Genomic DNA, 57671 nt, shown 5'->3' with positions numbered 1-57671 from the left:
TCGATATACGCCTTGGCGCCGCGGGAACTCTTGTCGTAGACGATGCCGGGCATGCCGTGGCTGGGCGCTTCGGCCAGCCTGACGTTGCGCGGCACGATCGTCTCGAAAACCCGGTCGCCGAAATGCGATTCGATTTGCGCCGATACCTGCTGCTGAAGGGTGACGCGCGTATCGAACATGACCCGGAGCAGGCCGATGACGCGCAGGCCCGGGTTGATGTTGTGGTGCACCCGCTTGATGGTGTTGACCAGATCGGACAGGCCTTCGAGCGCAAAGTACTCGCATTGCATGGGAATGATGACGCCGTCGGCCGACGCCAAGCCATTCAAGGTAAGCAAGGAGAGCGTCGGGGGGCAGTCGATCAGGATGAAGTCGTATTCATCGATGACCTGGGCGATGGCCTGCTTGAGCTGCATCTCGCGGGCTTCCATCTGGATGAGATCGATTTCGGCGCCGGAAAGCTCGCGATTGGCGGGCAGTACATCGTAGCCCCCGGTTTCGGACCGCACCCGCGCCGAGGCGATGCTGGCCTCGTCGATCAGCACGTGGTAAAGATTGTTTTGCGCAGCATTCTTGTCGACGCCGCTACCCATGGTGGCATTGCCTTGCGGATCTAGGTCGATCAACAAAACCTTCTTGTTGAGCGCGGCCAGGGCGGCGGCCAGGTTGATGGCCGTGGTTGTTTTGCCCACCCCTCCTTTCTGATTGGTGATGCAAAACACCTTGACGACGTCGGCGGCATTATTGTGATTCATGTGATTCCTTGACGGCTGGGCGCTAAGGCCTGTTCAGGCTCTAGCCAAACCAGGCAACGCTGCGCATCCAGTTTTGGCACTTGCAGCTGCTGGACGGACTGAACCTTCCAGTTTCCCTCTGACTGCAAAGCAGTGATTTCTTCTTCGGGGTGGCGGCCTTTCATGGCTGCAAGCATACCCCCCGCTCGCGCATGCCTGCCAGCAAGTGTCGCAAAATCGAGCAAAGATGCAAAGGCCCGGGAAACCACGACATCGGCCTGCAAAGAAGGCATTGTCTCGACACGCCCATGCACCGCCCGCAGATTGGCCAGGCCCAGCGCGCCCGACATCTGGCGCACAAAAGCCATTTTCTTTTCGACCGCATCCACGCAATGGATCGTCCAGTGCGGACACGCCACCGCCAGCACCACACCCGGCAAGCCCGCACCGGACCCGACGTCGACGATGACGGCATCGTCCCGATCGATCAGGGCCCGCCGCAACGGCCCGACGACGGCAAGGCTGTCGATAATGTGCTGCACCAGCATCTGCTCGGCGTCGCGTATGGCCGTCAAGTTGTACGTTCGGTTCCAGCGCTGCATCTGCGCCAGATAATCAAGCAGCAAAGCCTGTCGTTCGGACGGCAGATCGAGTTCGAGCTCTTGGGCGGCCTCGGCCAGCTGTTGTGCCAATTGCGTCCGGGCCATTACGCTGCCCGTCGTCCATGCTGATGTCGCTTTATATGAATCAGCAGCAGCGAGATGGCGGCCGGCGTAACCCCCGAGATGCGGCTTGCTTGCCCCACTGTTTCAGGCCGCGCCGCCTTGAGCCGCTGTCTTACCTCGATCGACAGGCTGTCGATGGCATCGTAATCGAGATCTTCGGGTATGGGCTGGCCCTCCTGGGCGGCCTGGCGCCGCACGTCCTCTTGCTGCCGCGCGACGTAGCCCGCGTATTTGACCTGGATCTCCACCTGCTCGGCCACGATACCGTCCTCGACGCCGGGCCCGGCCAGCAGTCGCCCGTCGGGCCGCTGAAAACTCATGAGCCTCTCGTAGGCCACCTCAGGACGCTTCAGCAGATCGAATAGTGAGTACTCACGTTCTAAAGGCTTTCCCACCAGTGCAATGGCCGCTTCTTTCTCAAGGATCTTGGGATTCACCCACGTAGACTTCAGACGCTGGATTTCGGTTTCGACGGCATCCCGTTTTTTATTGAATGCATCCCACCGCTTGTCATCCACCAACCCCATTTGGCGCCCTATTTCGGTCAAACGCAAGTCGGCATTGTCTTCGCGCAGGCTCAGGCGATATTCAGCTCGTGAAGTAAACATGCGATAAGGTTCGGTCACGCCCCGGGTGATGAGATCGTCCACCAAAACGCCCAGATATGCTTCACTCCGCGCCGGTGACCACGGCTCCAGTCCTTGCACCTGACGCGCAGCGTTCAGCCCCGCAAGAAGCCCTTGAGCTGCGGCTTCTTCATAGCCGGTGGTGCCGTTGATCTGCCCGGCGAAAAAAAGCCCTTGTATCGCCCGGGTTTCCAACGAAGACTTGAGTTCACGTGGATCAAAATAGTCATATTCGATCGCATAGCCGGGACGTGTAATCACCGCTTGCTCGAGGCCTGGCAAAGAACGAACCAAGGCAAGCTGAATGTCGAAAGGCAAGCTGGTGGATACGCCATTGGGATAGATCTCGTTGGTCGTCAGGCCTTCCGGCTCCAGAAAGATCTGATGGCTCGCCTTATCGGCAAAGCGATGGATTTTGTCCTCGATGGATGGGCAATAGCGCGGGCCTATACCCTCGATCTCGCCGTGCTCGCTGTACATGGGAGACCGGTCAAGGCCCGAACGGACGATGTCATGCGTGCGCTCATTGGTATTGGTGATCCAGCAAGGCAACTGCTTGGGATGAAGATCGACGTTTCCCATGAAGGAAAAAACGGGGATGGGATCCAAGTCGCCCGGTTGCACCTCGGTTCTTGAAAAATCGATGCTTCTGGAATCGATGCGAGGCGGCGTCCCAGTCTTGAGACGTCCTTGCGGCAACTTCAACTCTTTCAGCCTTTGGCCCAGTGAAATTGCCGGCGGGTCCCCCGCACGACCCGCAGAGTAATTGTTCAGTCCAACATGGATCAGGCCATTCAAGAACGTACCGGCGGTCAACACTACAGTCCTGCCACGGAACTTCAAGCCGACTTGAGTCACTGCACCGACTACCCTGTCACCCTCAAGCATCAAATCATCCACTGCTTGCTGAAAAATCATCAGGTTGGGTTGGTTCTGCAAGGTCTGACGGATGGCGCGTCGGTACAAGGAACGATCTGCTTGCGCACGGGTTGCCCGGACAGCGGGGCCCTTGGACCGATTCAAGATTCTGAATTGGATACCAGCCAAGTCCGTTGCGTATGCCATTGCGCCGCCGAGAGCGTCAACCTCTTTCACTAGGTGGCCCTTTCCTATCCCTCCAATGGAAGGATTGCAGGACATCTGACCCAGCGTTTCCATATTGTGGGTCAGTAGCAGGGTCGAAGCGCCAGTGCGAGCGGCCGCCAGCGCGGCTTCCGTGCCCGCATGCCCGCCACCGACCACGATGACGTCGAATTCGTCCGGGTAAATCATTTTTTGGAAAAACAGAGGAGAAAGGATAATTATACTTGCGACCCTTTTATGTTTCACGTGAAACCAGCTTCTTGTTTCACGTGAAACATGGACTGTAGGGTGTGGGAAGCAATAGCCACATAGCTAGCCGATAGAAGGCATGGAAAGGGGCCCGTATCTATCTAAATAGAGCGATCTTTTTTCAAGTGCAGATTAATCTTGAAGAATTCAATACCATTCTTTCCATTCGAGAATGCCACCGACTTATAGCTCACTCGACTTAACACGTAGCCGACGGGACAAAGCCTATAGTGAGGATATCCTTCGCCCCTCGCATGTCGAGAGCTCCATAATGACTCCCTGGAAATAACTGGTTTTTAAAATCCATTGACGCTAATGGGCCGTGCTCTGCCAGCGCTGTGTAAGGCTCAGCGACATGCGCCTAGAAATTGAAATGTAGGTGCCTGTTAGCGACGTTACGCTGGCCATATCGAGAGCTATACCAAGACATCGTTCTCAGCAGCACCCGCTTGGGCGAACATAGCCGCGCGACTAATGTGTGAACCACAGGATAGAAATCAGGATCCTCCAACTATCGAACAAGCTAAATAGAATTTTTCCGCCACCTTATATCCATCCCACGATAGGTACCGACCATGTTTCACGTGAAACATGGTCTAGATGTTGACGCCAAGATTACATAAAAACATTCTCCCACCAAACTAAATCGACACTAATTACAGCGAAAACATAAGTTCTCCCATAACTTATGACTTATCGCCGGACAGCACCTATCGCGTCAGAGCCAAATAACGTTGCCCTTTAATAAAACTGAAACGCATAAAACCGAAACGCGCAGATTACTGCCTCTATAATGATTTGGCCTCCATCACCGTCGACAAAAAACACAAGGCTTTCAAATGCAGCGTGGAACAATACTGTCTATTTGGCTCAAATGTACTGGATTAAATGATTCAGCGGTTTCACGTGAAACAAGAATCGCTCTCGACTAAAGTCAAAGAAACCACGTCAGGGAGCTGAAAATCTTGGCTGACGCCCTACGCCGTTCAGCCGATAACAGGCATGAGTACTGAGCATCTAGCGGAGGGTAGCCCTTCCACATAGTTCTGTGGATAACTTTGTGAGCAACTAGCAACTCACACGAACGTCATGCCCAAGCCACTCAAAGGAAAGGGCAGCTAATAATTTGAACAAATGAAGGCGGCCAGTAGCAGGAACATTCGGTAAAAAGCCTTATGTTTTCCGGCTCTTAGCTACGAGTACAGAAAATATAGCAGCTGCCTTGGCTGAGTCCAGATATGAACAATGAGCCTAGCTGCGCCAAGTATAGAAATTGTGTATAACTCGGCTTTCCAGACGGCTACATTCGCTTGGCAGCATGTATCAACGGCGCCTACAACAAAAACGCCCCGCGCATAAAAATGCGTGGGGCGTCAGCAAAATGCCCGCGGCTGCGGGCAAGCATATGACTACTATATGTATTACAGCGCGCGGATTTCCGCGGCTTGCGGGCCCTTGGGGCCGTCCTTGACTTCGTACTCGACTTCCTGGCCTTCGTTCAGGCTGCGATAACCGCGGCCTTCGATAGCCGAAAAGTGCGCGAAAACATCCGTACCGCCGTCGTCAGGAGTGATGAAACCAAAACCCTTGTCGGCGTTGAACCATTTGACTTTGCCCTTCTGAGCCATGTGTAGCGTCCTAAAAATGAAAAAAATGCATAAAACCAAGGACGCCTACACCAACGAAAGCAATAGCTACCTGGTACAGCACCGCGTACAGCTTGGTTTTGCAACGGCAAGAATAACCACAGGTGCTTACTTTCACAAATACTAGTTTTCCCCTATGTCGCAGATTTTCGTCAAGTACCGGTATTCCTGTGCGACGATACTGATTTTGAAACCCGCCATCCTCCTACCTCAAGTGACGAATTCGATCATGAGCCTGACTTCCCGTTTGCCCAATGTAGGTACCAATATATTCACCCTCATGAGCCAATTGGCTCTGGACCATCAGGCCATCAACTTGGGCCAGGGCTTTCCAGATTTCACTCCGGACCCGGTGCTTCTCGAACTGGTCAACCAGGCTATGCACGATGGACACAACCAATACCCAGCTATGGCAGGGGTGCCGGCGCTGCGCCATGAGATAGCCAAGAAAATCCAATCGCTATATGGCCATCAGTATGACGAAATTACCGAAATCACGGTTACCAGCGGGGCCACCGAAGCGTTGATGTCCAGCTTGCTGGCCCTGGTGCATCCTGGAGACGAAGTGATCGTCATCCAGCCCTTTTACGATCTGTACATTCCGGGCATCCAGCTTGCGGGCGGCACGCCTGTCATTGTCTCCATGGAGCCGCCAAGCCGGACGACACCTCGCTACTCCGTCGATTGGCAGCGCGTCGAAGCCGCCATTACCCAGCGTACGCGAATGCTGGTGCTCAACTTTCCGCATAATCCCACGGGCATCGTCCTGACCGAAGGCGATTTGAACGCACTGGAAGCGCTGGTAGAAAAACACGGCATTTTGCTGCTTTGCGATGAAGTCTATGAACACATTACCTTCGACGGCCGCAAGCACCTCAGCATTGCAAGCCGGGCGGCTTTGGTTCAAAACGCTGTCATCGTTTCATCGTTCGGCAAAACCTATCACATAACAGGATGGAAAGTCGGCTATTGCACGGCTTCGGCAGCCATCATGGCCGAAATCCGTAAAGTCCATCAATTCATCGTGTTTACCGTGAGCTCTCCCTTTCAATTCGCCCTGGCCCGTTATATGGCCAACCCATTGTCCTACACCCAGCTTGCCGCCTTCTATGAAAAACGACGCGATTACATCTTAAAAGGCCTGCAAAAGACACGTTTTCGCCCGCTTTCCAGTGAAGGCACTTTTTTCCTGCTTGCCGACTACAGCGCTGTATCCGATTTGCCCGAAACGGATTTTGCACGTTGGCTGACCACAGAACACGGTGTTACCGCCATACCCGTTAGCGCGTTCTATACCGATCCTGCGGCGCAGCAGTCCAACCACGGTCTGATCAGGTTGTGTTTTGCCAAAGAAGACCAAACGCTCGACCTTGCTATTCAGCGTCTTGCCCGTGTTTGAAATCCAGTTCGCTATGTCTCTGAATTTCGACCGGATGAAGTATACGGCGCGAATTTTGTTTTGAACACAGGGGTTCGCAGCAAGGCTGGCGAGGGGAATTTAGGTTTTCAATAACTCTTTATATTTAAAAATGGTAGTAATGATGGGTGTTTGTGGATAACTGGCATATCCCCTTTAAAGCCAGATAAAACAAGCGCTTAGAATGCTTTCAAAAGTCTGATAACCCATTGTTTTGCAGAGGATGGATTCTGGATAATTTTTGAGCGGTGGAAAAAGAGGGTGGTTATGCTTCGGGCATCCACAGCTTGTTCACAATCGCTCCGCTCAGGAGTTATCCACAGGCTGAATATATTGTATCGCTTTGTAAACACCCAGCATATTACAGGGCGGAGCCAGTGCTAAATCATATTTGAACGCAAAAAGTCCCAGGAATGGTGCTTCATTCCTTCTGGAACCAGATGGCTTTAGGTGGATTCACGCAGGCGGAGTGTACCGCCGCCCAAACGGTTTCTACAGCCGCCGGACTAAGCGGTGGGCACTACTTCGCCGGAGTCGAATACAAGCCGGTTTTCAGGCCACTGCAGGGCCGCCAGGCGAAAGCGCGAGTTCTCGATCGAACGGCTGGCCTTTCTGTCGCGCCAGCGCGCGCCCACTGAATAGTCGATGCAGAAGACGTTATGCCGTTTGCCATGCCATGCGTTGGGGGCAATGTCCTTGAACAGCTGCGTATAGCGCGGCATGTTGGCGCTTTTCATGGGTTTGATCAGGCGCCAGTAGTGGCCGATCACCACGGGCACGGGGTCGTCGTACTCGTCCCACCAACTTACCCTGTCCGAAAAACGCCATCTATTGCCGGCAAAGAAAGGTGTTTCGGCCTGAACTTCCACCCCCGACGTCAGTACCTTCAGTGGATTGACCATCTGTTGCGTGGCCTCGTATTCGGCGATGGAATACAAAAAAGGCGGCGGCCGGCTCTCGTCCTCCAGTTCGACCGCCCAGCGTGCTTTCTCACCCAGGTAGCGTTCATAGAGCCCCGAGGCCTTGGCCGTGGTCTGCGCGGCATAGTCCCACATTTTGTACTGTTCGGTGACGGTGCCCAAAGTGACCGACTCGACCGCTTCGATGGCGGAAGCGGTCCACGCCGCATGGACGATGCGGATGTCGTCGCGTACCAGGGCGACCGGCAAGCTGCCCAGGAAGTCCTTGAAAGCCTGGCGCTGTTCGGGCGGTGTGCGCCTGAAAGGCGCATAGTTCTTCAGATCCTGCTGGTGGCGTTCATCGAAGAACCAGCCCGAGCCGTCCTTGACGTCGTCGATCAACAGGTTGATTTCGTGGTTTCCCAGTATGCAGCGGGCATTGCCCGATTCGACCAGTTTTTGGACGAGCTGGACCACGCCGTGGCTGTCGGGCCCACGGTCGATGAGGTCGCCGACGAAGACGAGCTGGCGCCGCTGTGGGTGACGCCCCTGGGCGTCGTAGCCCAGGCACTGCAACAGACGGACCAAGGCGGAGAGTTCGCCGTGGATGTCGCCGATGATGTCCAGCGGATTGTCGGGAAGCTTTTGAACTAGATGCATGTAGCCAAAGCATAACCGCATTTGGCCACACTTCGCAGCAAAATGAAGCCATACCGGCGACGAAGCAAGACGGATGGATGCGAACGCAACGGCAGGCCGGTGGGCCGCGCTTAGGGATGGAATATCTTGATCAGCAAGCCGATCAATTGCTGGCGTTCCGCGTCGCTTAGCGTGGGCGTCACGTCGGCCCTGGCGGCCACGCTTTGCGCCTTCAGGCAGATTTCCTGGCCTTCCGGAGTCAAAGCCAGTATCTGCGAGCGCCTGTCGTTCGGATTGCGCCGCCGATCGATCAGACCATCGGACTGCATGCGGTCGAGCAGAGTGGCCAGATTGGGCGGCGACACCCTGATCGTCTGGCCAAGCCGCTTCTGGTTGAGATCGGGGTTGCTGTTGATGAGCGACAGCACCGTATATTCGACGGGACGCAATTGAAGCTTGGCCAGCTGCTTCCGTATATTGGGAACGATCTCCAGATAGGCCTGCAGGCAGCAATAGCCCACCGACCCGAGCAAGTGGCTCTGGTCTATGTCGCCGGCCTCCGACTGCGCGGGCCGCGGCTCAGGCTTTGGATTCGGCATACTGGCGCATGACATCGGAAAGCAGGCGCAACGGCTCGCCCTTTTCCGCGCTACGAAGCGTGTTGTCCACGATCTGAAGCTGCTGCATGGCTTCGGGCAGGATGAAGTCGTAGTAATACTTGGCGGTGTCCTGCTTGGCCTGATAGAAGACAGGGTCTTGCGACGCCTTTTCGCGTGCCACGGCGGCCGCGCGCAGCCACAGCCAGGCGATCACGCAGTGGCCGACCAGGCGCAGCATTTCGGGCGCGATCTGATGAGGCAGCTCGGGATTGGACGGTGCGGCCAGGGCGATGCGCTGCACCCGCAAGCGTATGTCCTGCGCCAGGGCCGCCAGGGTGCCTGCCTGGTCGCGCATCGGCCCGGTGTTTTCTTGCGCGATCGTGGCATCGATCTGAGCCAGAAGCTGCTCCAGCCGCTTGCCGCCATCGGCCAATATCTTGCGCAGCAGCAGGTCGACCGCCTGGATCTCGTTCGTGCCTTCGTAGATCATGGCGATGCGTGAATCGCGCAGATACTGCTCTATGCCGGTCTCAGTGATGAAGCCGTGTCCGCCGTAGACCTGCAAGGCCTGGCTCGAGCCGTAGAAGCCCTGGTCCGTCATCATCGATTTGATGATGGGCGTAAGCAGGGCCAGCTGCGCGTCCATGTCGGCGCGCATCCGCTCGTCCGGGTGGTGCTCGGCCGCGTCCAGCGCCAGGGCGCTGTGATAGGCCAGCATGCGGAACCCTTCGACATAGGCCCGCTGGTTCATCAGCAGGCGCTGCATCGCGGGATGCATGATGATGGGGTCGGCCGGCTCGCCGCGCCGCTGCGCGGGACGGACCGCGGCCCGCATCTGCAGGCGTTCTTGCGCGTAAGCCAGCGAGTTCTGATAGGCGGTCTCGGCGCTGCCCAGGCCCTGTATGCCGACGGCCAGGCGGGCGGCGTTCATCATGACGAACATCGCTGCCAGGCCGCGGTTGGGCTCGCCCACCAGCCAGCCCACCGCCTCGTCGAACTGCAGGCTGCTGGTCGCGCTGCCGTGTATGCCCATCTTGTGTTCTATGCCGGTGCAGGTCACGGCGTTGCGTCGGCCCAGGGCATCTCCGTCCGGCAGATATTTGGGCACCAGGAAGAGGGAAATGCCCTTGCTGCCCGCCGGCGCGTCGGGAAGCCGGGCCAGCACCAGGTGGACGATGTTTTCCGTCATGTCCTGCTCGCCGCCCGAAATGAAGATCTTGCTGCCGGTGATGCGTACCGTACCGTCATCCCGAGGCACGGCACGGGTGCGCAGCAGGCCCAGGTCGCTGCCCGCATGGGATTCGGTCAGGCACATGGTGGCCAGCCATTCGCCGCTGACGATGCGGGGCAGGTAGCGCTGCTTGAGTTCTTCGGCGGCATGCTTGTGCAGGCAGGCATAGGCGCCGTGCAGCAGCCCCGGGTACATCGTCCAGGCATGGTTGGAAGAGCTCAGCATTTCGTACAGCATGCTGTTCAGCGTACTGGGAAGGCCTTGTCCGCCGAAATCGGGATCGCAGGCCAGTGCGGGCCAGCCGGCTTCCTGAAACTGGCGGTAGGCATCGGCAAAGCCGGGAGGAGTCTTCACCTCGCCGTTCTCGTAGCGGCAGCCTTCGCGGTCGCCCACGGCGTTCAAGGGAAACAGCACTTCACTGGCAAAGCGTCCGGCCTCTTCGGCCACCTGCATCGTCAGCTCGTCGTCCACTTCGGCAAAGGGCGGAAGCTGAGAAAGTGCGCCGGGCGCATCGAGCAGATCGGACAGGACGAAGCGGATGTCTTTGAGCGGGGGCTGGTACGAGAACATGGTCGTGATTCCTGTGGATCAGCGCGGCGGCAGGCGCAAGGCGCCGTCCAGGCGAATGACTTCGCCGTTGAGCGACAGATTGCCCACAATGTGCACCGCCAGTTGAGCGAACTCCGAGGGCTTGCCCAGCCGCTTGGGAAAGGGAATGGTCGAGGCCAGCGATTGCTGCACTTCTTCAGGAAGCTCGTAAAGCAAGGGGGTCAGGAACAGGCCGGGCGCGATCGTCATCACCCGCACGCCGAACTGCGCCAAATCTCGCGCCAGGGGCAGCGTCATCGATGCCAGCGCGCCCTTCGATGCCGAATAAGCGGCTTGGCCGATCTGGCCGTCGTAGGCCGCCACCGACGACGTGCAGATCATGACGCCGCGCTCGCCTTCGTCCAGAGGATCCAGCGCCAGCATGCGGGCCGCCGCCAGCCGCATCACATTGAAGGTGCCGATCAGGTTGACATTGACGATGCGGCTGAAGTGTTCCAGCGGCATCGCGCTGCCGTCCTTCCCCACCAGGCGCTTGGCGCCGCCGATGCCCGCGCAATTGACCAGGATGCGCGCCGGGCCGTGGGCCCGGGCGGCCGCATCCAATGCCTTCTCTACGCTGTCCGTATTGGTGATGTCGCAGGCGAACGCCAGGCCGCCGACCTCTTTGGCGAGTTCTTGTGCCGCCTGTTCGTTCAGGTCCAGTATCGCCACCCGGGCGCCGGCCGCCGCCAGCTGGCGCACGGTCTCCGCACCGAGGCCTGAAGCGCCGCCGGTCACGAGGGCGCTTTGTCCTTGAATGTCCATGGTTTCCCCCTTGTCGCTATGTCTATATATGGTGATGCGTGTCGTCATGGTGCGCCGGCCTGCAGCCGGTGCTGCGCGGGCAGGCGCGATTCCATCGCCTTCTACAGGCCGATCAGGGCTTGAACTTCACCTTGTTCTTCTTGCCTTCGAGAAACTGGGCAAGCAGGTCCAGCGTTGCCGGATCCGTCTGGGCTACCGCGGCCATCAAGGATTCGGTGGCCAGGCCGTCGTGTATGGATTGGTCCGCAATGCGCGGCAGCATGTGCATCACGCCATAGTTGGTCATCGATGCATTGCTGGCAATGCTTTCGGCCAGCTGCATCGCCTTGGCCAGGCCCTGGCCGGCGCCGACGGTATAGTGCGATATGCCGATCTGCTGGCCTTCCTCGGCGTTCAGCACGCGTCCCGTCAGCATCATGTCGGTCATGCGCGAGACTCCGATCAGCCGCGTAATGCGCACCGATCCGCCTCCGCCCACGAACAGGCCACGCTTGCCTTCCGGCAAGGCGTAGAAGCTCGATTCCTCCGCCACGCGCACATGGGCCGCCGAGGCCAGCTCCAGCCCGCCGCCCACCACCGCGCCGTGCAGCACCGCCACCACCGGCGCCCGGCCGAACTGGATCTGCTCGAAGGCCGCGTGCCAGCCGCGCGAATGCTGCACGGATTCGGGCACCGTATGCGCGGAGACCTCGGACAAGTCCAGCCCCGCGCAGAAGTGCTCGCCGACGCCATATAGCACAATAGCTTTGACGGTTTCCGGCATGGATTCGAAACAATTCTTGATGGCTTTGACCAGATCGTCGTTCAGTGCATTGCGTTTTTCAGGGCGATTGATGCCCACCTGGGCGATGGCGCCGACGAATTCGACTTGAAGCAGGGGAGAGTGGGCGGGTTGACTCATGGAAAGAAGGCTCTCGAATAATAGTTATAAAACATAACTGTTATCGATTATAAATAAAACGATTGAGAGCGCAAGTGGGGGAAGCCCGGGGATAGGCTGGCGCCTGACCGGCTGTCGGCGCTGCGACGGTCGCCACATCAAGAGCATCGGCTCCTCCACCCGTATTGAGGGCAGCAGGCTGTCGGATCGTGAGGTCGAGCGCCTGCCGTTCCTCAAGCTGTTCGACTAGCGTACTGTGCCCGGCTGTAGATACCGAGTACGCCGTCGATGGTGTCCACGGCCCCCACCTTACTTGCCAATACAAAAACTCGAAAAAATCTCCCCCAGCAAATCGTCGCTGGTGAACTGACCCGTAATCGCGCACAGGTCCTCGTGAGCCAGCCTGAGTTCCTCGGCGAACAGATCCAGCACGTTGTCGGCATGGCTGGCGTGTTCGTCGGCGGCTTCGAGGTGTTCGGCCGCGTTGCGCAGGGCGATGAGGTGGCGTTCGCGGGCCAGCCAGGGAGATTCGGCGCCGGGGTTCCAGCCGGCAATGTCGAGCAGCTTGCGGCGCAGTTCGTCCAGGCCGATGCCGGTTTTGGCGGAGATGGCCAGCACGGATACGTTGAGCTCGCTTCGGGATCGCTCGTCTGAACCTGCTTCTGCAGGCTCCGTTGCCTGCAAACCGCTTGTCTCTGATTTACCGGGGGCGGCGCCGCCATCGGCTGCCCTTGGCACGCCGCCTTCCGCAGCCGCCTGCCCCGACGCTCCGTTCTTCAACAGGTCTATCTTGTTGTGCACCTCCAGCACCGGGGTCCGCGCGGGCAGCCGCTGCTTGATGGCCTCTTCCAGTTCACCGGCCGGGTCGCGCGCATCCTTAAGGTGGATGATGACGTTGGCTTTTTCAATCTCGGCCCAGCTGCGGGCGATGCCTATGCTTTCAACCGTATCTTCGGTCTCGCGCAGGCCGGCGGTGTCGACGATGTGAAGGGGCACGCCTTCTATGTGGATCTGCTGCACGACTCTGTCGCGGGTAGTGCCGGCGATGGGGGTGACGATGGCGACTTCGTCGCCGGCCAGGGCGTTGAGCAGGCTGGACTTGCCGACGTTGGGCTGGCCGGCCAGAACGACGTGCAGTCCTTCACGCAGGATCATGCCCTGGCGGGCCTGGCGCACGAGTTCGGCCAGTTGCCGGCGGATGTCGTTCAGGGTGTCGCGGGCCTGGTATTTTTCGAGGAAGTCGATTTCTTCTTCGGGGAAATCCAGGGTGGCCTCGACCAGCATGCGCAAATGGACGATGCGGTCGTTCAGGGCGTTGACGCGTTCGGAGAATGCGCCGCTGAGCGAGGCCATGGCGCTGCGGGCGGCCGCTTCGGAGGAGGCGTCGATGAGGTCGGCCACGGCTTCGGCCTGGGCCAGGTCGAGACGCTCGTTCAGGAAGGCGCGCTGGGTGAATTCGCCGGGCTGGGCGGGGCGCAGGCCGAACTGGCGGCCCGTCTCGAGGCAGTGCTCGAGCAGGCGGCGCAGTACGGCGGGCCCGCCGTGGCCCTGGAGTTCGAGCACGTCTTCGCCGGTATAGGAATGGGGAGCCTGGAAGAACAGCACGATGCCGGCGTCGATGGGCAGGCCCTGAGCGTCGTTGAAGGGCAGGTAGTGGGCGTGCCGGGGCGTCAGCGGTACATCGAACAGGCGCTTGGCGATGGGCGACAGATCGGGGCCCGAGATGCGTACGACGCCGATGCCGCCGCGCCCGGGGGCGGTGGCGATGGCTGCGATGGGTTGGTGCGAGGAAGCGGCCATGGCTTGATTCAGAATGCGTGCTGATGAAATAGGAGAACGGCCCGTGGATTGCGAAGCCCGCCGTTCGGCCGTGTAGGCCGGCTCTGGTTCGGGTCCCCTCAATGATGCCACATCCCCCAGGCGCTGTTGGCGAGCCTGGCCGGGCGACGTGAAAGGGTGCGCCTTGTGGGCGCACCCTTTGCTCGCGGCATGGTCAACAGGTGATGGCTGTGCCGTTCATTGGTTGTCCTGCACGGCAAGCCCGACGCATCAACCCAGCGCCTTGATCGCCGCCGCCACGCCGGCCCCGTAAGCCGGATCGGCCTGGGTGCAGTGGTCTATGTGGCGCTGCCGTATGTCGGGCGTCACGCCGCGCATGGCGCGTGCGGTGTTGTCGAACAGTTGCTGCTTCTGCTCGTCGCTCATCAGGCGGAACAGGTTGCCGGGCTGCGAGAAGTAGTCTTCATCCACGCGGTGGTCCCAGCGGTCGGCGGCGCCGTCGATGGCCAGCGGGGGCTCGCGGAAGTCGGGCTGCTCCTGCCATTCGCCCTGGGCGTTGGGTTCGTTGCCGGTGATGCGGCCGTGATTGCCGTCCACCCGCATGGCGCCGTCGCGGTGATAGCTGTGGAAGGGACACTTGGGCGCGTTGACGGGAATCTGATGATGGTTGACGCCCAGGCGGTAGCGTTGGGCATCGCCGTAGGAGAAGAGGCGTGCCTGCAGCATCTTGTCGGGCGAGAAGCCAATGCCCGGCACGACGTTGGCGGGCGTGAAGGCGGCCTGCTCGATCTCGGCGAAGAAATTCTCGGGGTTGCGATTCAGTTCCAGCACGCCGAATTCGATCAACGGGTAGTCGCCATGCGGCCAGACCTTGGTCAGATCAAAGGGATTGATGTGATAGGTGTTGGCTTCTTCCTCGGGCATGATCTGCACATAGGCGGTCCAGCGCGGGAAGTCGCCGTTCTCGATGGCTTCGAACAGATCGCGCTGCGAGCTTTCGCGATCGTTGGCGATGACGGCGCCGGCCTCGGCGTCGGTGTAGTTCTTGATGCCTTGCTGGGTCTTGAAGGTGAACTTGACCCAGAAGCGCTCGTTGTCGGCATTGATGAAACTGAAGGTGTGGCTGCCGAACAGGTGCATGTTGCGGAAGCCGACCGGGATGCCGCGGTCGCTCATGACGATGGTGACCTGGTGCAGGGCCTCGGGCAGGCCGGTCCAGAATTCCCAATTGTTCTGCGGACTGCGCATGCCGGTGCGCGGGTCGCGCTTGACGGCGTGGTTCAGGTCGGGAAACTTGAGCGGGTCGCGAAAGAAGAAGACCGGCGTGTTGTTGCCGACCAGATCCCAGTTGCCCTGTTCGGTATAGAACTTCATGGCCACGCCGCGGATGTCGCGCTCGGCGTCGGCCGCGCCGCGTTCGCCTGCCACGGTCGAAAAGCGCAGCAATACGGGAGTCTGCTTGCCCACTTCAGAAAAGATCCTGGCCTTGGTGTACTGGGTAATGTCCCGGGTGACGGTAAAGGTGCCGAAAGCGCCGGCGCCTTTGGCGTGCATGCGGCGCTCGGGGATGACTTCGCGATCGAAATGGGCGAGTTTTTCGAGCAGCCATACGTCCTGCAGCAGGGCCGGCCCGCGCGGGCCGGCTGTCATGGTGTTCTGGTTGTCGGCTACGGGCGCGCCCGCAGCGGTGGTAAGTTTCTTCATCGCGTTTTCCTGTTATGTTTTTTTGCCCGCCCCACGGCGTGCCTGCCAATGTTCCCTCGCCCTTCGCATCGCCTTTGGACGGAAGGCGAGAGACACGAATTCAGTATATGGACGGCCGCTTAAAAGGTGAAATTGATTGATTAAAACAAATCAATAGTATTTGACTATATAGAAAAGCGAATAATGGACAGGTCGCTCGGCGACGAGCTGTCACCGCATGTCGTGCTGAAGAGAGAGAAGAGCGGACAGGCGTAAGAAAACCCCCTTGGTCTTGCAAGCGGTGAATCGAATGCTTTGCAAACCTCGGGGGTTGAACGCTCGTCTGGAATGGGAGCGAATCGGTAATGGCGCAACACGGCCGGCACATGGCCGGCCGAAGAAAGCCCTACCGCTTGGCGGCCTCGGTTTCCTTGTCCAGCTTATGCATGATGTAGCGCTGCTGGGCGATGGACACTGCGTTGTTCACGCACCAGTACAGCACCAGGCCGGCCGGGAAGAAGAACATCATTCCACCGAACACCAGCGGCATGATCATCATGATGCGCGCCTGCATGGGGTCGGGCGGCGTGGGGTTGAGCTTGATCTGCAGGAACATGGTGCCCATCATGATGGCGGGCAGAATGAACCAGTGGTCGGGCGCGGCCAGGTCGTGGATCCACAGTATCCAGGGGGCGCCGCGCATCTCGACGCTGCCCAGCAGCACCCAGTACAAGGAAATGAACACCGGAATCTGCACCACCATGGGCAGGCAGCCGCCCAGCGGGTTGATCTTCTCGGTGCGGTACATCTCCATCATGGCGGCGTTGAGCTTGGCCCGGTCGTCGCCGAATTTCTCGCGCAGGGCCTGCAGGCGCGGGGTCACCTGCTTCATCTTCGCCATGGAGCGGTAGCTGGCGGCCGACAGCGGGTAGAACACCAGCTTGATCAGCAGGGTCAGCACCACGATGGTCCAGCCCCAGTTGCCCAGGAAGCCATGCAGCCAGGTCATCAGCTTGAACAGCGGCTTGGCGATGATGGTGAGGAAGCCGTAGTCGACCACCACGTCCAGGCCGGGGGCGACGGCCTGCATGGCCTGCTGGTCCTGGGGTCCCATCCACAGCTTGGCATCGATGGCCTGCTGTGCGCCGGGCTGTATGGTGCCGATCGACTGGATGGTGCGGACGGCATACAGGTTGTCGGAGACGCGCAGAATCTCGTTGTGCCGGGCGCGGTCTTCGACCGGCACCCACGCGGTGGCGAAATAATGCTGAACCATCGCCACCCAGCCGTCGTTCGCTTGCTTGATGTACGAGGCCTTGTTCTTGTCGATGTCCGAAAACTTGACCTTTTGATACTTGTCTTCAGAGCTGTACACGGCGGGGCCGGTAAAGGTGTTGTAGAAGAACGAAGTGTTGGGCGGGTCGTTGCCGTCGCGGGTCAGCTGCAGGTAGACCGAGGGCGAAATCGGCGCATCGCCCAGGTTCTGCACCTCGTGCTTTACCTGGATGTCATAGCGGCCCCGGTGCAGGGTGTAGGTCTTGACGACCTTGACGCCGCCGGATTCGGCTTCGAACACCACGTCCAGCGAGTCTCCGGTCATGGACTTCTCGGTCGACGCCAGGCGGAACGGAGTCAGGTGAGTAGGAAAGCTCTGGCCCTGGGGCGCGCCGACGATGCCGGTCTGGGCCAGATAGGTCGAACTGGCTTCGTTGTCCAGCAGCACCATGGGCTCGGAAGCGTTCTTCTCGTCGCCGAACTTCAGCAGCTCGGCGCGTACGAGCTGCGCGCCCTGGGTATCGAAGACCAGGTTGTATACGTCGGTGCTGATATTGATTTTCTCGGAGGCCGCCGCAGGTTCCTGCTGGGCGGGCGCCGCGGGAGCCGCGGGTGCGCCGCCGGCCGGCGTGGCGGGCACGCCCTCCGGCACATGGCTTTCCGTGGCCGCTGAACCATTGGCCGAGGCGGTCGTCTGTTCCGTGCTCTGGCTCTGGGTTGCGCCGGTGAACAGCGAGGGCTTGCCATTGTAGACCTGCCAGTTGTTCCAGAGCAGCAAGAGCGAGAAAGAGAAAATCATCCAGAGGATGGTGCGTCGGATATCCATAGCGCCTGTAGATATAGGTTCAAGCGGAGCAAAAGCTCATTAGTTTAACGTAGGCCGGCTGAAATAGCGTTGACTGGCCTGTGGCTGACGGCCGGCGTTCAAGAATGCCGGTGTTCGGTGCCCGGCACCGGGTCACATCCGCCGGGCGACCAGGGGTGGCAGCGGCCGAGCCTGCGCATGCCCAGCCAGAGGCCCTTCAGGGCCCCATGTTTTTCAATCGCTTCGATCGTATAAGCCGAGCAGGTTGGGGTGAAACGGCAGTTGTGGCCCACCCACGGGCTGATGAAATACCGGTAAAAGCGTATGGGCGCGATGAGCAGGGGCTTGATCATGACGACTGCACCCGATCGAGCAACGCTTCGGCCTCGGCGCGCAGCTGCTTCTTGAGCTGGGTCAGCGAACCGGGCGCCACGGGGCTGTGCAGGCGGAAAACGAAGTCGCGCTGCGGCAGGCTGGCGCGCCGATGCCGGAAGGCCTCGCGTATGACCCGCTTTATAGTGTTGCGCGTGACGGCTCGAGCGGCGAAGCGCTTGGCTATGACCATGCCGAGCCGCGCCTGAGCGTCCGCCTCGGGCCGTTCGCGCGGAGTCGACACAACGAGCAGCGCCCCTCTGGCGACACGCCGGCCTTTCAGGGCGGCAGCGTATTCAGAGGGGCGGTGCAGGCGCGCCGCCGGACTAAGCGTGGCACGCATGGATCGTCTTTTGCGGCTTTCGGTCGAAAGCCGGCGAGCGCTTAAACAGCGAGGCGCTTGCGACCCTTGGCACGGCGGGCATTGATCACAGCGCGGCCGCCGCGAGTCTTCATGCGAACGAGAAAACCATGGGTGCGCTTGCGGCGCGTGACGGAAGGTTGGAATGTGCGTTTCATGGGTAAAAACTCGGGTAAAAGCGGTCGGGGGTAAAAGCGGCCGTAAAGCTCGACCGGGTTAAAAGCTCGACCGGGTTATAAAGCTAGGGGATTAAAGTAGATAAAGCCCTAGACCCGGCTCGCCCGGCGGCAAGAGGCAATTCAAAAATTGCAATAAGCCCGCTATTTCAACAGATTAACGCACCTTAGTCAAATATAAGGGTGTTTGCCAGGGTGGCGAAGATGTCCTTGCTTGTGGATAACTTGGCCTCCAACAGGGTAGAATCGAGGTTTACTCAAGTGGTGGACATGAAAGAATTTTGGCAGACTTGCGTTCAGCGTCTGGAGCAAGACCTACCTCCGCAGCAAATCAGTGCATGGATACGCCCCCTGATCCCGCTTGCGTTCGACGAAGCGCAGGCGGTGTTGCGCGTGTCCGCGCCCAATCGCTTCAAGCTTGATTGGGTCCGCAAGAATTTTTCGCATCAGATCGAAACCCTTGCCAGCGAATGGTACGAGCGCCCCGTGCAGGTGTCGTTCGAGCTGGCGGCCGGCAATGCCGCCGTCCGGACTCCGGCGGCGCCCGCCTCGGCCGGCGCCCCCGCCGTTGCCGCCGATGCGCCGGCTCAGGCGCCCGAAGCCGCTGCACCGCAGCAAGCCGCGTCCGCCGCTGTGGCGGATGCCGTCCACGACCGCTCGCGCCTCAATACCGAGCTGCGCTTCGACAACTTCGTCACGGGCAAGGCCAACCAGCTGGCGCGTGCCGCCGCCCTGCAGGTGGCCGAAAACCCCGGTGTGTCGTACAACCCGCTGTTTCTATATGGCGGGGTGGGCCTGGGCAAGACCCATCTCATCCATGCCATCGGCAATGCCCTGCTGCAAAGCGGCAAAGGCACCCGGGTGCGCTACGTGCATGCCGACCAGTACGTGTCCGACGTCGTCAAGGCCTACCAGCGCAAGGCTTTCGACGAGTTCAAGCGCTATTACCATTCGCTCGACCTGCTGCTGATCGACGATATCCAGTTCTTCGCCGGCAAAAACCGCACCCAGGAAGAGTTCTTCTATGCCTTCGAGGCCATGGTGGCGCAGCGCAAGCAAATCATCATCACCTCCGACACTTATCCCAAAGAACTCTCCAATATCGACAGCCGCCTCATTTCACGCTTCGATTCCGGCCTGACCGTGGCCATCGAGCCGCCCGAGCTCGAAATGCGGGTGGCCATCCTGCTGCGCAAGGCCGAGACTGAAGGCGTGACCATGCCGGAAGAAGTGGCTTTCTTCATCGCCAAGCACCTGCGCAGCAATGTGCGCGAGCTCGAGGGCGCGCTGCGCAAGGTGTCCGCGTATGCCCGCTTTCACGGGCGCGAGGTGCTGACCGTCGAGGTCTGCAAAGACGCCCTCAAAGATCTGCTTTCGGTTTCCAACGGCCAGATCACGGTCGAGAACATACAAAAGACCGTGGCCGATTTCTACAAGATCAAGGTGGCCGACATGTATTCGAAACGTCGGCCGGCCAATATTGCACTGCCCAGGCAGATCGCCATGTATCTGGCCAAAGAGCTCACCCAGAAGAGCCTGCCGGAAATCGGCGACTTGTTCGGCGGCCGCGACCACACCACCGTGCTGCACGCCGTGCGCAAGATTTCCGACGCGCGCTCCAAGCAATCCGAACTCAATCACGCTTTACACGTATTAGAACAAACCTTAAAAGGATAACCATGCAACTCGTACAAACGACTCGCGACGCCTTGTTGAAACCGTTGTCCACGGTGGCGGGAATAGTCGAAAGAAGAAATACGTTGCCCATCCTGGCCAATATCCTGCTGCGCAAGCAGGGCCAGGAAGTTGCCTTTATCGCCACCGACCTCGAAGTCCAGATCACGACGCATGCGCAGTTCGGCCTGGGCGATGCCAATGAATCCACCACGGTCGCGGCGCGCAAGCTGCTCGACATCCTGCGCGCCCTGCCCGATTCGGGCGAGGTCAAGCTGGCCCTTGCCTCGGGCAAGCTCACCGTGCAGTCGGGCAAAAGCCGCTTCGCCCTGCAGACGCTGGCCTCCGATGAGTTCCCCACCCTGGCCCAGCCCGAGAAATGGGACGTCTCGTTCACGCTGCCGCAAAAGACGCTCAAGCACCTGTTCAACATGGTGCACTTCGCCATGGCCCAGCAGGACATCCGCTATTATCTGAACGGCCTGCTGTTCGTGTTCGAGCCCGGCTGGGTGCGCGCCGTGGCCACGGACGGCCACCGCCTGGCCCATAGCGGCACGCCGGTCGAGGGCATCGAAAACAAGCACGACGTCATCGTGCCGCGCAAAACGGTTCTTGAAATGCAGCGCCTGCTGGCCGAAAGCGACGAGCCGGTCAGCATCGACGTGGCGCCGGGACAGATCCGCTTCCGCTTCGGCGACGTCGAGCTCGTCTCCAAGCTGGTCGAGGGCAAGTTCCCCGATTTCACCCGGGTCATTCCCACCAATTACACGCGGCATTTCATGGTCGATCGCGAAATTCTGCAGGGCAGCCTGCAGCGCGCCGCCATTCTCACCACGGACAAGCTCAAGGGTGTGCGCATCCAGTTGTCGGACAACCAGCTTAAAATAACCTCATCCAACGCAGAGCAGGAAGAGGCGCTGGAAGAAATCGACATCGACTACAGCCACGAGCCGCTGGACGTCGGATTCAACGTCAGCTACCTGCTCGACGTCCTCGCGAACGTCAAGACCGAAATGGTCAGGTGGTCGGTACAACCCGATGTGAACGCTTCGGCGCTTCTCACCACTCCCGACGACGATCAGTTCAAATATGTCGTCATGCCAATGCGCATCTGATTTCCCCGGATGCTCTTTGATCGGCCGGCGGCCTGTTGCCGCGCGGCCATTCGCCGCAAGGCGCAAAAAAGGTTCTAAATTCAGTTATGTCAGATCAAACCACGATTGCCAATGATGCGGGCTACGGCGCCGAATCCATCAAGATGCTCAAGGGCCTGGAAGCGGTCCGCAAGCGTCCGGGCATGTACATCGGCGATACGTCCGATGGCACCGGCCTTCATCACATGGTATTCGAGGTGGTGGACAATGCCATCGACGAAGCCCTGGCGGGGTACTGCGACGACATCGTCGTCACCATACACGCCGACAACAGCATCTCGGTCAGCGACAACGGCCGGGGCATTCCCACCGACATCCACAAAGACGACGAGTTCGGCCGCAGCGCCGCCGAGATCGTCATGACCGAACTGCACGCCGGCGGCAAGTTCGATCACAACTCCTACAAGGTGTCGGGCGGCCTGCATGGCGTGGGCGTGTCCTGCGTCAACGCCTTGTCGCAATGGCTGCGCCTGACCATCTGGCGCAAGGGCGAGACCCACGAAATGGAGTTTCGCCAGGGCGAGCGCGTCGAGCCCCTGCACGTCACCGGCCCGGCCGACCTGCAGGGCACCCGCGTGCACTTCCTGGCCGACGACACCATTTTCGAGAACATCGAGTTCCACTACGAGATTCTCGCCAAGCGGCTGCGCGAACTGTCCTTCCTGAACAATGGCGTCAAGATCCGGCTGGTCGACGAGCGCCAGGGCAAGGAAGAAGACTTCGCCTTCCTGGGGGGCGTGAAGGGTTTCGTCGAATACATCAACCGCAGCAAGACGGTGCTGCACCCCAACGTCTTCTCGGTCAGCACCGAGTCCACGGTGGGCGACACCACGGTCGGCGTCGACGTAGCCATGCAATGGAACGACAGCTACACCGAAACGGTGCTGTGCTTCACCAACAACATTCCCCAGCGCGACGGCGGCACCCATTTGACCGGCCTGCGCGCGGCCATGACGCGCATCCTGAACAAATACATCGCCGACAACGAGCTGGCCAAGAAGGCCAAGGTCGACACCACCGGCGACGACATGCGCGAAGGCCTGGCTTGCGTGCTGTCGGTCAAGGTGCCCGAGCCCAAGTTCAGCAGCCAGACCAAAGACAAGCTGGTCTCCAGCGAGGTGCGCCCCGCCGTCGAAGAGGCCGTGTCGCGCACCCTCGAAACCTGGCTGCTTGAGAACCCCAACGATGCCAAGGCCTTGTGCAGCAAGATCATCGAGGCGGCCCGCGCGCGCGACGCGGCCCGCAAGGCCCGTGAAATGACACGCCGCAAAAGCGTGCTCGAGGGCGCCGGCCTGCCCGGCAAGCTGGCCGACTGCCAGGAAAAAGACCCTGCCAAAAGCGAGATCTACATCGTCGAGGGCGACTCGGCCGGCGGCTCGGCCAAGCAAGGCCGCGACCGCAAGTTCCAGGCCATTCTGCCCCTGCGCGGCAAGGTGCTGAACGTTGAAAAAGCCCGCTTCGACCGGCTGATCGCCAGCGAGGCCATCACCACCCTGATCACCGCGCTGGGCACCGGCATCGGCCCCGATTTCAACATCGAGAAGCTGCGCTACCACCGCATCATCATCATGACCGACGCCGACGTCGACGGCGCGCACATCCGCACCCTGCTGCTGACCCTGCTGTATCGCCAGATGCCCGAGCTGATCGACGGCGGCTATGTGTACATTGCCCAGCCGCCCCTGTACAAGGTCAAGGTCGGCCGCGACGAACGCTATCTCAAGGACGACCAGGAAGAAGCGCAGTACATGATGCAGGTTGCGCTGAAAGACGCCGAGCTCGTGCCCGGCGAGGGCGCAAGCGCGATCAGCGGCGACGCCTTGGGCGAGCTGGCGCGCCAATACATAATGGCCGACGCCGTCATCAATCGCCTGGCGCGGCACATGGACACCGAATCGCTGTCGGCCATTGCCGAGGGCGTCGAGATCGACCTGAGCAGCGCCGAAAAAGCGGAAGAGTCGGCCCGCACTCTGCAGTCCGCCATCGAAGACCCCGCCCTGCCCAACGTCACGGTACAGGCCGAGGCCAACGACGAGAACACCGCGTGGCGGCTGGTCGTCAAGCGCATGCATCATGGCAATGTACGCGTCAGCATCTTCGATCGCGTGTTCGTGCTGGGCGCCGACTACGCCGTGCTGGCCAAGGCCGGCAAGACCTTCAAGGGCCTGATCGGCGAGGGCGGCTTCATCGCCCGCGGCGAAGGCGACAAGCGCAAGCAGAAATCCATCGACGACTTCCGCGAAGCCATGCAGTTCCTGCGCGGCGAAGCCGAACGCAGCGTCAGCAAGCAGCGCTACAAGGGCCTGGGCGAAATGAATCCCGAGCAGCTGTGGGAAACGACCATGGATCCCGCCGTGCGCCGCCTGCTGCGCGTGCAGATCGAAGACGCCATTGCGGCGGACGAGGTCTTCACCACGCTCATGGGCGACCATGTCGAACCCCGGCGTGCGTTCATCGAGAAATATGCACTGCTGGCGGGCAATATCGATACATGATGCCGCGCCTCCACGCGTTTTCAGGAAGTTCTCGACATGGACGACAAGAATGTCCCAAAGTACCCGGAAGGCTCTGACGCCGCGTCATTGATCCGCACATACATACAGGCCAAGGACGAGAATCGCCCGCATCTGATGGCGCGGGCGTTCGCGCCGGACGCTACCCTGCGCATGGCGGTGAAGTCGGACGCCATCTCGTTTCCGGCGCGTACGGAAGGGCTGCAGGCGATCAGCGACGTGCTGGTCAGGCGCTTCGGGCAAGCCTACGATAACGTCTATACCTTCTGTGTTGCGGGCACAGGCCCGGAAGACGCGGCTGAAAGCTACCGCTGCGACTGGCTCGTCGGCATGACCACCAAGGCCGACGGCAGCGTCCGGGTGGGCTGCGGCAGCTATGTGTGGCAATTCGGCCGACATGCCGCGGGCCGGCTGGTCCGGGAACTCGAGATCACGATCGAAGCCATGGAAGTGCTGCCTCCGGAGCTGGCTGAAACGGTGGTGGATGGCTGGCTGTCGCGTTTGCCTTATCCCTGGTGCAAGGCGTCGGAGGTGCATGCGCACGCGCCGGCGTTGCTTCAATTGACACCGGTTCTCCAGTATCTGCAGCCATAGGCAGCGGGCCGACCCGCGCCACGGCCGGCTGCCGGCAAAGCATGTCGTCCGGCTATCGAAGCCGTTCCAGCAACTCGCTTGTTTCCATGACGTCGGCATATTTCGCGTGCATGTCCAGCAGACTCATGGCATGACTGGATTGCAGGCGGTCGAAGCACGCGTCCGCTGCGACTGCGATGCGGTAGTTGGCGCTGAAGCCGTCGACCACGGTGGCGCGCACGCAGCCCGAGGTGCTGCCTCCGGCCGCCACCAGCGTATCGGTTTTCGTCAGCGTCAGGTAGGACTGCAGCGGGGTGCCGAAGAAGGCGGAGGGCTTTTGCTTGCCGATGACGATTTCATTGTCTCGAGGGGCAATCGCGGCGACGATGTCGTCGTGGTGATGTGCTGACATGGTCGGCGGAGCCTCTTGCGGGCGTGAACGCGCATGTTTCCAAAGCCACGAACCCATGTCCCACTTGTCCTGTCGGTACGATCCCCGGGTATAGAAGATCGGAAGCCGCCGTTCCCGGAACAGGTTCAGCAGGCGTTCGATCTGCGCCAAGGCAAGCCAGGCTTCTTCCCCGCAGGAATTCGGCCATCGCTTGATGGACTCCAGAACGGGTTCGGGCCGGTCGCCGCAAAAGCCGTAGGTGGCGTCCACGACCAGCAGCGCGGCTCGCTCGCCCAGCTCCATGGTGGCCCCATAGCCGGATTGCGCCATGACCTCGCGATCACGCGCCGGTAAAGTGGAGAGCAGAGAATCGATGATGCCCATGTGGCGCCTCGTCAGGTGAATAAGCCCGGAACGCCGTTGACTCGTTCGAGTTGTTCGAGCTTGCGGACGAAGTAATTCCAGGAGTGCTCGACGTGCACGGGCGTCATGATTTGCTGGTTGCGGCGCTGCCTGACCGGCTGCGCCGGAAAGTCGGCCTCGGTCCGCATCTGCGCGCCCTGTACGTGGATGCGCGCGGCTTTTTCAAGAAAAACTCCCACGCACACCGCATGCGCTATGGAGGTGCCGCAGAAGGTGACGCCATGATTCGCCATCAGGACTGCGAAGTGCTGCCTCAGGCTATGCGCCAAGGCTGTTCCTTCTTCTTTGGTTTTCAGCAGGGCGACGTCGTCGCGATGGCAGGGCAGGGCTTCGAAGTAGTCGGCGTCCAGCGTGAACGGCGCCAGCTGCGAGCCGAAAGAAGACAACAGGCTGGCGTGGAAGGGATGGGTATGCGCCACCACCTGCACATCCGGCCGAAGCCGCAAGATCTCGGAATGAATCGGCCATTCGGAATGCTGGCCGCCTTCTCCTTCCAGCTTGACGCCGTCGAAGCTTACCAGGACGAAGTCTTTGTGGGACAGGATCTCGCCCAGGCCGCGCGCATTGCGCTTGAGCCAGAAGCCGCGGCCTTCCGGGTCGCGAAGCGAAAGATGGCCCAGCGTCATGTCGCCATGGCCCTCCATTTCGAGCACACGGCATGCGGTGGCCAGTTGATCGAGTTGTTCTTGAAGCATCATTGCGGGATCTCAATAAGAAAGTTTCGAAGCCTGCGCGCCACCGCTGGGCTCCCAGAAAAGAAGGCGATCGCGTATCAGCACCAGCGTGCGATCCATGACGAAGCCCACCAGGGCGATTGCGATCACGCCGGCGTACGAAGAGGCATACATGAAAGAGGCCGATGCATAAGAGATGTAATAGCCCAGCCCGGCGCTTTCGCCGATCATTTCGGTAATGACCACGATGACCATCGACAAGGGCAAGGCCACGCGCAGCCCCGACATGATCGAGGGCAGGGCGGCGGGAAGCAGGACCTTGAAGAAAATGCGCGCAGGGCCGGCCCCCATGTTCTGGGCGCTCCAGATGAATCGGGGCGCGACCGCGCGGATTCCGAAGTAGGTATTCACGGCGATGGGAAAGGTGCACTCCAGGGCGATCAGCGCGATTTTCGACGACGAGCCGAAGCCCAGCAGCAGAATGAATATGGGGTACAGGGCGATCTTGGGTACGGGATATCCGAAGGAAAAAATCGGCTCGAACATCCACTCGAACCACCTGACCCGCGCCATGAGCACGCCCAGCACGATGCCGGCGGCCACGGCCAGGCCGAAGCCGCTCAGCGCCCGTGTAAAGGACACGCCCGTATGGAAGAGGAGTTCGCCGTTGGCGATGTCGGCGAACAGGGCCGAAAAGATCTTCTCGAGCGGCGGCATGAGCCTGGGCGACACCCATCCCGATCTGGACAGCAGCTCCCAGATCGCCGCAAGCACAGCCAGCGGATACAGTGTCGCCAACATGCGGCGCACGGCGGAAAGTATGCGTTGCCTCATGTTCGGCGGGCCTCCCCCGGGTACTTATTGGCCAGCAGCTTGCGGCGGATCACCAGCAGAGCCCGGTCGCTCAGAAAGCCCAGCAGGCCGATGGTAAGAATGGCCGCATACATCCAGTCGTAGCGCATGGCCTCTTCCGCGCGTATGATCATGTCGCCCAGGCCATTGTGGGAGCCCACCATTTCAGTGGCGAACAGCACCACGAACGACAGGGCCAGGCCCGAGCGCAGGCCGGTGAATATCTGGGGCAGGGCGGCCGGCAGGACGACGTGCCAGAAAATGTAGAAGCGGTTCGCACCCATGTTGCGGGCGGCCCAGACCAGATTGACCGGCGTGCTTCGCGCCCCATACAAAGTATTGATGAAGGTCGGAAAAAACACGGCCAGCGAAATGAGTACGATCTTGGACACATCGCCGAACCCCAGCCACGTGATAATGACGGGCAGCAAGGCGATTTTGGGCACCGGATACAGCGTGGACACCAAGGGGTCGAAGAACGCCTGGGCCTGGCGCCACACCGCGCTCAGCAGGCCGATGGCCACACCGAACACGGCGCCCAGAACAAAGCCGCTGTAAGAGCGGGACATGGACGCCAAAGCATCGCTGATCAAGTCGCCGCTTGCCAGCAGCTGCCACAAGGTCGCCGCAATATCGGTGGGCGCGACGACATACCGCGGCATGCCCTCCTGGCCGGCGGTCAATTGCATGGCGACAAGCAGCGCGACAGGCAGGGTCAGCCCGGCCGCCCAGCGCAATGCCGTGAATCCAAATTGCCTGGCCATCATGCCGCTTCTCGGGCGCGCAAGACTTCGTCGCGCAACATGTCCCAGATTTGCGTGTGGTAGTTCATGAACTCGGGCGTTTTTCGGATATGCGCATGGCGCGGCCGGGGCAGCTCGATGCGGATATCAGCCTTGATTCGACCGGGACGGGCGGTGAACACGATGACCCGGTCGCTGAGGTAGAGCGCTTCTTCGATGTCGTGGGTGACGAACAGCACGGTACGCCGGTCGGCCTGCCAGATGTCGGTGAGCTCTTCCTGCATCAGTTCGCGGGTTTGCGCGTCCAGGGCGCCGAACGGCTCGTCCATGAGCAGGATCTGGGGCTCGTACACCAGTGTCCGGGCCAGCGCGACGCGTTGCTTCATGCCGCCGGACAACTCGGCGGGATAAGCGCCTTCGAATCTGGACAGCCCCACCATGTCGATGTACTTGCGCGCCCGCTGTTCGCGCTCGGCCTTGGACATGCCTTTGACTTCCAGCGCCCAGGTCACATTGCTTAGCACGGTGCGCCACGGAAACAGGGCATAGTCCTGGAAGAGCATGCCGCGATCGGGCCCGGGCCGGGAAACCGCCTTGCCCGCCAGCGTGATGGAGCCTCCTGTTCTCGGTTCGAAGCCGCCCACGATGTGAAGAAAAGTGCTTTTACCGCAGCCCGATGGGCCTACGATACTGACGAACTCGCCCTCCGCGATGGACAGGTCGAAATCCTCGAGTGCAACGACCGCCTGGTTGTTGCGCATGAAGGTTTTCGAGATGCCCTGGGCCTTGAGGTAGTCGGACGCTGCCATGTCTACTCCGGCAAATAGCTCATGTCGACCACGCTTTTCAGATCGAGTTCGCCGTCGATATAGCCGAATTCGCGCAGTGTCCCGACCATCTCCCGCAGAGACTCTTCGTCGACCCGGGCGTCCATGGGATGTTCGTACTTGCGCATCTTCAATGACAGGTCGAGCGGTATGTTCACGAACTTGGCATCGATGAGCTTTTGGTGGCTTTGTTCGGGGCTGTTCACGTAGAAGTGGGTCGCCGCGACGAGGTCGCTGAGAAAGTCGCGCAATATCTGTGGATGATCCCGGGCGAAATCTTCTTTGACCAGCAGCAGCATCAAGTCTTCCTGCCGTCCGATGCCGTCGGTGGAGGTAAAGACCGTGCGCATCCCGCCGCGCTCTTCTTCGAATGCCGCAAAGGGCTGGGGAAATGCGCCGACATCGAGCTTGCCCGCCCGCACCGCCTCGCCTTGACTCGGGAACGGCAGCGCCACCCATTTGACGTCGCGCATCGGGTTCAGGCCGTTCTTGGCCAAAGCCAGCCGGGCCCAGATTTCCGAAGAGGACCTGGCGCCATTGATGCCGATCGTCTTGCCCTTGAGGTCGGCAATGGACTTGATCGGAGAATCTTCCAAGGCCATGTACTGGGTGGCGAAGCCGTTTTCGCCGCCCTCGCGCGATAGCGAGGCGATCACCTTGAACTTGACGCCCTGCGCGGCCGCCATCATGACACTATGCGCCGAACCGACGGCTACATCGAGCTCGCCCGCTTCGAATGCTTGAAAACGCTTATCGGTGCCGCGAAACAGCGTGTACTCGAGTTCGTAGGATTTGCCCTGATGCGGAGTGACTTCGGGCGCCGCCTTCATGGTCCACAAGGGTTCTTCCGCAGCCGACCCATGCCCTACGCGGATCTTTAGCGGCTCTGCATAACCATATGATGAATATATGAAAAATGCGGAAAAAAGAGTACAGCCCAAAGCTTTGAGAAATGTTGACATGCTTGTCTCCTGGAGGAACACGGCCATTGTTTTTCTTTTCATTGTAGGCGCTTGTCCATGCCGCAGAAAGCAAGTTATTCTTTACTAGACCGCAATTTTATTTATTGGCAGGCTTCCGCCCCATATTTCGAAACGAACCAGATGCACGAAAGAAATGTCATGCGCCACCTGCGTGCGCTGATTGCGGTGTTTGAAGAAGGCAGCATCGCAAAAGGGGCGCAACGGCTTTTGCGCACTCCGTCCGCGGTGGCCAGTTCCATACGGCAACTTGAAACGCACTTTCGGGCCGACCTGTTCGACCGCCAGGCTACCGGCGTGACACCGACGGACTTCGGTCGGACAGCCTATCGTCGCGCCCGGCGCATTGCCTCCGAGTTCCGCACGGCCCAGATCGAATTGGCGCCTTACGAGGTGCGGTCGAATGCGCCCCTGTTTTCTATGGTGACGGGAGAGCGCCAGCTGACGATACTCGTGCGGCTGCGCGAGATGAAACACATGCCCAGCGTGGCCAATGTGCTTGGCCTGACCCAGCCCGCGGTCAGCGCCGTGCTGCGCCAGGCGGAAAACACATTGAAGCTGCCCTTGTTCCGCCGTACCGCGAAAGGCATGATCGTGACCGAACCGGGCGACCTGCTCATCTTCCGCTTGCGGCGCGTGCTGGCCGAACTGCGGCATCTGGAGGCGGACGTCGCCCAGCTGCGGGGCGAAATGGCGGGGCGCATTCAATTCGCGGCGCTGCCGTCTCTGCGCACTCGTGTTCTGCCGCAGGCCATTGCCGCGTTGAACAGCAAGCATCCGAATGTGCAGGTGTCCATGATCGATGCGCCGTTCGAAATCCTGTTCGCCGGAGTGCACTCGGGCGAGATCGATTTCATTCTTACAGGCCTGAACGCCGACTATCACCACCGGGATTTCGATATCCGGATCATCGGCCAGGACCGTCTGGTGGTGGTGGCGCGCGCGGGCCATCCGCTGAGTGGACAAAGCAATATCGACGTAAGGGCGCTGCTGGAGTATCCGTGGATCTTGCGCGACCGGGGCGCGCCTACACGGGAACTGCTGAACAATATTTTCCGGCGCTTGCGCCTCGCTCCGCCCCGCGTCGCGGTCCAGGCGGGAGACCTGGGGCTGTTGCGCGGCCTGCTGCAAGAGAGCGACGCCATATCGGCCGTATCGCCCCAGTACCTGGCGGACGAGATCGCTTCAGGCTCGGTCAAGGTCCTGGATATAGAGCTGCCCGGCACCGAACGGGACATCGGCTTCATTCTGCGCCGGGACGCCCAGCCTTCGGTCTTGTGCGAAAAGCTGATGCAACACATAGAAGTTGCCGCCCAGGGCGTGCTGACGCGCGCCAGGGCGGCTTGAACACAGCGTTCAGAACTTGTACGTGGCGCTTGCCACCACCGACCGGCGCGCGCCGTACCAGCAATCGCCGCGCTCCAGGCATGTGGCGACATAGGTCTTGTCGAAGACATTGTTGGCGTTGAGCGCCAGGCGCCATTGCGGCGTGTCGTAGGCCAGCATGGCGTCGACCAGCGTGACGCTTGGCACGCGCGGGCCGATGCCGTCGTTGAATCCGCTGACCCAGCGCACGCCCGCGCCCACCGAGAAGCCGGGCATGTCGTTCAGCGCAAAGCGGTACTTGCTCCATAGAGAGGCCTGGTGGCGGGGCTGGCCCTCGAGCTGGTCGTCCTGGTCCAGATAGTTGTAGTTGGCGATCAGGTCCAGCTTGTTTGCCACCGTGGTCTTCAGTTCGAGCTCGAAGCCGCGGCTGCGGGTTTCACCGGCCTGGATGTTCTGCAGCGGATTGTTCGGGTCGCCGACCAGGCGGTTTTCCTCACGCAGTGTGTAGACCGCGGCGTTGACGAGCGTGTTGCGGTCGGGCGATTCGTATTTCAGCCCCGCTTCCCACTGCTTGCCGCGCAAGGGGACGAAGGGCTCGCCATTGGCGTCGCGCCCCAGTTCGGGAGTGAACGATTCGCTGTAGCTCACATAGGGCGACACGCCCACGGGAAAGGCGTACATCAGGCCGAAGCGCTTGCTGGTGGCGCGGCTGGTCTGGCCGGGCGAGCCGTCCACGGTGTTCTCGGAGCGATCGTGGCGCAGGCCCGCAACCAGTATCCAGTTGTCCACGCGCATCTGGTCCTGGATATAGATGCCCATGTCGCGCTGCCGCATGGCGGGGCTGCCGAAGAATTCAGGCGGGGTGTAGTTGGGGTACACCGGGTTGTAGGCATCGATCAACGGGACGGTCTCCGGCCCTTCGTAGGCGGTGGCTTCTTCATGCTTGGCATAGATGTACTCCACCCCGATCAGCATGTCGTGGCGCAGCGGACCGGTGGAGAACTTGCCTTGCACGTGCTGGTCGGCCTGCACCATGCGGACGGTGGTGTCCGAGCCCCAGGCGTAGCGGCCGATCATCCGCTTGTTGACCGGGTCGGCGCCCCATTCCCCGCGTACGCTGAAGGGGTCGCCGTAAAGGCTGCGGTAGTCCACATGGTTATACGACCAGCGCGTATTCTGGCGCACGGTCCAGTCGTCGTTCAACTGATGCTCGAAAGCCCAGCCGATGGAGCGGCGGCTGGAATCATAGCGGTCCCAGTCCGGGTCGCCGATGAACGTGCGGGTGTCGAGCTGGCCGTTGGGGTTGTCGAATACCGTGCCTTCGTACGGAAAAAATTGCGCGGTGGAGCCGGACTTGTCGTCCTGCCACAGCGCCATCAGGGTCAAGGAGGTGCGATGCGATGGCCGCCAGGTGAGCGAAGGCGCGAACACGAGGCGGTCGTCGGGCACGTGGTCGACCATGGTGTCCGACTTGCGGCCCAGCGCGACCACGCGGTAAAGCCATTGGCCTTCTTCGTCGATGGCGCCCGTCAGGTCGGCCTGGACTTGGCGCCGGTTGTGCGTGCCGTATTGAATGCCCATCTCGCGCGATGTTTCGGCCTGCGGGCGCTTCGAGACCATGTTGACGACGCCGGCGGTGCTGCCCTGGCCGTACAGCATCGAGGCCGGGCCGCGCAGCACTTCGATGCGTTCGAGCGTATAAGGCTCGGTTCGCGTCGTGCTGGTGTAGTACTGGTAGTTGGTCCGCAGGCCGTCGAGATAGGTGGTGGGCGACGAGCCGCGCACATTGAAATTGTCCGAACGGGAATCGAGCCCATAGGCGTCCGAGCGCACGCCAGCGGCGTAATTCAGTGCGTCCTGCAAGCCTTGGGCGCCTTGATCCCGTATCTGGTCGGCCGTAATCACCGTGACCGATTGCGGGGTTTCGATCAGGGGCGTATCGGTCTTGGATGCGCTGAGCGACGAAGTGGCCGCATACCCTTCCACCGGCGCCAGAGCGTTGTCGGCGGCGCCTTCGACGGTGATGGGACTCAGCGTCCCGCTCGCGGCGGGCTGGCCCGGAGCTGCCTGGGCGAAAGCGTGCATGGGGCTCAGCGACAGGATCAAAGATCCGGACCACGCTAGAACGGCGGCTGCCCGGGCCGAGGGCGGGCTCGAGAATGGATGAGGCATCATGTGCTCCGTGGTGCTTAAAAGGTGTGGGGGCGGCCTTTAGGCCCCTCGAACAATCAGGCTCTCTTGCGCGGCCGAAGCCAATAGCCAAGACCGGTGGCCAGGGGGATCGCCAGACAGAGCCACGAGACCCAGTGCCAGGTTTCGGCGCCCAGCAGGGCCGACAGCAGCCCGGCGCACGTGAGTACCGCAAGGGCGATGGGCGCGCCCCAGACTTTCTTGAAGGAAGAGCGGTGCAATGTCACGGGCCGCCTCCGGCAACGGCGCCCGAACCGGAACCTTCCCGGGCATGCGATGCTTTGGCGAGGGCCGCTTCCGGCTGGCGCTGGCGCTGCGTCAGTTGCGCTACGCGGGCATCGGTGGCTTTGCGGCGCGCCCACCACAGATACAGGCCGCTGGCCAGCACCACGATGGTCAGCAGGTCGAGCAGCACCCACAATATCTTCAGCGGCAGGCCGCCGTAATCGCCGAAGTGCAAGGGCTGCGACAGCGCCAGCATGGTGAGGTACCAGGGCGGCCGCGCCACCGCCGTGACTTCGGCCGTGGCGGCGTCGACCAATACGGGAATGATGAGGTGCGAGGTGAAAGGCGTGTCGCCGCGCGTCCAGACCATGTAGTGATGAGGCGTGGCGAACATATTGCCCGGGTGGCTGAAGCTGATGACGCGATGGTCGGGCACGGCGCGGGCGGCCGCCCGCAGCGCGGCATCGGCCGAAGCCAGGCGCTGCGGCGGCTCGGCGCCGTGGTAGCTGGACGTAAGCTCGACCAGGTCGGTTGCTTGCCATACGCCGAACAGCGGGCGCGACAGCTCGTTGATGACGCCGGTTACCCCTACCACCGTCATCCAGCCCAGCAGCACGATGCCCAGCAGATTGTGCAAGTCGAGCCACTTCAGGCGGCGCGACCTCTCCTTGCGCACCGTGCCGAAATCGAGTTTTTTCATGAAAGGCCCGTACAACACTACTCCCGATACGATGGCGATGACGAACAGCAGTCCCATGAAGCCCAGGAAAAGCTGGCCGGGCAGGCCGGTGAACAGATCCACGTGCAGGGCGAACATCATGCCCATGAAGGTGAACTGCTCTTCGCGGGCGGTGGGCGCGTCGTGCAGCATTTCGCCGGTATGGGCATCGAAGCGCATGTAGTGCGTCAGCTTGGGGTCGCCCGTATGCGAGGGCGACATGCCCACGTAAACCGTGGGATGGTCCTCGTCGAAGAAGACGAATTCGACCACCTCGTCGGGATATTGCGCTCGCGCCGAGGCCATGAGCCCGTCTACCGGCGCCCGCGGCGTGCCTTCGTCGACCACGGCATAGGGCTTGCCCTCTTCGAGCCAATGGTCGATTTCTTCGTGAAACACGAGGGGCAAGCCGGTGATGCAGATAATCAGCAGGAATACAGTGCAGACCAGGCTCGTCCACTTGTGCCACCAGTACCAGGTTTTGAGTGATGCGGCGGCTGTCATCGCAAGAATCCCCGATCTCGCTGGGCGATAAAATATGGATATTAATGCAAACTATTCTCGTTCGTAAATTGATTTTTATCCTTATGTGGGACGGACTGGCACGCCCGGCCCTTCGTTCCACTGCTTTGAGCTACGCCATTATTTTGTAACCAATAGGCGGCTTTCCCTTGTTTCAATAAAGTTTCACGACTTGTGCCGTAAAACGGATACGCCTCCTTGCCTGCGAGGCACGACATCCATAGGCATCTTGTGAACAAACTCAATATCGGTACGCGCTTGGCGCTTGGTTTTCTATTGCTGCTTCTGCTTTTGGCCCTGCTGGCCGGGATCGGGCTCTGGCGCATTCAAGGTTCTTCGGCCATGGCCGAAGAGGTCATCGGCCGTCGCCTGGCGGTCGAACGCGCGATTACTGAATGGAGCCGCGCCACGGCCTTGAACGCCGTGCGCACCATCGCGGCGGGCAAGATCGACGACCCCTACGTGCGCCACGACATCGAACAGGCCATGGAGGCGACGGCTGCCGACATACAGCGACTGCAGGAACAGCTGTCCGAGCAGTTGACCGATCCCGGCGCCCTCGAGCTCTTTCAGACCGTGCTCGAAAGACGGGCGGAATACCGGGACAAGCGAGACAAGGCATTCCAGGCCCGGCTGGCGGGAGACTATCGGGCCGCAAACGAGTTTTTCGAGACGGAGCTGGAGAAGCTTCTCGATGCCTACACCGCCAGTGTCAACGATCTGCTGCTGTATGAAAGAAAGCTGATCGATACCAGGGCGGCCGAACTGGATGCCAACAACGATACGGGCATGAAGATGTTGATAGGCCTGTCCGTGGCGGCGCTGCTGGCCGGGCTGCTTATGGCCTATGTCATTACCCGTTCCATCACCGGCCCGATGCGCCGGGCGGTGGCGCTTGCCGCGACGGTATCGTCGCGCGACCTGACCGCCGCGATCGACGTGCAAGGCAGCGACGAAACGAGCCGCTTGCTGCAGGCGCTCAAACAGATGAACGGCAATCTGCAGGACGTCGTGCGCGATGTGCGCGGCGGCGCGGAGTCGATCGCCAGTGCGGCAAGCCAGATCGCCGCCGGCAACGTCGACCTGTCTTCCCGTACCGAAGAACAAGCCAGCTCGCTGGCCGAGACCGCCGCCACGATGGAGCAGCTGACCACCACCGTCAAGCAGAACGCCGATCATGCCGAAGTGGCCAGCGGGCTTGCCGATACGGCCGTGCAGGTGGCGGTCAAGAGCGGCGAGGTCGTGTCCAGGGTGGTCGACACCGTGGGCGCAATCAATGAGTCGTCCAAACTGGTGGTGGACATCATCAACGTCATCGACACAATAGCTTTCCAGACCAATATACTGGCCTTGAACGCCGCGGTGGAGGCGGCGCGCGCGGGCGAACAGGGACGAGGCTTTGCCGTGGTCGCCAGCGAAGTGCGGGCCCTGGCTCAACGCAGCGCCTCGGCAGCCCGGGAAATCAAGGACTTGATCGACACCTCTGTGGCCCGTGCGGCGGAAGGCAACAGGCTGGCCTCCGAAGCGGGCGATCGGATGAACGAAACCGTCGCCAGCATCCGGCGGGTCACCGACATCATGAACGAGATCACGGTGGCCAGCCGGGAGCAAAGCGTGGGCATCGAACAGGTGAACCAGGCCGTGTCCCAGATGGATCAGGTCACCCAGCAGAACGCCGCATTGGTGGAAGAAGCCGCCGCGGCCGCGGCCAGCCTGCAAGAGCAATCGTCCCGGCTGGCCGGACTGGTGGCCACGTTCAAACTCGATGACTCGGCGGAGCCGATGCAGCGAACTCAAGCTGCGCTGCCTGCCTCACCCGTTCGCCTGGCCTTGTCGCATTAGGGCAAGGGCTGTTAGCATTATCGCCGCGGGCGCCTCGTATAGGCGCCCGTTTTCATTCATTCGACGAAGGGAGGAGGGGCTTTTGGTGGTGCGAGTTTCGGGTATGGGACGTGTCGGCCTGGCATGGGCGGCATTGTGGGGCAGTGTGGCGGTGTCTTGCGCCTGGGCGGACACCATTGTGATGACGAACGGCGACCGGCTCAGCGGCGAGGTGCTGCTGATGGATGGCGGCACGCTCGTCCTGAATACCGATTACGCGGGCGAAATCCGTATCAGCTGGGACAAGGTCGCGCAGCTTCAGACGAGCGACACCATGCTCATGCGCGCCAAAGGCCTGCCGGCGGAATATGAGGCGCGGCTGGCGTCGAGCGGACAGCCCGGAAGCGTCGCCGCGTTGAGGCCCGAAGAAGCAATGGACGCATCGGACCCGGACCAAGTGGCGCTGGCCGACATCGAGCGCATGGTGCGTCCGCATGCGTTTCTCAGGGACTGGAGCTTCGAGGGGGGCATCGATATGGCCCTGGACGCTACGCACGCTTCGAAACGCAATCAGAACTGGATTGCGGCCATGCACGCCACGGCCCGGCGCGATGGGTGGCGCCATGGGGTGGAGCTGGACTATACGCGCAAGACCCAGGACAGCGTTGTGGGCACGTATAACTACAACGCCGCCTACATGATCGACCGTTTCCTGTCGGAAAAGCTGTTCGTGCGCGGCCGTCTGCGCTACGGCAGCGACCGTGTCGACAATCCGGCGCGCCAGCTCGTTTTCGCCGCCGGCCCGGGCTATCAGTTCTGGGACGACGAAATGGGGGCGTTCTCGGTATCGACCTTCCTGACGCATACGCGCTACAAGTACCACGATCACACGCACGACAATTTCCAGACGGCCGGCCTGGGTTGGAACTTCACGCGCTATCTGGCGGGAAAGCAGTGGCAGGTGTTCACGACCGGCGAGGTTCACCGCGCATTCGGAGGCGCGACCGACTACAGCCTGGAGGCCGAGCTCGGCCTGCGTTACAGCGTTACGCAATGGATGTCGCTTTATGCCAAAGCGGGCTACGACCACATAACCATGTCCGGAAAGCCTTCGACCGATGAACGGCGGTATTCGGTCGGCCTGGGCGTGCATTGGTAAATATTTCAGCAGCGGCGCGAGTGGTTTAGGATACGCGGACACAGTCTTGTTTACATTCAACGCGATATGAACCCGTCATTACCCTCCGATCAAGAACTCGACCGCATTCGCCAGTCCAATATGGGACGGCTGCTGGACCAGGTTCATATCCTGTTCGACAAGCGGGCCATGGACTATCTGCATCAAAAAGGCTACCCCATGGTTACCGCGGCGCATGGCCACTTGTTCCGGACCATGCGTTTCGAAGGCGCCCGTATCACGGACATGGCCCGCCAGGCCAACATTTCCAAGCAGGCCATGAGCAAGCTGGTCATGGCTTTTGTCGACTATGGCTTCTTGCAGTGGAACTACGATCCCCGTGACCGTCGCAACCGCCTCGTGACCGTCACCGACGACGGCCGCAAGCTGCTTGCCGACAGCGTGGTGGCGCTCAAGCAGGCAGAGGAGGATCTGGCCGCGGCGCTGGGCGCCGACGACCTGGAATACCTGCGTACTTTATTGGTACGAGCCAACGCCTCCGACGCTTTGCACGCTTCTTCCCCCAGCCCCACTTATCGCCGTCGGCGGGCTTGAGCGATCGATAGCGCCAAGGCGCTGCGAATCTACGGTCAACATTATTGACTAATTGGCGAGCTGTCTCTAAACTGCGTGTCTGGAGTGCTCTCATCGGCTCCATGCGGTGCAATGGCTCAACCGGACCATTCGGGAGAATGTCTATGATCGCCAACATCAACGACGAGGATCGCAGCCGATTCGAGCGCGAGGGATGCGTGCTATTGCGCGGCCTGGTGGACCGGGAACAGGCTGGCCGACTTGCGGCAGCGGCCGATCGCGAGCTTCGACCCTATCCGCCCGGCTACCACATCGTGCCTTCCATCCATGAATGGAACCCCGTCTTTCACCATTTCGTCTGGCGATCGGGCATCGCCCGCGCCGCGTCGCAGCTGGCCGGCGTCGACAAGCTCCGCTTGTACGGCGCCGACTTGTTTTCCAAGGATCCCGGCGAGCAGGAGCCTATTCGCTGGCACAACGATATTTCCTACTATCCATTCAGCGATGCCACGCTGGTGTCCATATGGGTCGCGTTGCGCCATGTCACGCGGGATATGAGCGCGCTTTGTCTGATCCCGGCCTCGCACAAATGGAAGCGGATGTTCAAGCCGCATATCCCTTCTTCGGCGGCGTCCGTCAAAGCTATCGTCGAAAGCGCCGACTTCGAGGTTCCGCCTGATTTCGCCGACCTGGATGCGCGTTATCCAGGCGCCATCAATATCCGGGCCTGGGACATGGAGCCCGGCGACGCCATCGCGTTCACGGGATGGACATTGCATTACACGGGCGCCAATCTCAGCAAGCAAGATCGCCGCCTGGGCTATTCGATGAGATTTCTCGGGGATGATGCGATCTACGACCCTAGGCCCAACACCCTGACGCCGGCGGAGTATCGCGCCATCCTGACTCCCGGTCAGCCGATATCCGGCGGATGGCCCGTGATATGGCGGGAAGGCGGCGAGGTAACCGTGCCTGAGCTGATGGCCGCAAAACCAGCCAATAAATACGAGGCGCTGGCTCGCGGCAAGAAGTGATGCCGAGCTGTAGCCCGGCCTGAAAACGACAGGAGACGACACGCATGAAAATCCGCCATGCCTTTACCATCGTAGCCGCCTCATTGGCTTTTGCCGCATTAGCCATGCCTTTTCGGGCGATGGCGGCCGATACGGTCAAACACGTCGCGATCGCCGGCTGGGGGCCGCATCCTACATTGACCGAAGTCGTAGACGGGGTGCTTCACGGCCTTGCGGAGCAAGGCTATTCGACAGAAAAAGGCAATCTGGCCATAGAAGAAAGCCACGTCAACTTCGACCGGTCGCTTTTGCCGCAGATGCTGACCAAGCTGGCGGGGACGCGGCCCGACCTGATGATCACCGTTTCGACACCTCCTTCCCAGACGGCGCAGATACTGTTGCGTGGGCGGGATTTCCCGATCGTATTCGCGCCGGTAGGCGACCCCGTGCAAGCGGGGCTGGTCCCGTCGTGGGACAGGGGCGGAAAGATGGCGACCGGGGCGTCGAATATGCCCGACTGGGACAGCATGCTGAACTTCATGGGCACGCTGCTGCCCAAACTGCAGCGCATCGGAGTTCTATACGATACGGCCGACGACAGCTCCACGTCGTTTCTCCACGCCATTACTCCTGCGGCGGTCAAGCACGGCCTGGAGGTCGTGCCCATAGGCATGGACAGCCCGGCGGAAATTCCGCAACGCATGCGCAGCGTGGCCGGAAAGCGCATCGATGCGCTCATTCCCGCGTCGTCGGGCCGAATCTACTCGTCAATGGCCGCCATCGCGGCGGTTGCGCAAAGCATGGGCTGGCCGATTATCGGCACCCACGGCGACCCCGTCGAGCATGGGCAGGCGCTTGCGGCTCTCACCGTGGAGTGGTTCAAGGTCGGAGAGGCGGCCGGGATCATGGCGGGCAAGGTATTGAAGGGAAGCTCGACCGAAAGCCTCCCTCCTTATCGGCCCGGCGATGCGGACATGCATCCTGTGATCAGCCAACGCTTGATGGAGCATTATCGGATCGAGCTCCCGCCGTCCCTGGCGGGATGTGATTGCGTGGTGCCCTGACGCCCGCCCGCCGCACCGGCCGCGGATGTACTGCGGCTCAGCTCTCCGGCGCGGCAATGACGGGCGTGCGCAGGGCCATGAAGGCCAGGCAGCCGGTCAGCAGGACGATGCATGTGCAGAAGACCAGCAGTGCATTGCTCAGGCCGATGTGGTCGGCCAGCCAGCCCATGCCGAGCACGGGCAGGATGCTGCCCAGGTAGGCGATCATCAGATAAGTGGACAGCAGACTGGAGCGCTGATGGGGGGGCGCCACCTTGTTCACGACCGATATGCCGCCCAGATTGCACAAGCCGTGGCCGAAGGCCGTGGTCAATACGCTGGAGGCGAACAGCAGCGGCGACGTCGTCATTGTATTGAGCATGAGCAGGACATTGGCCAGCGCCAGGCCGAGCAGGCCCCAGATGATCACGCGCTTGGTGATCCACGGGCGGGCCACGAACTGGAAGGCGGCCGAAAGAAAGAGGATCACGCCGATGGACAGGCCGCTGACGGCCGGGCCATGCCAGGGCACCATGCGGTCCATGAAGCTGGGCGCCAACGAGGCATAGAGGCTGAACATGCCGAAAGCGCTGAAGGCCGCCAGCCCGCCGATGAGATAGGGCCGGGTCAGTGGCGCAGCCGGCAGCGACAGCGCCGGCAGCCAATGGCGCCAGCCTCCGGCGCCGGCGGCCGGATGCGGCAGCTGGGGCTTGAGCTTGATGCGAAAAAGCGCGTAGACGGCCAGCAGGCCCAGAACGATGGAAGGCAGGTAGGCGCTGACGAGCGGATAAGGCGTCCATTGAGCGATCAGGCCGCCCACCACGGGGCCCAGTCCGAAGCCGAAGGCCAGTGTCAGGCTGATGGTCGCGGCGACGCGCTGGCTGTTGCCGCCCTTGCGCAACTGGCCCAGGCCCAGCGAGGACGAGGTGACGATCAGCCCCGACGCCAGGCCGATGAGAACGCGGCTGATGGTAAAGCTGAGCACATCCCATGCAAGCGCCGAAACGGTGATGCCCACGGTGACGAGGATGACACCGCCGCGCAGCACGGGCAGAAAGCCATGCCGGTCGGTCAGCCGGCCCAGGAACAGCAGCGTAGCCAGCGCGGCGATCATGTAGGCAGTGTAAAGCTGGGCGATCTGGCTGGGGGCGAGATGCCAGGCTTCCTGGTACAGGGGATAGAGGGGGCTGGCCAGCGCCGTGCCCATGACGCCGACGCACATCGATACGCATACCCAGAAATAAGAATGATCGTTGCCGGGTACGGAGGTGGAGTTCATGAAAAGCGGTGCATCCTTGCTATTGAACCCTGCCGCAGGAGGTCTGGCCTGCGGCCGGCGCGGGAGGGCGTTGAAAGTGTATAGGGGTCAAAAGCGCGGCACAAGTAGACAAAGGCCCGTTAACACTAAAAGGGCAGCCGCATGAATAAAAAACCGGCTCCGGGCGGCAGCCGGGAGCCGGTTCGGGCATGCCGAAGCGATCGCCTTACATCTTGCACTGCTCGTAGTAGGCGTCCTTGTGGTCCTTGAAGACGACGCCTTGCGCCGCCAGCTCGACCTTGCCGTTTTCGCCCTTGACGACGTCGACGCGATACCAGTCGGTAATCGGGAAGTGGTTGGTGTTGTACTTGAAGTCACCGCGCACCGAGTCGAAGTCGGCGGCTTCGAGCGCCTTGCGTACGGCTTCTTTGTCTTGCAGGTTGCCGTTGACCTTCTTGATGGCCGAAGCGATCAGGTTGGCGGCATCGTACGATTGCGCGGCATACAGGGAAGGCGAGCGATTGTATTTCTTCTCGAAGGCCTCCACGAACTGCTTGTTCTGCGCATTGTCCAGGTTGGGCGCATACGGTGCGTGGGTGATGACGCCCAGGGCGATGTCCTGCAGCGCGGGCAGGGTCGAACCGTCGACCGTGCTGGCGGAAATGAGCGGCACTTTGCCCAGCAGGCCCGCCTGGCGGTACTGCTTGACGAAGTTCACGCCCATGCCGCCGGGATAAAACACATAGACGGCGTCGGGGTTGGCCTGCTGCAGCTGGGCGATTTCAACCGAGTAGTCCATCTGGCCGATCTGGGTGTAGACCTCGTCCACCACTTCGCCCTTGTAGAAGCGCTTGAACCCGGCCAGGGCGTCTTTGCCCGCCTGGTAGTTGGGCGCCATGATGTACATCTTTTTATAGTTTTGATCGGTGGCGATCTGGCCGCCGCCCTCGTGCAATTGGTCGTTGTTCCACGAGGTGGAAAAGAAATACGGCGAGCATTCGGCGCCCGAAATGGGCGATGGGCCGGCGTTGGAGCCGATCAGGAATGTCTTGGAGTCGAGAATGGGCGTGCGCGCCGCCATCATCACGTTGGAAAAAATGATGCCGGTGACGAAGTCGACCTTGTCGTTGTTGACCAGCTTGCGTGCGATCTGCACGCCCTGCTCGGGCTTGAGCTGGTCGTCTTCAATAATGACCGAGACGTCCTGCCCGCCCAGCTTGCCGCCGTTCTGCTCGACGGCTAGCATGAAGCCGTCGCGCTGGTCCTGGCCCAGCGCCGCGCCGCCGCCGGACAGGGTGGTGATCAAGCCGATCTTGACCTCGGCGTGTGCCGCGCCGGATCCCAGCCCCAATGCAATGGCCGAGGCCAGAAGCAATTTCTTGATGTGCGTTGTCTGCATGTCTCTTCCTTTAGATTGTGACGAAATATCCAGAAGGTAACGTCAGGATACAAGAGTAAACGCAAAAGCGCCCCTTTTGTGCAATTGCGCGAATTAGATATTGAAAAAACGGCTTGCGTTGCCGCCCAGCAGGCCCGTGCGCACAGGTTCGGTGAAATCGCTGTCGCGGATCAGCTTGCCGATCTTCTGTTCACCAAGCGGGAATGGGTAGTCCGAACCCAGCATGACCTGGCTGTTTCCCATGACGCGCACCAGGAACTCGAGCGCGTGCGGATCGAAGACGGCCGAGTCCACATGAAAGCGGTCGACATAGGACGAGGGCGGATTGGGACAGTCCTCGCGGATGATGTCGCGTTCGCGCCAGGCATTGTCGACTCGGCCCAGCAGGAAGGCGAAGCTGCCGCCGCCGTGCGCAAAGCAGATCTTCAGCGAGCGCGGCAGCTTCTCGAAGGCGCCCGAGAGGATCAGCGACAGGATGCCCAGCTGAGTTTCGGCCGGCATGGCCACCAGCCAGGGCAGCATCCATTTTTTCATGCGCTGCTCGCCGCCCATCATGTCCCAGGGATGGACTAGCAGCGGGATGTCGTGATTGGCGCAATGGGCCAGAAACGTCAGCAGGTCGGCGTGATCCAGGTCCTTGTCGCCCAGGTGGTTGCCGATCTGCACCCCCACGTGGCCGATGCTTTTTGCGCGCAGGACCTCCTCGCAGGCGGCATCGATGTCCTGCAGCGGCACCTGCGCCAGTGCTTTCAGGCGCTGCGGGTCATGCTGGCACTGCTCGATGGCGTAGTCGTTCATGCGCTGCACCCATGGCAGGGCGCGTTCGACCGGGTAGCGATAACCGAACATGATGGGCGTGGCGCACATGATCTGCACGTCCACGCCGCTGGCGTCCATTTCCTCGATGCGGCGCGCCGGGTCCCACAGGGCCGAATAAACGGGCCGGAAAGGCTTTTCGCCGGCCATGATCATGCCGCTGCCGTCGCCGCTGTCCTTGAGCCACGGCGCACGTTCCGGGTCGAGCCTGCCCGCCTCCGCCTGCGTGATGGGCGGAAAGAAGTGGGAATGGATGTCGATGACGCGGCTCAAGGTGTGGCTCCTGATTGGGCGGCCTGCCCATGGGCATGGCGGCCGGGATGGACGGCTTTGCAATTTGGACAGACCCGCAGATCGGGATTCTGGTAGAAACGTTCGAACAGGGGCGGAAGGTCCGCCACGATGCTTTTCAGCTGTACCTCGACGCGATGCACCAGGTGGCCGCATTCGAGGCAGTACCACTCGAAGCCGTCGAGCAGTTTTTCGGGCCGCTGGCGCTCGATGACCAGGCAGCGGCTGTCGGGCTCGGGCCGCTGCGGCGAATGGCGCACATGCGGCGGCAGCAGGAACATATCGCCTTCGCGCAGATCGACGCGCTCGAGCCGGCCCTGGTTCATGATGTTCAGATAGGCGTTGCCCTTGAACTGATAAAAGAACTCTTCGAGCGGGTCGTCGTGGAAATCGGTGCGGTGATTGGGCCCGCCGACCACGGTGACGATGAAGTCGGCATCTTCCCATATCTGCTGGTTGCCGACCGGGGGCTTGAGCAGATGGTCGTTGTCGTCGAGCCAGCGCTTGAAGTTGAGCGGGGGACCATACTTGAACATGTCTTTCTCCGTAATCGGCCGCGAGGTGGACGGCAAGCGTGTGTAAGCCCATGCGGCGTGGGCCTTTCTTGTTTTTGTGGCGCCGCGGGGCGCAATGAGGATCGAATACCGAGTATAGGAAGCCTGGCAACAAGCATAAAGTGAAAGAAAGCGAATTGGCTATTCCTGTTTTCGATAGCCGGGCGCGGTTCGACGACCGGCCGGCCACCCCTCAGCGCAGGCAGTCTATGAAGCGCTGAGTAGCCGGTGTGGGCAGGCGGTCGGCGCGTATGGTGTAGCCCACGTCGCCGAACTTGCCCAATTGCCCCACGTCAAGAATCGCCACCAGCCCGAGCCGCTGGAAATGCCGCGCCGCGGCCAGGGGCATGAACAGAATAGAGGCCGAATCCTGCAGCAGCCCGATGTTGGTGACCAACGAGAGCGACTCGGTAATGTTGCGGGGCATGCTCAGGCCCGAATCGTGCAGCAGTTTCTCAGTGATGGCGCGAGTCGGCGACTCCTGCAAAGGAAGCACCCACGGGAAGTCCAGCAGGTCGAGCAGCCTCAGGCCCTTCTGTTCGGCCAAGGGGTGCCTGCGGCCCGCCACGACGCAGATTTCGTCCGGATACAGCACGGTGTGGCTGAAGGGGAAGCGGCGCATCAGGGGCAGGTTTTCTTCGGGCAGCCGGCCCACGACGATATCCAGCTCTCCATTGGCCAGATCGCGGAACAGCGGCTCATTCGGGCCCTCGCGGACAGTGACCAGCACGTCGGGATACTGTTTCTTGAGCTTGAGTATGGCTTTGGGCAGCAGTTGCGCCGACGCCGAAATGAGGGTGCCGACGATGACGTGGCCGCTTTCGCCGGAGCGGAATGAATTCAATTCGTCGGTGAGATAGCGCAGTTCGGAGATCACGGTGCGCACGCGCTCGCCCAGCAGTGTGCCGTAGCAGGTGGGGACGATGCCCCGGTTGCTGCGCTCGAACAGGGGCACGTCCAGGCTGGCTTCGAGTTCCTGTATGGCCTTGGTGACGGCCGACTGCGACATATTGAGCTCGCGCGCGGCACTGGCAATGGAAGGCGAATTGAACACGCGTTCGAAGATCAGCAGGGGCCTGAGCTTGAGCCGGTGCAGTGAAACGGGAGGCAGGGACGGAGCGGCGGAGGGCATGGATATTGCTTGATGACTCGGCTGAAGAACTGGTCAAAAACCAATGGGAATAAGACTCAACAACGATCTGCACTGAAATGGCGCGTTTGCATGGCTTTTTCAGATGGCGGGTCCTATACTTTGGCGTATACCCGATAAAAAATAGGGTTATTTCGAAACGATACAACAAGAACTGTTGTTTTCAATCATCTGGAGAGCGTCATGGTCAACATGAGTCGACGTCAATTCTTCAAGGTGACAGGGGCAACGTTGGCGGGTTCCAGTCTTACGCTGCTGGGGGCCGCCCCCAGCCCGGCAATGGCTGAGGTTCGCCAATACAAGCTTGCGCGCATGACAGAAACGCGCAACACCTGTCCATACTGTTCAGTGGCTTGCGGGGTCCTGATGTACGGTCTGGGCGATGGCGCAAAAAACGCCACCGCGCGCATTGTCCACATCGAAGGCGATTCCGACCACCCCGTCAACCGCGGGACGCTCTGTCCCAAGGGCGCGGGCCTCGTCGACTTCATCAACAGCCCCAACCGGCTGAAATACCCCGAGTATCGCGCCCCCGGCTCCGACAAATGGGAGCGTATCTCTTGGGACGACGCGCTTACCCGCATCAGCAAGCTGCTGAAAGAAGACCGTGACGCCAACTTCATCGAGCGCAACGAAAAAGGCCAGCTGGTCAATCGTTGGCTGACCACCGGCATGCTGGCCGCGTCGGCCAGCTCCAACGAGGTTGCCTACATTACGCACAAGGTCATTCGCAGCCTTGGCGCACTTGGATTCGACAACCAGGCTCGTGTCTGACATGGTCCGACGGTGGCAGGTCTTGCCCCGACGTTTGGCCGTGGAGCGATGACGAACCATTGGGTCGACATCAAGAACGCCGATATTGTGCTGATCATGGGCGGTAACGCCGCCGAGGCGCACCCCTGTGGCTTCAAATGGGTCACCGAAGCCAAGGCCCATAACAAGGCCAAGCTCATCGTCGTGGATCCGCGCTTTACGCGCTCGGCATCCGTGGCGGACTACTACGCGCCCATACGCACCGGAACCGACATCGTCTTCCTGGGCGGGGTCATTCGCTACCTGCTCGAAAACGACAAGATCCAGCACGAATATGTGCGCAACTACACCGATATGCCGTTCATCGTGCGCGAAGACTTCGCGTTCCAGGACGGCCTGTTTTCGGGCTACAACGAAGAAAATCGCACCTACAGCAAGGCATCCTGGGACTACGAACTGGACGACGACGGCTTTGTGCGGGTCGATCCCACCCTGAAGCATCCGCGTTCCGTCTACCAGATGCTCAAGCAGCATTATTCCCGCTACACCCCCGAAATGGTGTCGAAGGTTTGCGGCACCCCCGAAGACAAGTTCCTGAAGGTGTGCGAGATGCTGGCCTCCACGGCCACGCCGGATCGCGCCGGCACCATCATGTACGCCCTGGGCTGGACCCAGCACTCCATCGGGTCTCAAATGATCCGCACCGGCGCCATGATGCAGCTGCTGCTGGGCAATATCGGCATTCCGGGCGGGGGCATGAACGCCTTGCGCGGCCACTCCAACATCCAGGGCCTGACCGACATCGGCTTGATGTCCAACCTGTTGCCGGGCTATCTCACCCTGCCCAACGACGCCGAGCAGAATTACGAAGACTACATCGCCAACCGCACGCAGATGCCCTTGCGCCCCAACCAGCTCAGCTACTGGCGCAACTACAGCAAGTTCCACGTCAGTCTCATGAAGGCGTGGTGGGGCGACGCAGCGCGTCCGGACAACAACTGGGGCTACGACTACCTGCCCAAGATGGACCGTCCGTACGACATGCTGCAGGTCTACGAGCTCATGCATCAGGGCAAGATGAACGGCTACATCTGCCAGGGCTTCAACCCGCTGGCGGCGGCGCCGTACAAGGCCAAGCTCATCGACGCCTTCTCCAAGCTCAAGTTCCTGGTCATCATGGACCCCTTGGTCACGGAAACCTCCGAGTTCTGGCGCAACTACGGCGAGCACAACGATGTCGACACCGCATCCATCCAGACCGAAGTCTTTCGCCTGCCCACCACCTGCTTTGCCGAAGAGGAAGGCGCGCTGGTCAACTCCGGCCGCTGGCTGCAATGGCACTGGAAGGGCGCCAATCCGCCGGGCGAAGGCAAGAGCGACATCGAAATCATGGCGCTGCTGTTCAATCGCCTGCGTGACATGTACGAGAAAGACGGGGGCACCTTCCCCGATCCCATCGTCAATCTCTGGTGGCCGTACGCGAACCCCGGCAACCCCACGGCCGAAGAACTGGCCAAAGAGTACAGCGGGCGCGCCAGGGTCGATCTGGTCGATCCCAAGGACCCGACGCGCGTACTGCGCAAGGCGGGCGAGCAGGTGGCCGGTTTCGGCGAACTGCGGGACGACGGCTCCACGTTGTGCGGATGCTGGATCTACGCCGGATGCTGGTCGCCGGCGGGCAACCTCATGGCCCGTCGCGACAACAGCGATCCGACCGGCATCGGCCAGACGCTGAACTGGGCCTGGGCCTGGCCGGCCAACCGGCGCATCATGTACAACCGTGCGTCCTGCGACCTCGAAGGCAAGCCGTTCAACCCGCGCCACGACCTCATCCATTGGGATGGCAAGGCCTGGGTCGGGGCCGACGTGCCCGACTTCAAGGTGGACGAGAACCCGCTCGACGGCATGGGGCCGTTCATCATGAATCCCGAAGGCGTGGCGCGCTTCTTCGCCCGCAAGGGCATGACCGAAGGGCCGTTCCCGACGCACTACGAGCCGTTCGAGAATCCGCTGGGCTACAACCCGGTCTACCCTGAAGAAAAACGCGCCGTCAGCAACCCGGCGGCGCGCGTCTTCAAGGACGACCTGGCAAGCATGGGCAAGGTGGCCGACTTCCCCTATGTGGGCACTACCTATCGCCTGACCGAGCACTTCCACTACTGGACCAAGCACGTCGAGCTCAATGCCATTCTGCAGCCCGAGCAGTTCGTCGAGATCGGCGAGGCCCTGGCCCAGGAACTGGGCATCGCCAACGGCGCGCGCGTCAAGGTGTCCTCCAACCGCGGCCACATCAAGGCGGTGGCGGTGGTCACCAAGCGCATCAAGGCCCTGACGGTCGAAGGCAAGACAGTGCACCAGGTGGGCATCCCGATTCACTGGGGGTTCGTCGGCCTGGCCAAGCCCGGCTTCCTGGCCAATACCCTGACCCCGCCCGTGGGAGACGGCAACACGCAGACGCCCGAGTTCAAGTCCTTCCTCGTCAACGTCGAGAAAGCATAGGAGCAAGCCATGGCATTGCAATCATTGGATATCAAAAGGCGCTCCGCGACCACGACCCCCATGCCGAGCGAGCGCGATGCGGTCGTCGGCGGCGGCGTGGCAAAGCTCATCGACACCACCAAGTGCATAGGCTGCAAGGCATGCCAGGTAGCCTGCATGGAGTGGAATGACGTGCGGGACGAAATCGGCAGCAACGTGGGGGTGTACGACAACCCCATGGACCTGACCGAGAACTCGTGGACGGTCATGCGCTTTTCCGAGTACGAGAACGACGCCGGCGATCTCGAGTGGCTGATCCGCAAGGACGGCTGCATGCACTGCGAAGACCCGGGCTGCCTCAAGGCCTGTCCTTCGCCGGGCGCCATCGTGCAGTACAACAACGGCATCGTCGACTTCCACCAAGAGAACTGCATCGGCTGCGGCTATTGCATCACCGGCTGCCCCTTCGACATACCGCGCATCTCCAAGAAGGACGACAAAGTGTACAAGTGCACTTTGTGTTCCGACCGCGTGGCGGTGGGGCAAGAGCCAGCCTGCGTCAAGACCTGTCCCACGGGCGCCATCGTGTTCGGCACCAAAGAAGACATGATCAAGCACGCGGACGACCGCGTCGTCGACCTCAAGTCGCGGGGCTTCGACAATGCCGGCCTGTACGATCCGGCCGGCGTGGGCGGCACCCACGTCATGTACGTGCTGCATCACGCCGACAAGCCGGGGCTGTACAACGAGCTGCCCAAAGACCCCGCCATCAGTCCCATGGTGTCGCTCTGGAAGGGCATGGCCAAACCGCTGGGGGTCGCCGCCATGGCGCTGACGGCGCTTGCCGGCTTCTTCCACTACATCCGGGTCGGCCCGAACGAAGTCGATGAAGAGGACGAGCGCCGGGCGGCGGACGAAAGCCAACGCGAATCGGAGGCTACTCATGAATGACGTCAAAAAAACCAGGCTCATCGAGCGCTATACGCCGGGCGAGCGGGCCAACCACTGGATCGTCGCCATTGCGTTCATCGTGCTGGCGCTGTCGGGGCTGGCGCTGTTCCATCCGGCCTTCTATTGGCTGACCAACCTGTTCGGCGGCGGTACCTGGACACGCATCCTGCATCCCTTCGTGGGCGTGTTCATGTTCCTGCTGTTCTTCATTCTTGCTGTGCGCATGTTCCGGCACAACAAGATGGACAGGAACGACAGGCAATGGCTCCGGCAGTTCGACGACGTCGTCAACAATCGCGAAGACAGGCTGCCCGAGGTGGGCCGCTACAACGCCGGGCAGAAAGTGCTGTATTTTGCGCTGATCGTGCTCATGCTGGGGCTGCTGCTTACGGGCATCGTCATGTGGCGCGAATTTTTCGGCCTCTATTTCAGCTTGTGGCTCATCCAGCTCGCCTCGGTTCTGCACGCTATCTTTGCTTTTGTGATGATTTGCGCGATCATTGTGCATATCTATGCGGGCTTCTGGGTCAAGGGTTCGGTCCGGGCCATGACCCGCGGCACGGTCACTCCGGGCTGGGCCTGGAAACACCATCGCGCGTGGTTCCGCCAGGTGCGAGGGGCTCCGTCCCGCAAGTAGCGTCTATTCATTGATGCCCTCGGGGCATCGCAGTCTGCCATGGCTGCCCGGCCTCCATGCTGGGCAGCCATGTTTTTCAGGAGAATGCCTTGCAGCGAATTCTCGAGCGCGGCGAAATCGAATCGCTGGACCATACGTCCATTCCACGGCTGCGCATCCCTGTGCGTGCCTCCGTGTTTACCGACCGCGCGGCGCGTCTGCGGCAACTGGCGCAAGACCACCCCGCCTCGGCTTATCTGGCCCTGATGGCGCATCTGGTCGACGCGCAGCATCGCGCGCTTGAACATTGCGCGGTGCCCTCGGCCGGCGAAGAGCAAATCTCGCGGGCCCAGGCGCATGGCATGCCGCCCTTGCAAGCCATGGGCTGGAGCCGCGCGCCGCAATGGCGCGACATCCTCAAGGCCTTGGCCGACCACATGTCCGGGCAGGCCGAGGTGCCCGAGCAGGCCCGCGCGGTGGCGGCTTCACTGCGCGAGCGCCTGGACTCCGACCCCGATTCCATCGAAACCCAGGCCGACGCCATCCTGGCAGAGCGCGACACCGAGATCGATGGGGCGTCGGCGCCCTTCATCATGGCGGCCTTGCAGGTGTACTGGACCAGCCTGGCCATCGATTTCGACACCAGCAAGCTGCCGGTGGTCAGCCCCTTCGGCGTATGTCCCCTATGCGGCAGCCTGCCGGTGTCCAGCGTGGTGCGCGTGGGCGGGTCGGCCGACGGCTGCCGCTACCTGTGCTGCTCGCTGTGTTCGTCCGAATGGCATCTGGTGCGGGTTACCTGCTCGCATTGCGAAGGCACCAAGTCCATCGCCTTTCATTCCGTCGAGGGCGGTCCCGAGGGCATCAAGGCCGAATCCTGCGACGACTGCCACAGCTACCGCAAAATCTTCTACCAGGAAAAAGACTACAACGTCGACCCGGTTGCCGACGACCTGGCCAGCCTCACGCTCGACATGCTGATGGGCGAAGAAGGCTACTCGCGAGCCAGCGGCAATCCGCTGCTGTGGCAGGGCCCGGAGTCCTGATGGGGGCGACGCCTCATGCTGCGCCGGCGGGCGCTTCCGATATCCCTTCGGTCGAACGCCTGCTGGGCTCGGCCGCCGACCTCGTTGCCCAGTACGGTCGCAGCCGCGTCCTGGACGTGCTGCGTGAGTTGTTGGCCGATTTGCGCCGGCAGGCCCTGCAGGGCGAGCTTGCCGCCGACGCCTTGCGCGACGGGAAGTTGATCGAACAGGCGCGCAGCCGACTCAGCGAAGCGGATCGCCCCCGCCTGCGCGCCGTCTTCAATCTGACCGGCACGGTGCTGCACACGAACCTGGGCCGTGCATTGCTGCCCGATGCGGCGATACAGGCGGTGGTCCAGGCCATGCAGGCGCCCGCCAACCTCGAGTTCGACCTGTCGACGGGCCGGCGCGGCGACCGCGACGACCTCATAGACGATCTTCTGTGCGAGCTGACGGGCGCAGAGGCCGCCACGGTAGTCAACAACAATGCCGCCGCCGTGCTGTTGATGCTCAACGCCCTGGGCAACCGGCGTGAAGTCGTCGTTTCGCGCGGCGAGCTGGTTGAGATCGGCGGCGCTTTCCGCATTCCCGACATCATGCAGCGGGCGGGGGCCCGCCTGGTCGAAGTCGGCACCACCAATCGCACCCATCTGGCCGATTACGAGCAGGCCATCGGGCCGCGCACCGCCATGCTGATGAAAGTGCATTGCAGCAACTACGAAGTCACAGGCTTTACCAAAAGCGTCGATGTCGGCCAAGTGGCCGAGGCGGCCCGCCGCCATGGCCTGCCCACCGCCGTCGACCTGGGCAGCGGCACCCTGCTCGACCTGACACGCTGGGGCCTGCCCCAGGAAGCCACCGTGCGTGAAACCATCGAGGCCGGCGCGGACATCGTCACCTTCAGCGGCGACAAGCTGCTGGGCGGGCCGCAGGCCGGCTTGCTGGTGGGCCGCGCCGACCTCATCAAAAAGATCAAGAAGAACCCGCTCAAGCGCGCCTTGCGCGTCGGCAAACTTACTCTGGCGGCCCTGGAACCGGTCCTGGCTTTGTACCGGTCGCCCGAACTGCTGGCGCAGCGGCTGACGACGCTGCGCCTGCTGACCCGTCCCATGGCCGACATGCAGACTCAGGCGCAAGGGCTGCAGCCCACACTGCAGCAAGCGCTCGGGGCCGCTTATACCGTAGGCGCCGAGCCCCTGTTCAGCCAGATCGGCAGCGGCGCGCTGCCGGTCGACCAATTACCAAGCTACGGCCTGGCCGTGCGCCACGCCGGCGCGGGGCGTCCCGGGCGGGCGCTGCAAAAGCTCGAAAGCCGTCTGCGCGCCCTGCCGCGCCCGGTCGTCGGACGCATCGCGCACGACACATTGTGGCTCGACCTGCGCTGTCTCGAGGCTCGCGACGAATCCGCTTTCGTCGCCCAACTGCAGCGGTTGAACGGATGATCGTCGGCACGGCGGGGCACATCGACCACGGCAAGACCACCCTGGTGCGCGCGCTGACCGGGGTCGACACCGATCGGCTCAAAGAAGAAAAAAAGCGCGGCATATCGATCGAGCTGGGCTACGCCTATACGCCTCTAGAAAACGGCGATGTGCTGGGCTTCATCGACGTGCCGGGGCACGAACGCCTGGTGCACACCATGGCGGCGGGCGCCACCGGCATCGATTTCGGCTTGCTGGTGGTGGCGGCCGACGACGGCGTCATGCCCCAGACCCGGGAGCATCTGGCGATATTGGAGCTTCTGGGCGTGCAGCAGGGCGCCGTGGCGCTGACCAAGATAGACCGCGTCGACGCACAGCGCCTGCAGGAAGTGCACGCACAGCTGGCGGTGCTGGCAGAGGGCACTTTTCTTGAGGACATGCCGGTGTTCGAGACCAACGCGGCGCTGGCCTCGCCCGTCGACGGCGGTCCCGAATCCGACGGGGCGGAGGGCGGGCCGGCCCCCGACGCATCGAGCCCGGACAAGTCGGGTATCGCCGCGCTGCGCAGCCATCTGCACGATGCCGCGCAGGCCATGGCCGGGCGCCGTTCGGATGGCCTGTTCCGCCTTGCGGTCGACCGGGTTTTTTCTTTGCCGGGCCACGGCACCGTCGTCACGGGCACGGTGCATGACGGCGTGGTGGGCGTCGATGACGATGCGGTCTCACTGCGGCTCATGCCCGCGGGCCGGGCGATACGGGTGCGCAGCATCCATGCCCAGAACCAGCCCGCGCAGCAGGGGCGCGCCGGACAGCGCTGCGCCTTGAATCTCGGCGGGCTCGATCGCGACTCCGTGCAGCGCGGCGACTGGATCGCCGACGAGCGCTGCTTCACCCCGGCCCGCAATGTCGACGTGCAGCTGACGCTGCTCGATTCGGCCGACGGTCCCGTCAGGGCCTGGACGCCCCTGCACGTGCATCTTGGCGCGGCCCACTATGTCGCGCACGCGGTGCCGCTTTCGCCCGACCCTTTGCCCAGCGGACAGACCGGCTGGGTGCAGCTGGTCTTCGACGAGCCCGTCTGCTCCATGCCCGGCGACCGCTTCATCGTGCGCAATGCGCAGGCCAACCGCACCCTGGGCGGCGGCATGGTGCTGGACGCCAACGCACCCGACCGCAAGCGCAGAACGCCTCAGCGGCTGGCCTGGCTGAAAGCGGTGAGCGAATTGAAGCAGGGCGCGGGCCTGGCCGCAGCGCTCGAAGAGGCGCCTTATGGGCTGGATGAATTGCGTTTGATGCGCCTCGCCGGAGCCAGCCCTCGACAGGAAGAGCTGCCGCCCGACGCATTGTGGGTACAGTCCCGCAACGCGGGCGCGATGCGCAGCCTGATTCTGCGGTTGCATTGGGACGCCCTGGGCCAGGCGGTGGAAGACGCCCTGGCCGCCTTTCACGAGCGCTGGCCGGATGAGCCGGGCCTGGACGCCGCGCGCCTGCGGCGCGTGGCGCTGCCGACCATTCCCGAGACGCTGTGGCCGGCATTGCGCGACGACCTGGTGGCCCGCAAGCGCCTGGTGCGCAACGGCCCCTGGCTGCACAAGCCGGGGCATGAGGCAACGCTTACACCGCAAGAAGACGGGTTGGCGCAGCGCCTGCTGCCCGCCATTCACGCAGGCGCGTTCGATCCCCCCTGGGTGCGCGACCTGGCGGCAACGTTCCAGCAACCCGAAGACGTCGTGCGCCAGCTGTTGCGCAAACTGGTGCGCAGCGGCCAGCTTTACCAGGTGGTGCGCGACTTGTTCTATCATCGCGAGCAGATTGCTCGCCTGGCCGAACTGGTTCAAAGCGTGGGCGGCGGCGAAGGCGTCACCGCCGCGCAATTCCGCGATGCCACGGGCCTGGGCCGCAAGCGCGCGATCCAGATTCTCGAATTCTTCGACCGCGCCGGCTACAGCCGCCGGCTGCGCGACAAGCATGTGCCGCGCGGCGATAGCGCGGCATTCTGGCAACGGCTATCATAAGGCTGCCGCGGAAGGCATTCGTGTCCGGTGGCACGGCTGGGCTTCAAACCCAGTTGGGGGCGTCAGACGTTCCCAGGTAGGTTCGACTCCTGCTGCTTTCCGCCATTCGTTTTTTTGCTGCAGGGTGCATGGTGCGCGGCCCCTGCGGCCGGCCATATCGGAGACGCTCATGCCCGGTTCCCCAGACCTTCAGACCCCACCCCGCCTTACTTCTTTGTCGCATGGGGGCGGCTGCGGCTGCAAGATCGCGCCGGGAGTGCTCTCCGAACTGCTGGCCGGCATGCCCGGAATGCAGACTTACTCGGCGCTGCTGGTAGGCAACGAGAGTTCGGACGATGCCGCGGTATACAAGCTGAACGACCAGCAGGCCCTGATCGCGACGACCGACTTCTTCATGCCCATCGTCGACGACCCCTACGATTTCGGCCGCATCGCGGCCACCAACGCGCTGTCGGACGTCTATGCCATGGGCGGTTCGCCCATCATGGCGCTGGCCATCGTCGGCATGCCCATCAACGTGCTGCCCAAATCAGACATCGCAGCCATACTCGAAGGCGGCGCGGCGGCCTGTACCGCCGCCGGCATTCCCATAGCGGGCGGGCATTCGATTGATTCCGTCGAGCCCATCTACGGCCTGGCCGCCATGGGCCTGGTGCATCCCGGCCGCATCAAGCGCAATGCCGATGCGCAAGAGGGCGACGTCCTGGTTCTGGGCAAGCCCCTGGGCGTGGGCGTGCTGTCGGCGGCGCTCAAGAAGAATCAATTGAGCGACGACGGCTACCGGGCCATGATCCAGGCCACCACCCAATTGAATCGCCCCGGCACCGACCTGGCCGCACTGGACGGCGTGCACGCGCTTACCGACGTCACGGGTTTCGGCCTGCTGGGACATACGCTGGAGATCGCGCGCGGTTCAGGCCTGGCCGCGCATCTGCGCCTGGCCGACTTGCCCTGGCTGCCGGGCGTGCGCGAGTTGGCGCGGCAGGGGGTGGTCACGGGCGCCTCGGGGCGCAACTGGGCTTCGTATGGCGACGGCATCGAGCTGGCCGCGGGACTGGACGCCGCCGATCGCGCATTGTTGACCGATCCCCAGACTTCGGGCGGGCTGCTGGTTTCCTGCAGCGCGCAGGCCGCCGCCAAGGTGCTGGACATCTTCCATTCGCAGGGCTTCGGCCAGGCCGCCGTCGTTGGCGAAATGCGCGCCGGCCCTGCGCGCGTGCACGTGGCCTAGCTGCCAAGCCAGGCAATGGCCGAACCCCTATCGCCTTGTACTACTCCATGTTCATGAGCTTTGCCATCCGGGCGCGCCATTCGCCGCGAGGCTGGAACCCGGGCAATTGCCTGGCGTGCGCCTCGACTGCCTGCATGAGCTCATCGTCGGGCAGGTTGAAATCGACTGGCACGCGCATGGGTTGGTCCACGTACCAGGGTGTATCGACGAACAGTTCCACCCGGTTGCCTTCGGGATCGCGCAAATAGACTGAAACGGCGTTGCCGTGCGTGACAGGCTGGATATCGCTGGCGCCGGCCTGCGCTAGCTGCGTGTACAGGCGCTTGAGCGTGGCCAGGCTATCGGCCCGCAGGGAAATCTGGTTGATGACATTGAAGGAAAGCGAATCGGGCCGGCCGGTTGCCAGCACGATCTGGTGGTGTTCATCGGGGTCGCGGCTAAGAAAGACCAGCTTGAATTCGCCGGAGGGGCCCGAAAGCGTGCCGCGGTCGGTTACGAAGAAGCCCAGCAGCTCGCGGTAGAACTGCTCCATCTTGTCGATGTCCTGTACGTAAAAGCCTATATGGCTGAAAGATAATCCAGGTCGCATGGAGAACTCCTGATCGCTGTCTATGGATTTACTCGGGGGAGTTGCGTTGAGACGACGCTGCGCCGGCCGGTAGCGCATTGCGTGGATCCTGGCGCAAGACCAGATCCCAGACGGCCTGGGCCGTGGGCGAAGTCTGTTCTTCTACGATATGCCCGATCAGACCTGCGCAGCGGCTGATAAGAGCCAGGCCGCGGGCCATGGACACGGGCAGTTGCATGTCGGCGACCATGGCGCCGATGGCGCCGGCGGCATTGATGGGCAGACGCCGCTTGCCCGAAGCGGCGCTGGCATTTTCCAGGTGTTCCAGCACGTGCCAATGAGCGCCGTAATATCCGCAGCGCTGCGACACTGCTCGCAGCGCGGGGATGCGGGGATCGCCATCGACATGGATATTGTGGCCCAGGCCGAACACGGCCAGGCGCGCGGCCCGGCGATCCTTATAGCATTGCAGGGCCGCATCCCGCAGTTGCTCGTCGCCGGCATTTTCAGGAAGGCCGGCGACCAGCCCCCGCAGCATGGACGTGGCGTTTTCCATGGCGCCAAGGAAAACGCTGCCGGCTCCCAGCAGGCCCGCGGCAACCGCCGCCTGCTGGGCTTCAGGCGCGCCCAGGTAGGTAAGCCGAGCGGACAGCGCGCTTGGGGTCATGCCGTGATCCATGACCGAGACAAGTATGGCATTGAGCATGTCCCGTTCGTTTCCTTCGGAAACGCGGCCCAGTACGACCAGCATCATCATGTCGATGAAATCGACCTTGCCGATCAGATCGTTGGCCAGATCGTGGCCGCGAACATAGATGCGCTCGGTGCTGCAATAGCCGATTTCGGTCTTGATTGTTGTCATTTTCGTCCCCGTTCTTGGTGCGGAGCCGCGGCCGGCCGTTCATGCGTTTTCTTGAGCAGCTCCTTATCGACCTTACCGACCGCGCTGCGCGGAAGGCTTTCGTAGAAATGCGCGAATTTAGGCGCTTTGGCCGCGCCCAGCCATTGTTTGGCGTATTGAATCAGTTCTTTCTCTGTACTGGGGTCATTCGGCCCGGACTGGATTCTTCAAGACTCCCAGTTTGCTGACTTCGATTTCGACCAAGTCGCCGTCTTTCATGAAGACGGGCGGTTCGCGCTTTGCCCCGACCCCGCCAGGCGTGCCTGTGACGATGACGTCGCCCGGCTGCAGGGTGATGAAGGTGGAGATGTAATGGACAAGCTCGGGGATGGAAAAGATCAG

At 61.7% G+C, this 57671-nt stretch carries 50 protein-coding genes and 1 tRNA gene (2 of these 51 only partly in view); 19 read left to right on the top strand and 32 right to left on the bottom strand.

Features of this window, described 5'->3' with window-relative positions; translation table 11 throughout:
• From CSC67_RS04190 to cspE, 4 genes are all read right to left on the bottom strand, one after another.
• Window positions 1-755: the 5' portion of a ParA family protein gene (locus tag CSC67_RS04190; RefSeq protein WP_118993290.1), read on the bottom strand. It extends 82 nt beyond the left edge of the window; the window shows 755 of its 837 coding nt (coding positions 1-755); it begins with the start codon at window positions 753-755; its stop codon lies beyond the left edge, outside the window.
• The gene (gene rsmG, locus CSC67_RS04185; RefSeq protein WP_118993289.1) at window positions 752-1441 is read right to left on the bottom strand and encodes a 16S rRNA (guanine(527)-N(7))-methyltransferase RsmG; all 690 of its coding nucleotides are present in this window, start codon (window positions 1439-1441) and stop codon (window positions 752-754) included. Before rsmG ends, CSC67_RS04190 begins: the two co-directional genes overlap by 4 nt.
• Window positions 1441-3357, bottom strand: a complete 1917-nt coding sequence (mnmG, locus tag CSC67_RS04180; RefSeq protein WP_118993809.1) for a tRNA uridine-5-carboxymethylaminomethyl(34) synthesis enzyme MnmG — start codon at window positions 3355-3357, stop codon at window positions 1441-1443. Before mnmG ends, rsmG begins: the two co-directional genes overlap by 1 nt.
• Window positions 3358-4838: 1481 nt before the next feature.
• On the bottom strand, window positions 4839-5045 hold the full coding sequence (gene cspE, locus CSC67_RS04175; protein ID WP_017523001.1) for a transcription antiterminator/RNA stability regulator CspE: 207 nt from the start codon (window positions 5043-5045) through the stop codon (window positions 4839-4841).
• Between the two features lie 247 nt (window positions 5046-5292).
• Between cspE and CSC67_RS04170 the strand changes: the two genes are divergently transcribed.
• Window positions 5293-6462 carry a methionine aminotransferase gene (locus CSC67_RS04170; protein ID WP_118993288.1) on the top strand — a complete coding sequence of 390 codons (1170 nt, stop codon included), beginning with the start codon at window positions 5293-5295 and terminating at the stop codon, window positions 6460-6462.
• A 524-nt stretch (window positions 6463-6986) separates the two neighbouring features.
• Here CSC67_RS04170 and CSC67_RS04165 read toward each other — a convergent pair.
• The 11 genes from CSC67_RS04165 to rpmH form a co-directional block, all read right to left on the bottom strand.
• The gene (locus CSC67_RS04165; RefSeq protein ID WP_118993287.1) at window positions 6987-8039 is read right to left on the bottom strand and encodes a metallophosphoesterase; all 1053 of its coding nucleotides are present in this window, start codon (window positions 8037-8039) and stop codon (window positions 6987-6989) included.
• Window positions 8040-8149: 110 nt separating this feature from the next.
• Window positions 8150-8617: a MarR family winged helix-turn-helix transcriptional regulator gene (locus tag CSC67_RS04160; protein WP_118993286.1), complete on the bottom strand. Its 468-nt coding sequence runs from the start codon at window positions 8615-8617 to the stop codon at window positions 8150-8152.
• Window positions 8598-10418: an acyl-CoA dehydrogenase family protein gene (locus CSC67_RS04155; protein ID WP_118993285.1), complete on the bottom strand. Its 1821-nt coding sequence runs from the start codon at window positions 10416-10418 to the stop codon at window positions 8598-8600. Before CSC67_RS04155 ends, CSC67_RS04160 begins: the two co-directional genes overlap by 20 nt.
• Before the next feature lie 18 nt (window positions 10419-10436).
• Window positions 10437-11201 carry an SDR family NAD(P)-dependent oxidoreductase gene (locus CSC67_RS04150; RefSeq protein WP_118993284.1) on the bottom strand — a complete coding sequence of 255 codons (765 nt, stop codon included), beginning with the start codon at window positions 11199-11201 and terminating at the stop codon, window positions 10437-10439.
• A 112-nt stretch (window positions 11202-11313) separates the two neighbouring features.
• Window positions 11314-12102, bottom strand: coding sequence for a crotonase/enoyl-CoA hydratase family protein (locus CSC67_RS04145; protein WP_118993283.1), 789 nt, complete (start codon window positions 12100-12102; stop codon window positions 11314-11316).
• Between the two features lie 288 nt (window positions 12103-12390).
• Complete coding sequence (gene mnmE, locus CSC67_RS04140) at window positions 12391-13881, bottom strand: tRNA uridine-5-carboxymethylaminomethyl(34) synthesis GTPase MnmE (RefSeq protein WP_118993282.1); 1491 nt, start codon at window positions 13879-13881, stop codon at window positions 12391-12393.
• A gap of 249 nt (window positions 13882-14130) precedes the next feature.
• Window positions 14131-15564, bottom strand: coding sequence for a catalase (locus CSC67_RS04135; protein ID WP_118993281.1), 1434 nt, complete (start codon window positions 15562-15564; stop codon window positions 14131-14133).
• 385 nt (window positions 15565-15949) lie between these two features.
• On the bottom strand, window positions 15950-17644 hold the full coding sequence (gene yidC, locus CSC67_RS04130) for a membrane protein insertase YidC (protein ID WP_118993280.1): 1695 nt from the start codon (window positions 17642-17644) through the stop codon (window positions 15950-15952).
• 98 nt (window positions 17645-17742) lie between these two features.
• Complete coding sequence (yidD, locus tag CSC67_RS04125; RefSeq protein ID WP_118993279.1) at window positions 17743-17976, bottom strand: membrane protein insertion efficiency factor YidD; 234 nt, start codon at window positions 17974-17976, stop codon at window positions 17743-17745.
• Window positions 17973-18338, bottom strand: a complete 366-nt coding sequence (gene rnpA, locus CSC67_RS04120) for a ribonuclease P protein component (RefSeq protein WP_118993278.1) — start codon at window positions 18336-18338, stop codon at window positions 17973-17975. Before rnpA ends, yidD begins: the two co-directional genes overlap by 4 nt.
• A gap of 41 nt (window positions 18339-18379) precedes the next feature.
• Window positions 18380-18514 (bottom strand): 50S ribosomal protein L34, encoded by a 135-nt coding sequence (gene rpmH / locus CSC67_RS04115; RefSeq protein ID WP_013521800.1) that lies wholly within the window; start codon window positions 18512-18514, stop codon window positions 18380-18382.
• Window positions 18515-18802: 288 nt separating this feature from the next.
• Here rpmH and dnaA point away from each other — a divergent pair, with 288 nt between their 5' ends.
• The 4 genes from dnaA (at window position 18803) to CSC67_RS04095 (ending at window position 24467) form a co-directional block, all read left to right on the top strand.
• A complete protein-coding gene (gene dnaA / locus CSC67_RS04110; RefSeq protein ID WP_118993277.1) occupies window positions 18803-20209 on the top strand; it encodes a chromosomal replication initiator protein DnaA in 1407 nt (468 codons plus the stop codon).
• Window positions 20210-20211: 2 nt separating this feature from the next.
• Entirely contained in the window at window positions 20212-21321 is a 1110-nt protein-coding gene (dnaN, locus tag CSC67_RS04105; RefSeq protein WP_118993276.1) for a DNA polymerase III subunit beta, read from the top strand.
• An 86-nt stretch (window positions 21322-21407) separates the two neighbouring features.
• Window positions 21408-23855, top strand: a complete 2448-nt coding sequence (gyrB, locus tag CSC67_RS04100; protein WP_118993275.1) for a DNA topoisomerase (ATP-hydrolyzing) subunit B — start codon at window positions 21408-21410, stop codon at window positions 23853-23855.
• Window positions 23856-23891: 36 nt separating this feature from the next.
• Window positions 23892-24467 (top strand): hypothetical protein, encoded by a 576-nt coding sequence (locus CSC67_RS04095; RefSeq protein ID WP_118993274.1) that lies wholly within the window; start codon window positions 23892-23894, stop codon window positions 24465-24467.
• A gap of 52 nt (window positions 24468-24519) precedes the next feature.
• On the opposite strand, the gene CSC67_RS04090 is transcribed toward CSC67_RS04095, so the two are convergent.
• From CSC67_RS04090 to CSC67_RS04065, 6 genes are read right to left on the bottom strand one after another with little or no spacing between them, the layout of a single operon-like run.
• Window positions 24520-25221, bottom strand: a complete 702-nt coding sequence (locus CSC67_RS04090; RefSeq protein WP_118993273.1) for an isochorismatase family protein — start codon at window positions 25219-25221, stop codon at window positions 24520-24522.
• 11 nt (window positions 25222-25232) lie between these two features.
• The gene (locus CSC67_RS04085; protein WP_118993272.1) at window positions 25233-25958 is read right to left on the bottom strand and encodes a class II aldolase/adducin family protein; all 726 of its coding nucleotides are present in this window, start codon (window positions 25956-25958) and stop codon (window positions 25233-25235) included.
• A 9-nt stretch (window positions 25959-25967) separates the two neighbouring features.
• Complete coding sequence (locus CSC67_RS04080) at window positions 25968-26768, bottom strand: ABC transporter permease (RefSeq protein WP_118993271.1); 801 nt, start codon at window positions 26766-26768, stop codon at window positions 25968-25970.
• Window positions 26765-27553 (bottom strand): ABC transporter permease, encoded by a 789-nt coding sequence (locus tag CSC67_RS04075; protein ID WP_118993270.1) that lies wholly within the window; start codon window positions 27551-27553, stop codon window positions 26765-26767. The genes CSC67_RS04080 and CSC67_RS04075 overlap by 4 nt, the downstream gene beginning before the upstream one ends.
• Window positions 27550-28338 carry an ABC transporter ATP-binding protein gene (locus tag CSC67_RS04070; RefSeq protein ID WP_118993269.1) on the bottom strand — a complete coding sequence of 263 codons (789 nt, stop codon included), beginning with the start codon at window positions 28336-28338 and terminating at the stop codon, window positions 27550-27552. Before CSC67_RS04070 ends, CSC67_RS04075 begins: the two co-directional genes overlap by 4 nt.
• Window positions 28339-28340: 2 nt before the next feature.
• Window positions 28341-29186: an ABC transporter substrate-binding protein gene (locus CSC67_RS04065; protein WP_245220156.1), complete on the bottom strand. Its 846-nt coding sequence runs from the start codon at window positions 29184-29186 to the stop codon at window positions 28341-28343.
• 291 nt (window positions 29187-29477) lie between these two features.
• Between CSC67_RS04065 and CSC67_RS04060 the strand changes: the two genes are divergently transcribed.
• Window positions 29478-30683: a LysR substrate-binding domain-containing protein gene (locus CSC67_RS04060; protein ID WP_167752750.1), complete on the top strand. Its 1206-nt coding sequence runs from the start codon at window positions 29478-29480 to the stop codon at window positions 30681-30683.
• 9 nt (window positions 30684-30692) lie between these two features.
• Here CSC67_RS04060 and CSC67_RS04055 read toward each other — a convergent pair whose 3' ends face one another.
• The 3 genes from CSC67_RS04055 to CSC67_RS04045 are packed head-to-tail and all read right to left on the bottom strand — an operon-like array spanning window position 30693 to window position 34299.
• Window positions 30693-32837: a TonB-dependent siderophore receptor gene (locus CSC67_RS04055; RefSeq protein WP_245220119.1), complete on the bottom strand. Its 2145-nt coding sequence runs from the start codon at window positions 32835-32837 to the stop codon at window positions 30693-30695.
• Window positions 32838-32890: 53 nt separating this feature from the next.
• Window positions 32891-33079, bottom strand: a complete 189-nt coding sequence (locus CSC67_RS04050; protein ID WP_245220118.1) for a hypothetical protein — start codon at window positions 33077-33079, stop codon at window positions 32891-32893.
• Complete coding sequence (locus CSC67_RS04045; RefSeq protein WP_118993264.1) at window positions 33076-34299, bottom strand: PepSY-associated TM helix domain-containing protein; 1224 nt, start codon at window positions 34297-34299, stop codon at window positions 33076-33078. The genes CSC67_RS04050 and CSC67_RS04045 overlap by 4 nt, the downstream gene beginning before the upstream one ends.
• Window positions 34300-34548: 249 nt before the next feature.
• Here CSC67_RS04045 and CSC67_RS04040 point away from each other — a divergent pair, with 249 nt between their 5' ends.
• From CSC67_RS04040 to CSC67_RS04020, 5 genes are all read left to right on the top strand, one after another.
• A complete protein-coding gene (locus CSC67_RS04040) occupies window positions 34549-36159 on the top strand; it encodes a methyl-accepting chemotaxis protein (RefSeq protein WP_118993263.1) in 1611 nt (536 codons plus the stop codon).
• Between the two features lie 88 nt (window positions 36160-36247).
• A complete protein-coding gene (locus tag CSC67_RS04035) occupies window positions 36248-37297 on the top strand; it encodes a DUF481 domain-containing protein (RefSeq protein ID WP_167752749.1) in 1050 nt (349 codons plus the stop codon).
• A 66-nt stretch (window positions 37298-37363) separates the two neighbouring features.
• The gene (locus CSC67_RS04030; protein ID WP_118993261.1) at window positions 37364-37870 is read left to right on the top strand and encodes a MarR family winged helix-turn-helix transcriptional regulator; all 507 of its coding nucleotides are present in this window, start codon (window positions 37364-37366) and stop codon (window positions 37868-37870) included.
• 143 nt (window positions 37871-38013) lie between these two features.
• Complete coding sequence (locus CSC67_RS04025) at window positions 38014-38883, top strand: phytanoyl-CoA dioxygenase family protein (RefSeq protein WP_167752748.1); 870 nt, start codon at window positions 38014-38016, stop codon at window positions 38881-38883.
• Window positions 38884-38927: 44 nt separating this feature from the next.
• Entirely contained in the window at window positions 38928-39926 is a 999-nt protein-coding gene (locus tag CSC67_RS04020; protein ID WP_118993259.1) for an ABC transporter substrate-binding protein, read from the top strand.
• A 37-nt stretch (window positions 39927-39963) separates the two neighbouring features.
• Here CSC67_RS04020 and CSC67_RS04015 read toward each other — a convergent pair whose 3' ends face one another.
• From CSC67_RS04015 to CSC67_RS03995, 5 genes are all read right to left on the bottom strand, one after another.
• On the bottom strand, window positions 39964-41184 hold the full coding sequence (locus CSC67_RS04015; RefSeq protein WP_245220117.1) for an MFS transporter: 1221 nt from the start codon (window positions 41182-41184) through the stop codon (window positions 39964-39966).
• 205 nt (window positions 41185-41389) lie between these two features.
• On the bottom strand, window positions 41390-42562 hold the full coding sequence (locus CSC67_RS04010) for an ABC transporter substrate-binding protein (RefSeq protein ID WP_118993258.1): 1173 nt from the start codon (window positions 42560-42562) through the stop codon (window positions 41390-41392).
• A 93-nt stretch (window positions 42563-42655) separates the two neighbouring features.
• A complete protein-coding gene (locus tag CSC67_RS04005) occupies window positions 42656-43651 on the bottom strand; it encodes an amidohydrolase family protein (RefSeq protein ID WP_118993257.1) in 996 nt (331 codons plus the stop codon).
• Complete coding sequence (locus CSC67_RS04000; protein ID WP_118993256.1) at window positions 43648-44205, bottom strand: 3-hydroxyanthranilate 3,4-dioxygenase; 558 nt, start codon at window positions 44203-44205, stop codon at window positions 43648-43650. Before CSC67_RS04000 ends, CSC67_RS04005 begins: the two co-directional genes overlap by 4 nt.
• A gap of 211 nt (window positions 44206-44416) precedes the next feature.
• Window positions 44417-45355, bottom strand: a complete 939-nt coding sequence (locus CSC67_RS03995) for a LysR family transcriptional regulator (RefSeq protein ID WP_118993255.1) — start codon at window positions 45353-45355, stop codon at window positions 44417-44419.
• A 201-nt stretch (window positions 45356-45556) separates the two neighbouring features.
• On the opposite strand from CSC67_RS03995, the gene fdnG reads away from it, so the two are divergent.
• The 8 genes from fdnG (at window position 45557) to selD (ending at window position 55860) form a co-directional block, all read left to right on the top strand.
• Window positions 45557-48625: a formate dehydrogenase-N subunit alpha gene (fdnG, locus tag CSC67_RS03985; protein ID WP_167752747.1), complete on the top strand. Its 3069-nt coding sequence runs from the start codon at window positions 45557-45559 to the stop codon at window positions 48623-48625.
• Window positions 48626-48634: 9 nt separating this feature from the next.
• Window positions 48635-49555, top strand: a complete 921-nt coding sequence (gene fdxH / locus CSC67_RS03980; RefSeq protein ID WP_118993252.1) for a formate dehydrogenase subunit beta — start codon at window positions 48635-48637, stop codon at window positions 49553-49555.
• Complete coding sequence (locus tag CSC67_RS03975; protein ID WP_118993251.1) at window positions 49548-50192, top strand: formate dehydrogenase subunit gamma; 645 nt, start codon at window positions 49548-49550, stop codon at window positions 50190-50192. Before fdxH ends, CSC67_RS03975 begins: the two co-directional genes overlap by 8 nt.
• 89 nt (window positions 50193-50281) lie before the next feature.
• Window positions 50282-51214: a formate dehydrogenase accessory protein FdhE gene (gene fdhE / locus CSC67_RS03970; protein WP_118993807.1), complete on the top strand. Its 933-nt coding sequence runs from the start codon at window positions 50282-50284 to the stop codon at window positions 51212-51214.
• The gene (gene selA / locus CSC67_RS03965) at window positions 51214-52635 is read left to right on the top strand and encodes an L-seryl-tRNA(Sec) selenium transferase (RefSeq protein ID WP_118993250.1); all 1422 of its coding nucleotides are present in this window, start codon (window positions 51214-51216) and stop codon (window positions 52633-52635) included. Before fdhE ends, selA begins: the two co-directional genes overlap by 1 nt.
• A complete protein-coding gene (gene selB / locus CSC67_RS03960) occupies window positions 52632-54629 on the top strand; it encodes a selenocysteine-specific translation elongation factor (protein ID WP_118993249.1) in 1998 nt (665 codons plus the stop codon). Before selA ends, selB begins: the two co-directional genes overlap by 4 nt.
• A 9-nt stretch (window positions 54630-54638) precedes the next feature.
• Window positions 54639-54734 (top strand) — tRNA-Sec (locus CSC67_RS03955).
• Window positions 54735-54798: 64 nt separating this feature from the next.
• On the top strand, window positions 54799-55860 hold the full coding sequence (selD, locus tag CSC67_RS03950; RefSeq protein WP_118993248.1) for a selenide, water dikinase SelD: 1062 nt from the start codon (window positions 54799-54801) through the stop codon (window positions 55858-55860).
• A gap of 40 nt (window positions 55861-55900) precedes the next feature.
• Here selD and CSC67_RS03945 read toward each other — a convergent pair whose 3' ends face one another.
• The 3 genes from CSC67_RS03945 to CSC67_RS03930 form a co-directional block, all read right to left on the bottom strand.
• The gene (locus tag CSC67_RS03945) at window positions 55901-56449 is read right to left on the bottom strand and encodes a VOC family protein (RefSeq protein ID WP_118993247.1); all 549 of its coding nucleotides are present in this window, start codon (window positions 56447-56449) and stop codon (window positions 55901-55903) included.
• Between the two features lie 28 nt (window positions 56450-56477).
• Window positions 56478-57290 carry a citryl-CoA lyase gene (locus CSC67_RS03940; protein WP_118993246.1) on the bottom strand — a complete coding sequence of 271 codons (813 nt, stop codon included), beginning with the start codon at window positions 57288-57290 and terminating at the stop codon, window positions 56478-56480.
• A 183-nt stretch (window positions 57291-57473) separates the two neighbouring features.
• Window positions 57474-57671, bottom strand: partial view of a fumarylacetoacetate hydrolase family protein gene (locus CSC67_RS03930; RefSeq protein WP_118993245.1) — the 3' portion only. It continues 648 nt past the right edge of the window; 198 of the gene's 846 nt are visible here — the last part of the coding sequence; its start codon lies off the right edge, out of view — the gene reads right to left on this strand; the stop codon is at window positions 57474-57476.

This window comes from Pusillimonas caeni (genome assembly GCF_003545815.1).
GTDB lineage: Bacteria > Pseudomonadota > Gammaproteobacteria > Burkholderiales > Burkholderiaceae_B > Pusillimonas > Pusillimonas caeni.
Note: the sequence above shows the minus strand (reverse complement) of the source record. Positions and strands in the feature narration are given on the sequence as shown.

What these genes read in the sequence shown, in the direction of transcription:
- dnaA (WP_118993277.1), top strand. Translation starts at nt 18,803, where the DNA reads ATGAAAGAATTTTGGCAGACTTGCGTTCAGCGTCTGGAGCAAGACCTA.
- CSC67_RS04090 (WP_118993273.1), bottom strand. Translation starts at nt 25,221, where the DNA reads ATGGGCATCATCGATTCTCTGCTCTCCACTTTACCGGCGCGTGATCGC.
- CSC67_RS04080 (WP_118993271.1), bottom strand. Translation starts at nt 26,768, where the DNA reads ATGAGGCAACGCATACTTTCCGCCGTGCGCCGCATGTTGGCGACACTG.
- CSC67_RS04160 (WP_118993286.1), bottom strand. Translation starts at nt 8,617, where the DNA reads ATGCCGAATCCAAAGCCTGAGCCGCGGCCCGCGCAGTCGGAGGCCGGC.
- CSC67_RS04010 (WP_118993258.1), bottom strand. Translation starts at nt 42,562, where the DNA reads ATGCAGACAACGCACATCAAGAAATTGCTTCTGGCCTCGGCCATTGCA.
- CSC67_RS04150 (WP_118993284.1), bottom strand. Translation starts at nt 11,201, where the DNA reads ATGGACATTCAAGGACAAAGCGCCCTCGTGACCGGCGGCGCTTCAGGC.
- cspE (WP_017523001.1), bottom strand. Translation starts at nt 5,045, where the DNA reads ATGGCTCAGAAGGGCAAAGTCAAATGGTTCAACGCCGACAAGGGTTTT.
- CSC67_RS04135 (WP_118993281.1), bottom strand. Translation starts at nt 15,564, where the DNA reads ATGAAGAAACTTACCACCGCTGCGGGCGCGCCCGTAGCCGACAACCAG.
- CSC67_RS04025 (WP_167752748.1), top strand. Translation starts at nt 38,014, where the DNA reads ATGATCGCCAACATCAACGACGAGGATCGCAGCCGATTCGAGCGCGAG.
- selB (WP_118993249.1), top strand. Translation starts at nt 52,632, where the DNA reads ATGATCGTCGGCACGGCGGGGCACATCGACCACGGCAAGACCACCCTG.
- CSC67_RS04015 (WP_245220117.1), bottom strand. Translation starts at nt 41,184, where the DNA reads ATGAACTCCACCTCCGTACCCGGCAACGATCATTCTTATTTCTGGGTA.
- dnaN (WP_118993276.1), top strand. Translation starts at nt 20,212, where the DNA reads ATGCAACTCGTACAAACGACTCGCGACGCCTTGTTGAAACCGTTGTCC.
- gyrB (WP_118993275.1), top strand. Translation starts at nt 21,408, where the DNA reads ATGTCAGATCAAACCACGATTGCCAATGATGCGGGCTACGGCGCCGAA.
- CSC67_RS04085 (WP_118993272.1), bottom strand. Translation starts at nt 25,958, where the DNA reads ATGATGCTTCAAGAACAACTCGATCAACTGGCCACCGCATGCCGTGTG.
- fdxH (WP_118993252.1), top strand. Translation starts at nt 48,635, where the DNA reads ATGGCATTGCAATCATTGGATATCAAAAGGCGCTCCGCGACCACGACC.
- CSC67_RS04145 (WP_118993283.1), bottom strand. Translation starts at nt 12,102, where the DNA reads ATGAGTCAACCCGCCCACTCTCCCCTGCTTCAAGTCGAATTCGTCGGC.
- CSC67_RS03995 (WP_118993255.1), bottom strand. Translation starts at nt 45,355, where the DNA reads ATGCCCTCCGCCGCTCCGTCCCTGCCTCCCGTTTCACTGCACCGGCTC.
- CSC67_RS04095 (WP_118993274.1), top strand. Translation starts at nt 23,892, where the DNA reads ATGGACGACAAGAATGTCCCAAAGTACCCGGAAGGCTCTGACGCCGCG.
- CSC67_RS04030 (WP_118993261.1), top strand. Translation starts at nt 37,364, where the DNA reads ATGAACCCGTCATTACCCTCCGATCAAGAACTCGACCGCATTCGCCAG.
- CSC67_RS04060 (WP_167752750.1), top strand. Translation starts at nt 29,478, where the DNA reads ATGCGCCACCTGCGTGCGCTGATTGCGGTGTTTGAAGAAGGCAGCATC.
- rnpA (WP_118993278.1), bottom strand. Translation starts at nt 18,338, where the DNA reads ATGCGTGCCACGCTTAGTCCGGCGGCGCGCCTGCACCGCCCCTCTGAA.
- CSC67_RS03975 (WP_118993251.1), top strand. Translation starts at nt 49,548, where the DNA reads ATGAATGACGTCAAAAAAACCAGGCTCATCGAGCGCTATACGCCGGGC.
- yidD (WP_118993279.1), bottom strand. Translation starts at nt 17,976, where the DNA reads ATGATCAAGCCCCTGCTCATCGCGCCCATACGCTTTTACCGGTATTTC.
- CSC67_RS04155 (WP_118993285.1), bottom strand. Translation starts at nt 10,418, where the DNA reads ATGTTCTCGTACCAGCCCCCGCTCAAAGACATCCGCTTCGTCCTGTCC.
- CSC67_RS04045 (WP_118993264.1), bottom strand. Translation starts at nt 34,299, where the DNA reads ATGACAGCCGCCGCATCACTCAAAACCTGGTACTGGTGGCACAAGTGG.
- yidC (WP_118993280.1), bottom strand. Translation starts at nt 17,644, where the DNA reads ATGGATATCCGACGCACCATCCTCTGGATGATTTTCTCTTTCTCGCTC.
- CSC67_RS03945 (WP_118993247.1), bottom strand. Translation starts at nt 56,449, where the DNA reads ATGCGACCTGGATTATCTTTCAGCCATATAGGCTTTTACGTACAGGAC.
- CSC67_RS03940 (WP_118993246.1), bottom strand. Translation starts at nt 57,290, where the DNA reads ATGACAACAATCAAGACCGAAATCGGCTATTGCAGCACCGAGCGCATC.
- CSC67_RS04000 (WP_118993256.1), bottom strand. Translation starts at nt 44,205, where the DNA reads ATGTTCAAGTATGGTCCCCCGCTCAACTTCAAGCGCTGGCTCGACGAC.
- CSC67_RS04070 (WP_118993269.1), bottom strand. Translation starts at nt 28,338, where the DNA reads ATGGCAGCGTCCGACTACCTCAAGGCCCAGGGCATCTCGAAAACCTTC.
- CSC67_RS04075 (WP_118993270.1), bottom strand. Translation starts at nt 27,553, where the DNA reads ATGATGGCCAGGCAATTTGGATTCACGGCATTGCGCTGGGCGGCCGGG.
- selD (WP_118993248.1), top strand. Translation starts at nt 54,799, where the DNA reads ATGCCCGGTTCCCCAGACCTTCAGACCCCACCCCGCCTTACTTCTTTG.
- CSC67_RS04020 (WP_118993259.1), top strand. Translation starts at nt 38,928, where the DNA reads ATGAAAATCCGCCATGCCTTTACCATCGTAGCCGCCTCATTGGCTTTT.
- CSC67_RS04165 (WP_118993287.1), bottom strand. Translation starts at nt 8,039, where the DNA reads ATGCATCTAGTTCAAAAGCTTCCCGACAATCCGCTGGACATCATCGGC.
- mnmG (WP_118993809.1), bottom strand. Translation starts at nt 3,357, where the DNA reads ATGATTTACCCGGACGAATTCGACGTCATCGTGGTCGGTGGCGGGCAT.
- CSC67_RS04055 (WP_245220119.1), bottom strand. Translation starts at nt 32,837, where the DNA reads ATGATGCCTCATCCATTCTCGAGCCCGCCCTCGGCCCGGGCAGCCGCC.
- CSC67_RS04065 (WP_245220156.1), bottom strand. Translation starts at nt 29,186, where the DNA reads ATGAAGGCGGCGCCCGAAGTCACTCCGCATCAGGGCAAATCCTACGAA.
- rpmH (WP_013521800.1), bottom strand. Translation starts at nt 18,514, where the DNA reads ATGAAACGCACATTCCAACCTTCCGTCACGCGCCGCAAGCGCACCCAT.
- rsmG (WP_118993289.1), bottom strand. Translation starts at nt 1,441, where the DNA reads ATGGCCCGGACGCAATTGGCACAACAGCTGGCCGAGGCCGCCCAAGAG.
- selA (WP_118993250.1), top strand. Translation starts at nt 51,214, where the DNA reads ATGGGGGCGACGCCTCATGCTGCGCCGGCGGGCGCTTCCGATATCCCT.
- CSC67_RS04170 (WP_118993288.1), top strand. Translation starts at nt 5,293, where the DNA reads ATGAGCCTGACTTCCCGTTTGCCCAATGTAGGTACCAATATATTCACC.
- mnmE (WP_118993282.1), bottom strand. Translation starts at nt 13,881, where the DNA reads ATGGCCGCTTCCTCGCACCAACCCATCGCAGCCATCGCCACCGCCCCC.